General features: G+C 65.6%; 21 protein-coding genes and 1 pseudogene. 14 read left to right on the top strand and 8 right to left on the bottom strand.

What is annotated here, in order from left to right:
• The 3 genes from Q0D45_RS01810 to Q0D45_RS01800 all read right to left on the bottom strand — a co-directional run.
• Positions 1 to 859 (bottom strand): AMP-binding protein (locus Q0D45_RS01810; RefSeq protein WP_293387698.1); only part of this gene is annotated, 859 nt, incomplete at its 3' end.
• A 198-nt stretch (positions 860 to 1,057) separates the two neighbouring features.
• Positions 1,058 to 2,707, bottom strand: coding sequence for a cation acetate symporter (locus Q0D45_RS01805; RefSeq protein WP_366946309.1), 1,650 nt, complete (start codon positions 2,705 to 2,707; stop codon positions 1,058 to 1,060).
• A 14-nt stretch (positions 2,708 to 2,721) separates the two neighbouring features.
• A complete protein-coding gene (locus Q0D45_RS01800; RefSeq protein ID WP_293387694.1) occupies positions 2,722 to 3,078 on the bottom strand; it encodes a DUF485 domain-containing protein in 357 nt (118 codons plus the stop codon).
• Positions 3,079 to 3,279: 201 nt separating this feature from the next.
• Here Q0D45_RS01800 and Q0D45_RS01795 point away from each other — a divergent pair, with 201 nt between their 5' ends.
• Positions 3,280 to 6,792, top strand: coding sequence for a hybrid sensor histidine kinase/response regulator (locus tag Q0D45_RS01795; protein ID WP_293387692.1), 3,513 nt, complete (start codon positions 3,280 to 3,282; stop codon positions 6,790 to 6,792).
• Here the strand turns inward: Q0D45_RS01795 and Q0D45_RS01790 are convergent.
• Entirely contained in the window at positions 6,789 to 7,514 is a 726-nt protein-coding gene (locus tag Q0D45_RS01790) for a response regulator transcription factor (protein ID WP_293387690.1), read from the bottom strand. The two genes, Q0D45_RS01795 and Q0D45_RS01790, sit on opposite strands and share 4 nt — an antisense overlap.
• 142 nt (positions 7,515 to 7,656) lie before the next feature.
• Between Q0D45_RS01790 and Q0D45_RS01785 the strand changes: the two genes are divergently transcribed.
• Both Q0D45_RS01785 and Q0D45_RS01780 read left to right on the top strand, forming a co-directional pair.
• A complete protein-coding gene (locus Q0D45_RS01785; protein WP_293387688.1) occupies positions 7,657 to 9,051 on the top strand; it encodes a DcaP family trimeric outer membrane transporter in 1,395 nt (464 codons plus the stop codon).
• A 431-nt stretch (positions 9,052 to 9,482) separates the two neighbouring features.
• Positions 9,483 to 13,976, top strand: a complete 4,494-nt coding sequence (locus Q0D45_RS01780; RefSeq protein WP_293387686.1) for a Calx-beta domain-containing protein — start codon at positions 9,483 to 9,485, stop codon at positions 13,974 to 13,976.
• 25 nt (positions 13,977 to 14,001) lie between these two features.
• Here Q0D45_RS01780 and Q0D45_RS01775 read toward each other — a convergent pair whose 3' ends face one another.
• Positions 14,002 to 14,316: a DUF2834 domain-containing protein gene (locus Q0D45_RS01775; protein WP_293387684.1), complete on the bottom strand. Its 315-nt coding sequence runs from the start codon at positions 14,314 to 14,316 to the stop codon at positions 14,002 to 14,004.
• Between the two features lie 118 nt (positions 14,317 to 14,434).
• On the opposite strand from Q0D45_RS01775, the gene Q0D45_RS01770 reads away from it, so the two are divergent.
• Together Q0D45_RS01770 and Q0D45_RS01765 are read left to right on the top strand one after the other, a co-directional pair.
• Positions 14,435 to 15,283, top strand: a complete 849-nt coding sequence (locus tag Q0D45_RS01770) for a helix-turn-helix domain-containing protein (protein WP_293387682.1) — start codon at positions 14,435 to 14,437, stop codon at positions 15,281 to 15,283.
• Between the two features lie 314 nt (positions 15,284 to 15,597).
• On the top strand, positions 15,598 to 21,042 hold the full coding sequence (locus Q0D45_RS01765) for a Calx-beta domain-containing protein (protein ID WP_293387680.1): 5,445 nt from the start codon (positions 15,598 to 15,600) through the stop codon (positions 21,040 to 21,042).
• A 458-nt stretch (positions 21,043 to 21,500) separates the two neighbouring features.
• Here the strand turns inward: Q0D45_RS01765 and Q0D45_RS01760 are convergent, their stop codons facing one another.
• Entirely contained in the window at positions 21,501 to 24,704 is a 3,204-nt protein-coding gene (locus tag Q0D45_RS01760) for a hypothetical protein (RefSeq protein ID WP_293387678.1), read from the bottom strand.
• Between the two features lie 375 nt (positions 24,705 to 25,079).
• Between Q0D45_RS01760 and Q0D45_RS01755 the strand changes: the two genes are divergently transcribed.
• Positions 25,080 to 32,387: a Calx-beta domain-containing protein gene (locus Q0D45_RS01755; RefSeq protein WP_293387676.1), complete on the top strand. Its 7,308-nt coding sequence runs from the start codon at positions 25,080 to 25,082 to the stop codon at positions 32,385 to 32,387.
• 54 nt (positions 32,388 to 32,441) lie between these two features.
• Here the strand turns inward: Q0D45_RS01755 and Q0D45_RS01750 are convergent, their stop codons facing one another.
• Positions 32,442 to 32,918 (bottom strand): ExbD/TolR family protein, encoded by a 477-nt coding sequence (locus Q0D45_RS01750; RefSeq protein WP_293387674.1) that lies wholly within the window; start codon positions 32,916 to 32,918, stop codon positions 32,442 to 32,444.
• 261 nt (positions 32,919 to 33,179) lie between these two features.
• On the opposite strand from Q0D45_RS01750, the gene Q0D45_RS01745 reads away from it, so the two are divergent.
• Positions 33,180 to 34,994 carry a bifunctional metallophosphatase/5'-nucleotidase gene (locus tag Q0D45_RS01745; RefSeq protein WP_293387672.1) on the top strand — a complete coding sequence of 605 codons (1,815 nt, stop codon included), beginning with the start codon at positions 33,180 to 33,182 and terminating at the stop codon, positions 34,992 to 34,994.
• 42 nt (positions 34,995 to 35,036) lie between these two features.
• Here Q0D45_RS01745 and Q0D45_RS01740 read toward each other — a convergent pair.
• Positions 35,037 to 37,085 (bottom strand): annotated as a pseudogene (locus Q0D45_RS01740) (M3 family metallopeptidase).
• 35 nt (positions 37,086 to 37,120) lie between these two features.
• On the opposite strand from Q0D45_RS01740, the gene Q0D45_RS01730 reads away from it, so the two are divergent.
• The 7 genes from Q0D45_RS01730 to bcsA all read left to right on the top strand — a co-directional run.
• Positions 37,121 to 37,258: a hypothetical protein gene (locus Q0D45_RS01730; protein WP_293387668.1), complete on the top strand. Its 138-nt coding sequence runs from the start codon at positions 37,121 to 37,123 to the stop codon at positions 37,256 to 37,258.
• Positions 37,259 to 37,314: 56 nt separating this feature from the next.
• A complete protein-coding gene (locus Q0D45_RS01725) occupies positions 37,315 to 38,250 on the top strand; it encodes an alpha/beta hydrolase (RefSeq protein WP_293387666.1) in 936 nt (311 codons plus the stop codon).
• 19 nt (positions 38,251 to 38,269) lie between these two features.
• Positions 38,270 to 38,797, top strand: coding sequence for a gamma carbonic anhydrase family protein (locus tag Q0D45_RS01720; protein ID WP_293387664.1), 528 nt, complete (start codon positions 38,270 to 38,272; stop codon positions 38,795 to 38,797).
• Between the two features lie 47 nt (positions 38,798 to 38,844).
• Positions 38,845 to 39,597 (top strand): 2,3-diphosphoglycerate-dependent phosphoglycerate mutase, encoded by a 753-nt coding sequence (gene gpmA / locus Q0D45_RS01715; protein WP_293387662.1) that lies wholly within the window; start codon positions 38,845 to 38,847, stop codon positions 39,595 to 39,597.
• A gap of 1,046 nt (positions 39,598 to 40,643) precedes the next feature.
• Positions 40,644 to 41,132, top strand: coding sequence for a hypothetical protein (locus Q0D45_RS01710; protein WP_293387660.1), 489 nt, complete (start codon positions 40,644 to 40,646; stop codon positions 41,130 to 41,132).
• A 37-nt stretch (positions 41,133 to 41,169) separates the two neighbouring features.
• Positions 41,170 to 41,655 (top strand): hypothetical protein, encoded by a 486-nt coding sequence (locus Q0D45_RS01705; RefSeq protein WP_293387658.1) that lies wholly within the window; start codon positions 41,170 to 41,172, stop codon positions 41,653 to 41,655.
• 53 nt (positions 41,656 to 41,708) lie between these two features.
• Positions 41,709 to 43,316: UDP-forming cellulose synthase catalytic subunit (gene bcsA / locus Q0D45_RS01700; RefSeq protein WP_366946308.1), on the top strand; the 1,608-nt coding region annotated here is incomplete at its 3' end.

The raw sequence follows: 43,316 nt of genomic DNA, 5'->3' as shown, positions 1-43,316 counted from the left end.
GATAGCCGCCGGTGCAATGCTGGATGCCCTTGGGCTTGCCGGTGGAGCCGGATGTGTAGAGCAGGAACAGCGGGTGTTCGGCGTCGACGTTCACCGGCTCGCAATCCGCGGCAACTTTCGCCGTGGCTTCATGCCACCAGGCGTCGCGACCGTCCTTCATGGTGATCGCGTGGCCGGTGCGCTTGGCGACGATCACGCCTTGCACGGTTGGGCAGCCGAGCGCCAGCGCTTCATCGCAGGCCTTCTTCAGATCGACGATGTTGCCGCCGCGCTGGTTGCCGTCGGCGGTGATGACCAGCTTGGCGCCGGTGTCTTCGATGCGATCACGCAGCGCAGTCGCCGAGAAGCCGCCGAACACCACCGAGTGGATGGCGCCGATGCGGGCGCAGGCCTGCATCGCGATCACCGCTTCCGGCGAGTGCGGCAGATACAGCACCACGCGATCGCCCTTGACGATGCCACGGGCCTTGATCGCATTGGCCAGCTTGCAGACTTCGGCGTGCAGTTCCCGGTAGCTGTAGTTGCGGGTGTCGCCCTTCTCGCCTTCGTAGCGGATGGCGATCTTGTCGCCCTTGGTCGCCAGATGGCGGTCCAGGCAGTTGTACGAGGCGTTCAGGGTGCCATCGTGGAACCAGCGGTAGTTGGGTGCGGCGCTGTCATCGAGCACGGTCCTGAACGGCGTGGCCCAGCTCAGCTCGCTCCTGGCGTAAGCGCCCCAGAAGCCGGTGAAATCGGCAGCCGCGGCGGCGCGCAGCTCGGCCATCTTCGCGGCGTTGACACGGGCGGCGGCGGCGAACTCGGCCGAGGGCGGGAACACCCGGGTCTCGGTCAGCACGGATTGGAAGTTGTCACTGCTCATTGTTGATCCTCGTTGTTCGAGTGTTGTCGTCGGGCTCCGTGGCGGAGCGTCTCCTCGGGCCGGAGTGTGCCAGCCGCGGCGCAGCGGTTTGCGCCGGTGCCGCGCTAAAGCAAACATCGCGCCCGATACAGTAAGCCCGCCAGCTTCCTGACGGGCTACCCGATTCAGTGGATTGTCGGCAGCTCCATCAATGACCCCTCAGTGATTCGACGCGCCGGTGGCGCCGTAGCCGGTTTCGGCCCGAACCAGCTGCTCGATATAGCGTGCCGACTCGATCTTGGCCCTCGCGCTGCGATCGGTCACCGAACCGAACCAGCAGCCGAGGAAGGCCAGGGTCATCGAAAACAGCGCCGGTGCGTCGTAAGGGAAGATCGGCGTGGCATGGCCGAGCACCTTCACCCAGACGGCCGGGCCGAGGACGGTCAGTGTCACGGCTGACACAAGGCCCAGCCCGCCGCCGAGCAGTGCACCACGGGTGGTGAGCCCGCGCCAGACGATCGACAGCAGCAGGATCGGGAAGTTGGCGCTGGCCGCGATCGCGAAAGCCAGGCCGACCATGAAGGCGACGTTCTGCTTTTCGAAGACGACGCCGAGGACGATCGCCAGAATGCCGAGGCCGATGGTGGCGAACTTCGAGACGCGGATTTCATCCTTGTCGTTGACCTTGCCCTTGCGCAGCACATGGGCGTACAGGTCATGCGAGACCGCCGTGGCCCCGGAGAGCGTCAGGCCGGCGACGACCGCGAGGATGGTGGCGAAGGCGACTGCCGAGATGAAGCCGAGGAAGACATCGCCGCCCACCGCATGAGCGAGGTGGATCGCCGCCATGTTGGTGCCGCCGCGCAGGCCCTTGTCATCGAGATAGAAGGTGTCGGTGCCGACCAGCACGATGGCGCCGAAGCCGATGATGAAGGTCAGGATGTAGAAGTAGCCGATGAAGCCGGTCGCGTAGAACACGCTCTTGCGGGCTTCGGCGGCGTTCTTCACGGTGAAGAAGCGCATCAGGATGTGCGGCAGGCCGGCGGTGCCGAACATCAGCGCCAGGCCGAGCGAGATCGCCGATACCGGGTCCTTGACCAGCTTGCCCGGCGCCATGATCGCCTGACCGTCCTTGTGCACGGCGATCGCCTGCTCGAACAGCGCTTCCACCGAGAAGCCGACGTGGCGCATGACCATGAAGGCCATGAAGCTGGCGCCACCGAGCAGCAGCATCGCCTTGATGATCTGCACCCAGGTGGTCGCCAGCATGCCGCCGAAGGTGACGTAGACGATCATCAGCACGCCGACCAGCACCACCGCGATGTTGTAGTCCAGCCCGAACAGCAGCTTGATCAACTGACCGGCGCCGACCATCTGCGCGATCAGATAGAACGCCACCGTGGTCAAGGTGCCGGCGGCGGCGAGGATGCGGATCGAGGTCTGGTCCAGCCGGTAGCTGGCGACATCGGCGAAGGTGAACTTGCCGAGATTGCGCAGCCGCTCGGCGATCAGGAACATGATCACCGGCCAGCCGACCAGGAAGCCGATCGAATAGATCAGGCCATCGAAGCCGGAGCCGAACACCAGCGCCGAAATGCCGAGGAACGAAGCCGCGCTCATGTAGTCGCCAGCGATGGCGAGCCCGTTCTGGAAGCCGGTGATGCCGCCGCCTGCGGTGTAGAAATCAGCGCGCGACTGGGTGCGCCGGCTCGCCCAGTAGGTGATGCCCAGCGTCAGCGCCACGAAGGCGACGAACATCAGGATGGCGGTGAGGTTCAGCGGCTGCTTCTCCGCCTGGCCTTCGAGGGCGGCGGCGAAGCTGGCGAGCGGTGCGAGCAGGGCCGTGGCGGTCAGCGTCTTGAGAATCATGCGGTTCATCGGATTCATCCCTGGGCGCTCCGGACAGCCTTGACCGTCAGTGCATCGAACTCGCCGTTGGCGCGGCGCACGTAGATGCCGGTCAGCACGATCGCCGACAGGATGACGCCCAGCCCCAGCGGAATGCCCAGCGTGATGACGCCGTCGATGCGGATCGCCAGCCATTGCGGGGCAAAGGCGATCGCCAGGATGAAGCCGTAGTAGATCAGCAGCATCAGCGTGGTCAGGATCGCCGAGTAGCGGCCGCGGCGTGCGCGCAGCTCGGTGAACGCCGGACTTTCAAGGATGCGCAGGATCTCCGGCGCCACGTGGACCTCGGTCGACGCCGTGCTGCCGTCGCCGGAATGCTGTTTTGTTGTCATGGATGCTCCTAACACCTGCGTCATGGGTACGGCGATGCTGATGGCTGAGCCTATCGGCGATGGGGTCCGCACTCCATGCGACGTTGGTCTAAGCGGGGTGGCCCGGGTCTGCGACTTTGGTCTCAGGCCCGACGGCGGAGATCGCCTCGTGATCTATGCTGAGCCTCAGCAGCCGGCCGCCGTCCGGCAGGGGACGCCGGGATGCTCGAGGTCTGGTCGCTATTCCTGATCTCGGCGATCTATGTCGCGGTGCTGTTCGCGATTGCGGCGCACGGTGATCGTCGGGCAGTGGCCGGCTCCTCGCGCAAGCCCTGGACCTACAGCCTCGCCCTTGGCGTCTACGCCACCTCCTGGACGTTCTACGGCGCGGTCGGCCGGGCCGCGACCAGCGGCTGGGATTTCCTGCCGATCTATCTCGGGCCGATGCTGGTGTTCCTGTTTGCCGGCGGCCTGCTGGAGCGGCTGATCCGGATCAGCAAGCGCTACAACATCACGTCCATTGCCGACTTCATCGGCGCCCGCTACGGCCGCAACCAGCGGCTGGCGATGTTCGTCACCGCCGTCGCGGTGCTTGGCGTGGTGCCGTACATCGCGCTGCAGCTGAAAGCGGTGGCTTTCGGTTTCGAGCTGCTGGCGCACTCGCAGGGCGAAGTCGGTGCCGATGACCATCTGTTCGACAACGGCGCGCTGTTCGTCGCCGTGCTGCTGGGCGCGTTCGCGATCCTGTTCGGCACGCGCCAGGTGGTTGCCAGCGAAAACCATCACGGCATGGTGCTGGCCATCGCCTTCGAGTCGACGGTCAAGCTGCTGGCCTTTCTCGCCGTCGGCCTGTTCGTCTGCTACCACCTGTACGACGGCTTCGGTGATGCCTGGAGCCACGCGCTGACCCGCCTCGGCACTCAGGCGCACGAGCGCGATGGCCGCTGGCAGGCCGGCTTCGTCGCCCAGACCCTGCTCGCGGCGGCAGCGGTGCTGTGTCTTCCGCGGCAGTTCCACGTCACGGTGGTGGAGAACGCCGACACCCGCGATCTCAAACGCGCGCGCTGGGTGTTTCCGCTGTTCCTGCTGGCGATCAGCGTGTTCGTGCTGCCGATCGCCAGCGCCGGGCTCGATCGTCTGTCGGCCGATGCTTCGGGCGATACCTACATGCTGGCGCTGCCCTTGTCCGAGGGGCAGGGCTGGCTGGCGCTGATCGCCTATCTCGGCGGCTTCTCGGCGGCCACCAGCATGGTCATCGTCGAAACCATCGCGCTGTCGACGATGATTTCCAACGAGCTGGTGCTACCGGTGCTGCTGCGTTCGCGGCGCTTCCGGCTCGCCGAACGCAGTGACTTGAGCGGCCTGCTGAAGAACATCCGCCGCGCGGCGATCGTCGCGATCATTGCCGCCGCCTACCTGTATTACCGGATCTACAGCGGGCCCGGCTCGCTGACCGCGATCGGCCTCTTGTCATTCGCCGCTGTGGCCCAGTTTGCGCCGGCGATCGTCGGCGGCGTGCTCTGGCGCGGCGGCAGTCACGCCGGTGCGCTGGCCGGCTTGAGCATCGGTTTCGGTCTGTGGCTGTACACCTTGCTGCTGCCGGCGCTGCTGGCCGGTGGCGACAGCAGCCTGTTGAGCGACGGCCCGCTCGGCATCGGCTGGCTGCGGCCGCAGGCGCTGTTCGGGCTGACCGGGCTCGACGACATCACCCACGGCACGCTATGGAGTCTCGGCGGCAACACGCTGGCCTATCTGCTGACGCCGCTGCTGTTCAAGCCCGGTCTGCGCGAACGCCTGCAGGCCGGGCGGTTCCTCGAAGAACCGTCCGCCGGACGCGCGGCGCGCGCACCTGCAACCAAGATCGCCGCTACGGTCGGCGATCTCGTGGCACTGCTGGAACGCTTCTTCGGGGCCGAACGCGCGCGCAGCGAACTGGAACTGCACGCCCGCCGGCTCGGTCGGCCGGAGCCGAAGCCGGACGACCGGGTGTCGTCCGAGCAGGCGCGCCACATCGAGCATCTGCTGTCCGGTGCGCTCGGCGCGTCGAGCGCACGGCTGGTGCTCGGCTCGGCACTCGGCGGCCGCGACATGCAGCTGGAAGACGTGATCAGCCTGCTCGACGAAACCGCGCACGAGATCCAGTTCAACCGCGAACTGCTGCGCGCTTCGCTGGAGCATCTGTCGCAGGGCGTGTCGGTGGTCGACAAGGATCTCTGCCTGGTCGGCTGGAACCGCCGCTATCTGGAAATGCTCGACTACCCGGACGACCTGATCCGGGTCGGCCGGCCGATCGCCGAGGTGTTCCGCTACAACGCCGAGAGGGGTCTGCTCGGGCCTGGCGATGTCGAGTCCCAGGTCGAGCGGCGACTGGCTCACCTGCGCGCCGGCACCCCGAACAGCCATGAGCGCCTGATGCCGGATGGCCGGGTCATCGAAGTGCGCGGCAGCCCGATGTCCGGCGGCGGCTATGTCACCAGCTATTCGGATGTCACCGCCTACAAGCAGGCGCAGCAGGCGCTGGAAGTGGTCAACGAGCAATTGGAGGAGCGAGTCTCGGAACGCACCGCCGCGCTCGAGGAAGCGCGCGGCGTGGCCGAGCGCGCCAACCGGGCGAAGTCCCGCTTTCTGGCCACCGTCACCCACGATCTGGTCCAGCCGCTGAACGCCGCGCGCTTGTTCGTGACGTCGATCGACCGCGATGCGGTGCCGGCCGAGACCGCACGCATCGTCGGCCAGGTGGAAAGCTCGCTGCATGCGGCCGAGAACCTGATCGGCGCGTTGCTCGATATTTCCCGGCTCGATGCCGCCGCCCAGCCGGTGCGCCGCGAGCATTTCCCGGTCGATCGGGTGCTGGCGCCGCTGGCCAACGAGTTCTCGGCGTTGGCCCAGGCGCGTGGTCTGGAGTTTCGCTACGTGGCCTCGTCGGCGATCGTCGAGACCGATCCTTCGCTGCTGCGCCGCATCCTGCAGAACTTCCTGTCCAACGCCGTGCGCTACACCCGCAGCGGCTGCGTGCTGCTCGGCTGCCGGCGCTTGCCCGGCGGCATCGAGATCGGCGTCTGGGATACCGGGCCGGGCATTCCGGCCGGGCGCCAGCCGGAAATCTTCGAGGAGTTTCGCCGGCTCGAAGCCGGCCAGGATTTCGATCAGGGCCTGGGGCTCGGGCTGTCGATCGCCGATCGTCTTTCGAAGCTGCTGCACCACCGGCTGAGGCTGCGGTCGACGGTCGGCCGCGGCAGCTGCTTCTCGATCGTGGTGCCGTTCGGTGATCGCAGTTCGATCGCGCCGCTGCGACCGGCACCGGTGACCCGTTCGACCGATCGCCTGCATGGCCGGCTGGTGTTCTGTCTCGACAACGAGGAGTCGACGCTCGATGCGCTCGGTGCGCTGCTGACGCGCTGGGGCTGTCGGGTGATCGTCGCCCGCAATGCCAGCGAGGCTTACGCCTGCTTCGGGCCGGGTGCGGAAGTGCCCGATCTGGCGCTGATCGATTTCCATCTCGGCGAAGGCGCCAGCGGCATCGCGGTGATGGCCGAGCTGCGCCGGCGCTGGGGTGTTGCCGTGCCGGCGATCGTGCTGACCGCCGATCCCACCGAAGCGGCGCGCAACGCCGCCAGCGCCGCCGGCCATGCGCGGCTGCCGAAGCCGGTGAAGCCTGCGGCGCTCAGGGCCTTGATGAGTCGGATGATCCGCATTCAGAGTGCGGATGTCATCGAAGCGGACGGCGACGCTTAGTCTTCGTCGGCAACGTCGGACTGAAGCTCGTCCATCGGCGGCGTCAGGCTGCCGGCGCTGGCATCGAGCAGGCGTCTTGCCAGCAGCGCCGCCTGGGTGCGCCGATACAAGCCGAGCTTGCGCAGCACGGCGGTGACATGGGCCTTCACGGTCGCTTCGGTGATGCTCAGCTCGTAGCCGATCTGCTTGTTCAGGCGGCCATCGGCGAGTGCCATCAGCACCTTGAACTGCTGCGGCGTCAGCGTGGCGATCTGCCGGGTCAGCGCCTGTTCGGCGGCATCCTGATCGACGCCATCGGCCAGGCCTTCCGGCAGCCATTCGTTGCCATCGAGCATCGCCCGCACGGCTACACCGATGACGGCCAGCGACGCCGATTTCGGGATGTAGCCGCAGGCGCCGAAATCGATCGCGCGGCGGATCACCAGCGGGTTTTCCTCGCCGGAGACGATCGCCACCGGCAGGTCCGGGCGCAGGCCGCGCAGCTGGATCAGCGAGGAAAAGCCGCTGCTGCCGGGCATCCGCAGATCGAGCAGCACCAGATCGCAATCCGGCTGGGCATCGAGCTTGGCCAGCAGTTCGATCAGCGACGCGGTGGCTTCGACGATCGCTTCGGGCACGGCATCGGCCACGGCGGCGGTCAGCGCGGCGCGGAACAGCGGATGGTCATCAGCGATGAGCAAGCGATACATGGCGGCCTCGGGCAGCGCATTCAGTACGGGCATTGCAACACCCTACGACCTTGGTCGCGATACGACCTAAGGTGAATGGTCGCGCCTTCCTCTGATCGCCACTCTGCGTCTGCGGCCTTCGATGCCGCTCCCGGATCACCTGTCCGGGCAACGAACGATGACGAGGAGTGAGGAGATGATGCCTGCCCGCAGCCGCTTTGCCGCCGCCCTGTGCGCCGCCGGATTCGGCATGGCGACGCTGCCTGTGTTCGCCGCCCCGGTGGATGAAGACACCGCCGCAGTGATCCAGGATCTGAAGCGGCGCATCGAGGCGCTGGAACAGCAGCTCTCCGCCAAGGCGGCGCAGCCTGCGGCCGAGGTCGCCGCGCCGGCAGCCGTCGCAGCTGTTGCGCCAGTCGTTGCTGCGGCAGCACCAGTACCAGCGCCGGCCGCCGTCACCAATGGCGGCGACTTCAAGCTGGCCTGGGGCGGCTACATCAAGAGCGACTTCATCACTTCCCGCTACAGCGATGGCGCGGTGGCGCAGAGCCTGGGCCGCGATGCCTACATCCCGAACTCGATTCCGGTAGCCGCGACCGGCGCCGAGAACGCCCGCACCTATACCGATCTGCACGCCAAGGAAACCCGGCTGTACCTGCGCGGCTCGGGCCTGATGTACGGCCACAAGGTGGCAATCAATGCCGAGTTCGATTTCATCAGCGGCCAGCTCGGCCAGGGCATCGCCGGGGCGCCGAACGAAGCGGTGACCAATCCGTACAACCCGGCGTTCCGCCTCGGCTATCTGGATTTCGACAACTTCCGCATCGGCCAGGACTGGTCCACCTTGCAGAACATGGTGGCGCTGCCGGACATCGTCGATCTGGTCAACTGGCCATCCGAAGGCACGGTGTTCTCGCGTCAGCCGATGATCCGTTACACCTATGGCCCGCTGGCCATCGCGCTCGAAAACAGCGAATCGACAGTCGCCACCCTCGGCGGCAATGCCTTCACGGTGACCGACGACAACACGGTGCCGGACCTGGTCTGGCGCTACACGCTGAAGACGGCGGCCTGGGGCGACTACACCTTGTCCGGCGTGGTCCGCCAGATCGCCGATCGCGGCACCGTGGTCGGTGGCAACGACACCTCGGTCGGCTACGGCCTGAGCTTCGCCGGCAAGATTCCGCTCTGGGGCCACGACGATCTGCGTTTCACCTTCAGCGGCGGCGACGGCTTCGGCCGCTACCTGGCGCTGAACACGGTCGGCGATGCCGTGGTCGACGCCAGCGGCAAGTTGCGCACCGTCGAGGTCTACAACGGCTTCGTCGCCTGGCGTCACCCCTGGAACGAACAATGGCGCTCGAACCTGGCGCTGTCCGCCCTGCACGCCAACACCGGGCAGATCGACGAAGGCTCGATCTTCGGCCCCGGCGTTTCCCGCAACGTCCGCAGCGTCACCGCCAACCTGCTGTATTCGCCGATCCCGAAGATCACCTTCGGCGCCGAATACCGTTACGCGCGGCGTGACACTGTCGGCAATCTGTCTGGCGACCTGAGCCGCCTGCAGTTTTCGGCGCGGTACAACTTCTGAGGCTTTGCACCTGGCTTATCGCTGCCAGCAAGCCAGCCCCCTGAACCCTGGCATCACGGTGGCATTCCCTTGTTTCCGATTCGCCCGCGGCCGGTCTGTGCCGCCGCATTCCAGCTTGCAGTGATACGGCCAACAGAATCGGCGGGCGATTGTTGCCCATCGGGAATGTTTATGTTCCTGAAACAGGCGACTCTTCCCTAACTACAAGCAGTGCTGCCACGGCGGCGCTGCGGGGAGCCGGTACGGAGTCGCCGGCATGGGGCACCGAGCAGTTCGGATTCGGGGGACTTCAAGGCAATCGCGGCGCGCAAGACGCCGCAATGCTCGAAGGGGCGGGTTAGGGAGTGGTATCGATGGCAGCGACAAGCCGAAAGGCGAGGGGGCGACTGGTCGCCAGATGGCGGGTGCCTACCGCTTGTGTAGTCGTTCTGATGGCTGGCGGGCTGGTTTCGGACGCCGAAGCCGGTAACGGCCACCTGCTGTCGGGATCGAATCTCGAAGCCGAATTCGGCGATTCATCGGGCGGACTGCCGGCCGGCAACGCCGATCGTCTGGACCGGCTGCAGTGGGTCGACAGCACCGGCGTAACGATCGCCGACTTCGTCGCCAACAGTGGCCGCGCCTGCGGTGATGCCCGGCTGTTTTTCGGTCAGGCCTACGGCGAGCCGGAAGGTACGGCACCGCTGGCGATAGGGCCAGGCGCCATTGCCACAGTGAGCGATACCAGCGGCAGCAGCCTGCGCTCGATCGGCTCGACAGCGGGTTGTCCGGGCAGTTCGGATGTCACTGCGCAGACCGATTACCGCACTTTCCCCGGCGTTACTGGCAAGGGCGACATGCTGCGGATCATGCGCAGCTTCCAGTTCACCGGCGCCACGCCGATGTTCAGCGGCCGCGGCCTGCGCGCCTATGTGCCGGCGCTGCCGCTGAACGTCTACCGTACCGTGCTGGTGCCGAACGCGGCGAACACCGCCGTCAATCCAGTCGATGCCCGGACCTGCAGCTACGACTGCGAACAGAGCGACTGGAACGGTCGCTGGTTCGCCGCCGATGACGGCCGCGGCCGCGGCCTGCTGGTGATCCGCGATCCGTTGTCGACCGAAGCTGCGCTGCTCAATGTCCGCAGCGATCGGCTGTCCGCGACCAACCGCAGTTCGATCGTGCTGCTGCAACCGGAGAGCGGCTGGAAGACGGTGGTCACCGAGATCGAATATCTGTGTCCTTACGACAGCCTGAGCTGGCCGGCGGAAGACCGCGCATCGGGCCGGCTGCCCTCGGGTTGCACGATCAGCCGGGCAGCCTACGATTTCGGCAGTGTCATTAGCGCCAAGGCTGGCAGTACTCAGACCTCGCGCGCAGTCACCCTCGGCAAGCTGGTCGGGCCATCGACTATCGCCGTGACCAACGGTAGCTACAGCATCAACGGCCAGGCTTTTACGGCGCAGAGCGGCAGGGTCCAGCCTGGCGATGCGGTGCGCTTGCGGACGGTGGCGGCTGCGCGGCTTGCTCGCAGTTACCTCGATATCGATGGCCAGCTTGCAGTGTTCAGCGTCGTCACCGCTGAGCCCAGCTCCAGTCACGACGTCGCCGCCGATGCTGCGACCGGCAAGACTCCGGCCCAGACTGAGGCGGTAGCGACACCGACATTCAGCATCGCCGATGCCTCGATCACCGAAGGCAACAGCGGCACCAAGACCCTGATCTTCACGGTGACGCTCAGCCCGGCGGCCAGCTCGCGGGTGACGGTTCGTGCCGAGACCGCCAACGGCACGGCGAAGAGCGGTTCGGACTATGACGGCGGCGGCCCCAGCCTGAGCTTCTCGCCGGGCGAAACCTCGAAAGTGGTGTCCTTCAAGATTCGCGGCGATACCGTGGCCGAACCCGACGAAACCTTCTTCGTCGATCTCGGCAGCGCCAACGGCGGCGCCACGATCGGCCGAGGTCGGGCGACCGGCACCATCGTCAATGATGATGGCGCGGCGATCGACACCACGCCGGACAGCTTCAGTTTCCCGGCTGTGACCGGGGCCGAACCCGGCAGCGTGCAGACCAGCGAAGCGATCACCGTCTCCGGCATCAATGCCGCCAGCCCGATCTCCGTGGCCGGCGGCAGCTTCAGCATCAACAACGGCAGCTATACGACCAGCAAGCAGACCGTCACCGCCGGCCAGACCGTGCGGTTGCGGCAGACGGCCGCGACCAGCGGCAACCGCACGACCACGGCAACCCTGACCATCGGTGGCGTCAGCGCCGACTATCGGGTGACTACGCTCGGCCCGACGCTGTCGATCGCCGATGCCTCGATCGTCGAAGGCAATACCGGCACCACGACGCTGGTGGTTCCGGTGACGCTGAGCCCGGCAGCGAGCAAGAAGGTGACGGTCAAGGTGACCAGTGCCAACGGCGCGGCGGTCAGCGGATCGGACTACAACAGCGTTTCGCAGACCTTGAGCTTCGCGGCCGGGGAAACCAGCAAGAACCTCGGCATCGTTGTCCGTGGCGATACCGCCGTCGAAGCTGACGAGACCTTTTTCATCAACCTGAGCAGCCCGGGCGGCGGTGCCTTGCTGGGCCGTGGCCAGGCGCTGATCACCGTCGTCAATGACGACGGCGGTGCCGCCGTCGACCCGGTGCCGGACAGCTTCAGCTTCGCGCCAACCAGGGACGCGGCACCCGGCAGCGTGCAGACCAGCGCCGCCATCACCGTGGCCGGCATCAACGCCGCCAGCCCGGTTTCGGTGGTCGGCGGCAGCTACAGCATCGACGGCGGGCCGTTCACGACCAGCAACGGCAGCGTCGTTTCCGGCCAGAGCCTGCGCCTGCGGCAGACGGCGTCAAGCAGCGCAGCGACCACAACCACGGCGACGCTGACCATCGGCGGCGTCAGCGGCAGTTATGCAGTGACCACCCAGGGCGTGGATACGACACCGGATCCGTTCAGTTTCGCCGCGATCTCGGGCGCCGCCCCTGGCAGCGAGCAGACCAGCAACACGATCACCGTCAGCGGCATCAATGCCGCGGCGCCGGTCTCGATCACGGGGGGGCGCTACAGCATCAACGGTGGGCGCTACACCACCGATCCGGGTGCTGTGCTCAGCGGCGATCGGGTGCAGCTGCGAGTCGTGGCGCCAACGGTCAATGGCGCCGTCAACACCGCTCGCCTGACCATCGGCGGCATCAGCGCCGACTTCAGCGTCTCGACCGGCAATCTCGATACGACGCCGGATTCGTTCACGCTGAGCGGCCCTGCCACCGGCTTCCCGGCCCTGGCGCAGAACAGCGATACGGTGGTGATCAGCGGCATCAATGCGGCGGCGCCGGTCTCGGTCACCGGTGGCACTTACAGCCGCAATGGCGCGCCGTTCACGGACGCTGCCGGCACCGTCAACAACGGCGACCGGCTGGCGGTTCAGGTGATCGCACCAGCCACCGTCGGCAACAGCGCGACGGTGACGCTCACCGTCGGCCGCATCAGCAGCGCCTACCGCCTCAGTGCCGACGCCCCGTCCGACATCATTCCCGATCCGTTTGGATTCGTTTCGCTGACGGACGTGGAGCCGCGCAGCGAGCAGACCAGTGCCGAGATTTCGGTGATCGGCAACAGCCGAGCCACGGCGATTTCCGTTTCCGGCGGCAGCTACAGCATCAATGGCGGCGCATTCACGACGACGACGCGGACGGTGCTCGCCGGAGACGTGGTCAGGATGCAGGTGACGGCGTCCGGCAATCCTGGCGCCAGTGCCTCGGCGACGCTGACCATAGGCGGCGTCAACGGCAGCTTCACGGTCACCACCAAGCCCAGCCCCTCGATTCATCCCACGCCGTTCAAGCTGAAGCGGGCGCTGTCGCCCGGCAATCCGATCTCGCTGACCTACTCGCTGCCGGGCACGGTCGCGACCAGCGACACGGTGACCTTGAGCAATATCCAGGCGCCGGTTCCGATCTCGATCACCGGCGGTACCTACAGCCTCAATGGCCGGCCTTACACAGCAGCCGCGGGTACCGCCGCGAACGGCGACAAGCTGACCGTGAACTTGGTCCTGTCGTCGGCGTTCGACACCACCACCAGCGCGACGATCAAGGTCGGCAACACCAGTACGTCGATGAACGCCACGACCACGTCGGATGCGGTCAAGAACACGCCGGCGGCGCTCAACGGTGCCGAGACTTTCATCTACAGCAACACCGGTCTTCCGGCAGTGCCATTAAGGGCCTTTGTGTACAAGCCCACGACTTGGCGCTCCTCGGACCGACGCCCGGCCTTCATCCATTTCTTCGGTGGCGGCTGGGTCAGCGGCGAGCCGAACAGCAACCGGATGATCTGGGCCCGAGGCCAGGGCATGGTCGGCATCGCGATGGATTACCGCACCAACCAGCGCTTCGGCACCACGCCGCTGGAATCGGTATCCGACGGCCGGGCGGCGCTGCGCTGGGTTCAGGACCATGCAGCGGAACTGGGCGTCGATCCGACTCGAATCGTCGTCAGCGGCTCATCGGCTGGCGGGCATCTCGCCTTGTGGGAGGCGATCGTCGAGACGCCGGTCGGTTCCGATCCCGCGACTGCGCCGTTGATGCAGCCGGCGGCGGTATCGCTGACCAGCCCGGTTTCCGATACGACAGAGCCGTTCGGCTACCGGCCGGATCGCTTCGGCAGCAATGCCGAGGCGCTGTCTCCGCAGCTGCAACTCGATGCGCGCATGCCGCCGACCATCGTTCACCACGGCGACGGCGATGTCACGGTGGCGGAAGCGACCTCGATCTCGCTCTGCAACCGTTTGCTGGCGGGACAGAACGTCTGCGAGTTCCACAACGTTGCCGGCGCCACGCACAGCTACAGCGAGGTGCCGAACGCCACGCGCGACAACGATGACCATGTCGCCGCGTTCCTGACCAAGGTTGGCGTGTTGCCGGCGATCCGGCCTTAGTGGCCGGACCGCCTCCTGGCATAGATCAGGCCCAGCTTTTCACCGGCAAGGCGTTGCTTGCGCTGCCACGTACCAGCAGATAAGCCAGCGGGCCGAACGAGCCGAGCGCCAGAGTCGCAACGATGTACGGCCAGACGGTGACGCCGCGGGCGCGGGCATCGCCAACCATCCAGACCATGACCAGGGTCAGGGCGATGACCAGATCGGTCAGCACCTGCAGGCCGGCGGGATGGAAATGGGCGGTGAAGATGCCGAGGTAGCCGACTTCCTTCAAGGCGTAGGCGGACAGGATCGAGAACGGCAGCAGGATGGCGAACAGGATGGGGCGGGGCAGGTTCATGGCGAATCTCCGGACGAGTGGGTTTGGACGGCGAGCGCAGAATCCGCGTCTGGCTGCAGCGCTGCAATTACCTCGCAGGTCATCGCTTTGAGGTGGGCGCATCGCCACAATCGCTGCCATGAACGCGATCCATCCGACGTCCGCTGCCTCGTCCCGTTTCGGCGACACGCTGCGCCGCACGCGCAATACCCGTCGCCGCAGCCAGCTTGATCTGGCGCTGTCGGCCGGCTTGTCGCAGCGGCATCTGAGCTTTCTCGAATCCGGCCGATCGCAGCCGAGCCGGGCGATGCTGTTGCGCCTCGCCGAAGCGTTGGACCTGGGTCTGGCCGACCGCAATCACTGGCTGATCGCGGCCGGCTTCGCGCCGATCTACCCGCAGCGTGCGATCGAAGCGCCGGACATGACGCCGGTGCGCGAAGCGCTGGCCCGGATGCTGCGCCACCACGAGCCGTTCCCGGCGATGGTCATCGACCGCGCCTGGAATCTGGTGATGACCAACGAGGCGACCGAACGGATGATCGCGATGGTCAGTATGGTCGGCGGCCACGCCAGCCCCGATGCGCTGTGGCAGAAAGTCTGCGGCACCGGATCACGCAACATGGTCCAGATGAGCCTGCACCCGGAAGGTCTGCTGCCGCATGTCGTCAACGCCGATGAAGTGGTTGCTGCGCTGCTGTCGCGGCTATCTCAGGAAGCGCTCGATCATCCACCGTCGGCGTGGTTGCGCGAGGTCGTGATGGCCTATCCCGGCATCGCCACTGCCGCGCGCAACGTCGATATTTCAGCGCGGCTATCGCCGGTATTGGCGACTCATTTCCACATCGCCGGCCAAGATCTGCGTCTGTTCGCGATGCTGTCTCGCTTCGACATGCCGCGCGACCTGACCGCTGAAGATCTGCGGGTGGAAACGCTCTATCCGGCAGATGCCGAGAGCGAACGACTGCTGCGGAAACTGGTTCCTAAGTGATCGACAGCACATCAAGCAATGGTCTTTAGGCGCAGCTTATTGTCCGATTTCGGCTGAATCGATCGCGCTTTCTTGTATTTGCGACAAGATTGCCTATTCCGATCCTGCAATTTCACCTGTCCTTTACCATCGCGTTCGTAGTGGGGCAATCAGCGCCTCATGTCCTGCAGGAGCTTCACTTCGTGAATCGAGTCATCGCCAAAGTTTCGCTTTTGGGCTGCGCAACGTCGCGCCCGTTCCATGGTTCGATCGCCACTGCAGCAGTTCGGACGTTGATGACCTGCCTGCTGATCGCCGGTCTGAGTGGGCCGTCAATGGCGGTCGCTCAAACCACGCCGACCTTGAGCATCAGCGACGCCTCGATCACCGAAGGCAACAGCGGCACCAAGAATCTGAATTTCACGATCACTTTGTCGCCGGCTGCAACAGGCACCGTGACGGTCCGGGCAACGACGGCAGACGGTACGGCAATCACCGGTTCTGACTACAACGGCGGCAGCCAGACGGTGACTTTCACGGCGGGTCAGACGTCGAAGGTTGGCGCTGTCAGCATTCGCGGGGACACGGTTTCGGAGGCTGACGAAGTGTTTTACGTGAATCTGTCGAGTCCGACGGGTGGGGCGGTGATTGGCCGTGCACAGGCGGTGGGGACGATCCTCAACGACGACGGTGTTGTGACGGACACGACACCGGACGCGTTCAGCTTCACGGCGGCGAATGGCGTTGGGCTGAGCAGCGTGCAGACGAGCAACGCGATCACGGTGAGCGGGATCAATGCGGCGAGCCCGATCAGCGTGGCGGGTGGCAGCTACAGCCTCAACGGCGGGGCGTACACGACGGCAGCGGGCACGGTGACGGTGGGCCAGACGGTGACCGTGCAGCAGACCGCCTCGGCGAGCTTCGGCACCACGACCACGGCAACGGTCACCATCGGCGGCGTCAGCGCCCCGTATGCCGTGACGACACTGGCTGCCGACACGACACCGGACGCCTTCAGCTTCGGTGCCCTGACCGGTGTGGCCGCCGGCAGCGTGCAGACCAGCGAAGCGATCACCGTCAGCGGCATCAACACCGGCAGCCCGATCTCGATCGTCGGCGGTAGCTACAGCCTCAACAGCGGCGACTACACGACCGCCGCCGGCACCGTGCTGGCCGGCCAGACCGTCCGCATCCAGCAGACCGCGTCGACCAGTCTGGCCACCACCACCACGGCCACCCTGACCATCGGCGGCGTCAGCGCCCCGTTCAACGTCACCACCCAGCTGCCTGCTTTGTCGATCGACGACGTCTCGATCGCCGAAGGCAATAGCGGCATCACCAACATGGTGTTCACGGTCAGCCTGAACGGTGCCGCCCCGACGCTGGTCACGGTCGACTACGCCACCGCTGACGGCACCGCCCAGGCGGGCAGCGACTACACCGCCGGCAGCGGCAGCTTGAGCTTCCCGGCCGGCACCACCAGCCAGACGATCACCGTTGCGGTGCTCGGTGACACCGTCGTCGAGCCCAGCGAAACCGTCCTCGTCAACCTGAGCAACCCGGTCGGCGCCAGCCTGGCCGACCCGCAAGGCGTGGGCACCATCGTCAGCGACGACCTCGCCGGTCCGACCCTGAGCATCAGCGACGCCTCGACCACCGAAGGCAACAGCGGTACCAAGGCCCTCACCTTCACCGCCACCCTGAGCCCGGCCGCCACGACCCCCGTCACCGTCCGCGCCACCACCGCCAACGGTACCGCGACCAGCGGCAGCGACTACACCGGGGGTGCCCTGACCCTGACGTTTGCGCCGGGCGAAACCAGCAAGAGCGCCAGCATCAGCATTCGCGGCGACACCGTCGTCGAACCGGACGAAACCTTCTTCGTCAATCTCACCGCTCCGACCGGCGGCGCCGTGATCGGCCGCGCCCAGGCGACGGGCACCATCGTCAACGACGATGCCGCCAGCGACACCACCCCGGATCCGTTCAGCTTCACGCCGGTGACCGACGTCGCCCCGAACAGCGTGCAGACCAGCAACGCGATCACCGTTGCCGGCATCAACGCCGCCAGCCCGATCAGCGTCACCGGTGGCAGCTACAACATCAACGGCGGCGCCTACACGACCCTGGCCGGCACGGTCACCGTCGGCCAGAGCGTCACCGTGCGGCAGACCGCCTCGGCCAGCTATGGCACCACGACCACGGCGATGCTGAGCATCGGCGGCGTCAGCGCTGCTTATGCCGTCACCACCCAGGCCGCGGACACCACCCCGGATGCCTTCAGCTTCACGCCCGTCACCGATGCGCCGCTGAGCTCGATCCAGACCAGCAACGCGGTGACCATCAGCGGCATCAACAGCGCCAGCCCGGTGTCGATCACCGCCGGCGGCAGCTACAGCATCAACGACGGCGTCTACACCGACCAGCCGGGCACGATCAGCGCTGGCCAGACGCTCAAAGTGCGGCAGACGGCCTCAGCCACCAACGGCACTAGCACCACGGTGACGGTGACGGTCGGCGGTATCAGCGCCGGCTACACGGTGACCACCGTCGCCACGGCCGTCGACACCACACCGGATGCCTTCAGCTTCACGCCGGTCACCAACGCCGCGCCAGGATCCACCCAGACCAGCAACAGCATCTCCGTCACCGGCATCAATGCACCTGCCGCCATCTCGATCTCCGGCGGCATGTACAGCCTGAATGGTCAGGGCTACACCAGCGCGTCCGGCTTCGCGAATGTCGGTGACACGATCACCGTTCAGGTGCTGGCCGCGTTCACCAATTCGACGACGACCTCGGCGACGCTGACCATCGGCGGCGTTCAGGGCACGTTCTCGGTGACCACGATTCCGGTGGCCAACGACACGACCCCCGATCCGTTCAGCTTCACGTCGGTGAACAACGCGCCGGTCAACAGCCTCCAGACCTCGAACACGATCACGGTGAGCGGCATCAATGCCGATACCTCGATTATGGTCAGCGGCGGCGAATACAACATCAACAATGGGCCGTTCGGTGCCGCTTCCGGCGTCGTCCGCAACGGTGATCTGGTGTCGGTGCGAGTCACTGCTTCCGCTCAGAACTCAACCACCACCACCGCCACGCTGACTATCGGTGGCGTACCCGGCTCATTCAGCGTCACCACCGCAGCATTCGTTGCCGATACCACGCCGGATGCGTTCAGCTTCACGGCAGCGACCAGCGTCGAGGTTGGATCGATCCAGACCAGCAACGCGATCACCGTTACCGGCATCAACACCGCTACGCCGATCTCGGTCAGCGGCGGCAGCTATCGCATCAATAAGGGCTCGTATACGTCTGCTGCCGGCACGGTTTCGTCCGGCCAGACGGTCGAGGTCCAACAAACGGCTTCGGCGAGCTACAGCACCCGGACGGATGCGGTTCTGACCGTCGGTACCGTGTCGGCAACCTACAGCGTCACGACCGAAAGCTACGCCCCTGATGCGGTGCCGGATCCGTTCGAATTCCCGGTCAGCGTGACTCATGGCGTGCCGCTGAACAGCAGCCAGGTGAGCTGGCCGCTGGAAGTGCGCGGCATCAACATTCCAAGCACGATCTCGATCACCGGCGGTCAGTACAACGTCAATGGCGGCAGCTACACGACGGCCACCGGCACCGTGAACGCACTGGATGTCATCACGGTTAGGCTGTCGGCGTCTGCATCATTCGGCACCACGACCAGCGCGGTCCTGACCATCGGCGGCGTCAGCGCCACGTTCTCCGTCGATACGTTGCTGATCGACACCAAGCCCGATCCTTTCGTATTCACGCCGCTCTTCAATGTACCGCTAGCCGGGCCGCGGGAGCGGACCAGCAACGAAGTCGTCGTTACCGGCATCAATGCGCCTGCTCCGATCTCGGTTGACGGCGGCTTCTACAGCATCGACTCCGGTCCGTTCGTCACCACGCCGGGCACCGTGTCGACGGGCAGCCGGGTGCGGGTCATGGATGTTGCGCGCGACGAACCGGGCGCCGCCTCGCTGGTCACCCTGACCATTGGTGGCATCAGCGCCAAGTTCATCACCGTCACCGCCGGCGGTGATACCGTGCCGGACGTGATGATCTTTGACAGCCTGGCGACCGGCTATCCACGTCTCGGCGTGAACAGCAATCCGGTCACGGTCACCGGCATCGACGCGCCGGTGCCGATCACGGTTTCCGGCGGTGCTTACAGCATCAACGGCGGCGGCTACACGAGCGACCTGGGCGTCGTCGTGGCCGGCGATGTGGTGCGGCTGGCAGCAAGCCCGGGACCGAGCAATGGCGACGTGACGACGGTCAGCGTGACGGTCGGCACTGTGGTGTCGACATACACGGTCACTACCCAGTCGCCGGCCGACGATTTCCCCGATGTGCCGAGAATTCCGGCTAGTCTGGACGTGCCGCTCAACAGCACGATCACCAGCGAGCCGATCATCGTGCGCGGCTTCAATATCCCGACTTCCGTCCGTGTCGGCTCCGGTGCCACCTACAACATCAACGGCGGCGCCTACACCAATGTGACGGGCACGGTTCGGGCCGAAGACGTCGTGCGGATCCGGGTGGTCACCGATAGTCGCTATGCCAGGACCGCGTCGACGACCCTGTACATCGGCGTCGTCAACAGTTCCTGGACCGTCAAGACGCTGGACAACCCCGCCTTGCCCAAGCCGTTCGCGCTCAATTTCGAAACGATCTTCAACACCGGCCAGGTGCGTCCGGGGACGGTCCAGCAGTCCAAGCCGATCGTGGTTGCGGGCTTCTCGACGCCACCTGCGATTTCGGTGGTTGGCGGCCGCTACAGTGTCAACGACGGGCCTTACACGGCGGTTGCCGGTACGGTCAACAACGGTGATCGAGTGCGGGTGCAGTTCACGGCCGCGATGCCATTCGAAACGACCAAGGGCGCTACGCTGACCATCGGTACGCTGAGTGCCAGCTTCTCGGTCTCCACGACGAGAGATCCGGTGGCGGTCACACCGACCGTCATGAGTGGCGCCACCACCTACACCTTCAATAGCGCAGTCACACCGGTGCCATTGCTGGTATTCGTCTTCAACCCGGCGGGCTGGAGTCCGAACGACAAGCGCTCGGCCTATATCGACTTTTTCGGTGGTGCTTTCCTGACCGGTACTGCGGGCAATGTCGGCGGCCGCGTCCAGTACTGGTCGAACAACCAGGGCATGGTTGCGATCGCGCCGGATTACCGGGTTACCGATCGCTTCGGCACCTTTGCCTGGGTGGCTCCGACCGACGCGCGGGCGGTGGTCAAATGGGTTCAGGAGAACGCGGCAATGCTCGGCATCGATCCGACCCGCATCGTCGTCCACGGAACCAGCTCCGGTGGCGGTGCGGCAACCTGGGCGGCGATCCTCGATCCGCCGGTGACTTCGGATCCGGCGAGCACGCCATTGTTCCGTCCAGGTGCCTTGGTATTGCGCTCTGGCGTTACCGACACCTCCGAGGAATCGGCGATTTCGGATGGTCAGCGTGCCCGCTTCGGTGATTACGCGAATGACATCGGCGGTGCCCGGCATCTGGATGACAAGATGCCGCCGACCATGATCTTCCACGCCGATGAAGACACGACCTTTGCCCAGACGGTGAACGTCAAGATGTGTTCGGACATCCTTCGCTTCGGCCGAAACTGCAGGTTCCAGAATGAGCCGGGGCTTGGTCATGATTGGTACAGGGAACCTGCCAACAACGCTGAGTCCCAGACGATCGAAGTCGATTTCCTGACCTCCATCGGCATTCTGCCTTCGGTCAAGCCTTAACCCAGGGTTCGGCGAGCCGTTGATGAAAAGCCGGGGGAAACCCCGGCTTTTCACGTTTCAGGCGCTGACAACTGAGTCGTGAACGGATCGCAAAGTGGCAGCCTTGCTACCGCTGTCCGAGCGGAGGCAAGCGGACGTAGCGGGTGCTCGTGAACATCGCGACGGCGGTGGTGAAGCCGGGCAAAGTCGGGCTGTCGCCCTGCCGGTTATTCCTGGCGATAGCGATTCGGCTGACAGAGCTCGCTAGTGTGCCGAGCCGATGACGCTAGCTGGCCACCAGTCGCCGACGGCAACGAAAGTCGCCCTGAATCCCACGAACGAGTTGCTGAACTGCCGGGCGTGGTGAAGCACAAGGACGAGTCGCTGATCGCCCGCAGCGATATTGGCACCTAGGGATGGCGTGCGCGGCGGCGGCTTGTGCCGCTTCAAAGGCACCAGCCGCCGCGCCAGCAAGGGGATCAGCTTGCGTTGACTCTCAGCATCGCCGACTGACTGGCGGAGCCGTTCACTCCGGAGCAGGTCAACGTGTAGGTGAAGACCCCGGCCCGAATGGGCCGCAGCACAAGGCTGCCGGACACCGGCGCCGGCCCGCTGCTGGCGCCGCTGACGGCACAGTTGCTGGCGTTGGTCGAGGACCAGCGCAGCGTCGACGACTGTCCGAGGGGGATCGTCGAAGGAGTGGCCGAGACGCTGACCGTTGTCGAAGGGGCGCTCGCATTCACGGTCACCGTCGCGGAACGCGAAGTACTGCCGCCGGGGCCGGTGCAAATGAGCGTGTAGGTGGTGGTTGCCGTCGGGGTGACGATCTGGCTGCTGCCCGCGGTCCCCGGGTTGTTGACCCAGCCGTTCACCGCGGCACAACTGTTGGCATTGCTCGCCGCGGTCCAGGTCAGCGTGGTGAAACTCCCTGCGGTGATCACGCTGGGATTGGCTCTCAGCGTGAAATCGGGTGCCGGCACTGACGGTGGCGCCGAGCCCGTGATGCAGCCGACGCCGCGATCGGGACTGGCCGCACGGAGGTCATCACCGTCGAGCACATCGTCGCAATCGCGGTCGATGCCCATGCGCCGGCCACTGCCGACCGGGGCGCAGGAATAGGTCAGATCGGCGCCCGGCGTGACAATCAGGCCGCGCAGCGCGCCGGCGGTCAGGAGAGCCTCGCCGGCGATGTCGCTGCGATAATTGCCGGTGCTCAGCCGCTGGTAACCGCGGGCGCGGCCATTGACCACGCCCTTGACGAAGACTTCGCATTGACCGGCGGCGGCACGTGCTTCGAGCAGATCGATGCGGGCGCCAGCCTCGCCGAGATTGCTGCTGGTGGCGGTGATCTGCTGGCCGACCGCCGGGCTCAGATTCGATTCGTAGGCGAACAGGAATTGCTCGACATCGCGCATCGTCGATTCGCCAGGGAAAGTGAAGACCTGGAAATGGAAGAACCGGAACAATGTGTCCAGCCCGCCGTTGTGCAAAAACCCGTAACCGCGGATCTGGTCGCCGGTCGGGCCGATATCGCTGGTGTTGAAGCCAAGCAGGCTCGCCGAGCCGAACTTGCCAACCTTTTCGTAGAGATTGCGTAGCTGCGCAACCTTGAAAAGCTGCGGGAAGCCGTCGTTGGCACTCTGCCCGTCGGTGCCGAAAAAGCCGGCTGCCGGGTCCAGACGGTGGCAGCTATTGCAGTTGCCTACGGAATCGCTCTTGGCGCCGAAGTAGACGTTGCGGCCGGCCTGCTGGCGCGGCGTCAGCGAGTTGTCGAGATTGCGGATCGGGTTCGGCGGGTAGGTGACTTTCAGGATGAAATCGGTGAACGCCGTCATCTCGGCGCTGGTTGGCTCGGCCGCCCGGCCGAGCAGGCCGACGAAAGCTCCGGAAAACTTCGAGAACGCAACTCGCTCGTTGAAGGAGCCGGAGTCGGGCTGGCTGCTCGACGCCTCGTTGCCACCGGTGCGGTCGCCACGCCAGTGCATCGGCCCGTGATTGGCCATGCCACGCAGCGACTGGGTGGTCATCGGCCCCTTGAGCGGATGGAAACGAGGGGCTGCGGAGACGTTCTTGAACGGCCCCGGATTGTTGGTCGAGATTTCGGTTGGATTGCCGAGATCCCAGGCCAGCGCATCGAGATCACCAAAGATGTGGCAGCTGCCGCAGGCCGCCTCGCCATTGCTGGAACTGAAGCGGGCGTCGTAGAGGAAGCGCCGGCCGTTGATGATCTCTGCCGGCTCGGGATTCGGCATCGCCTGTTCTTGCACGACCTGTCGGCTGCCGAGGTTGATCACCTTGACGCTGTTGTCGAAACGGGTCAGCACGTAGAGCCGGTTGCGGGCTTCGTCCAGCGCCAGGCCGGAGGGGCCGCCGCCATCGACTTCGATGTGGCTGGCCGCACTTGGCACGAAGCTGTTGTCCTCGAGGCTGGCGGTATCGAACACGCCGATCTTCGAGGAGCCATAGGCTGCGACATAGAGCGTCCGGCCGTTATCGGAAACCGCCATATCCAGCGGCTGCGCCAGGCTGCGCTCGGCAACACCGGCCGGCGCCGGGCGCTGGTTGTAGTCGATGTGCTTGTTCAGATGGCGAGGCAGCACCGAGGCGCCATCGAGCACGGTGATGCGCGACTGATGCAGGCGCCCCTGGACGGTCGCGACCGGCGAGCCGGGATCGCGCGGCCCTTCGAGCCGCACTTCGTTGCGGGCCTCGGAATTGGAGACGTAGATCTTGCCGTTGACCGGGTTGACCGCCATGTTGAACAGCACGGTGCCGACGCCGGCCCAGGTCCGCGTCTGTCGCGGCGGCGTTGCCGTGGCATCGATCGCGAAGACGTCGGTATCGGGCAGCCGGAAGCGGATCACGCCGTCCCAGACTCTGGCCAGCTGATCGACCCAGCGGCTGCCGTCGAACTTCACGATTAAGCCGGTTTCCGGGCCGCGGACGCCGGCGGCGTCGACATTGGGCGCCGGCAGGCCGCCCGGCGCGCCGCCCAGGCGATCGACCGTGCAGGCGCGCGCCGTCGAGCCGCCGAGACAGACATTGCTTTCCGGAACCACGGTGGTCCGGTTGCCGGTGAAGAAACCGGCGGCATAGACGGTGCGGCCATCGGCGCTGACTGCCAGCGCACGTGGCGTATCGGTGAACAGGCTCAGCACCGACAGCGTGGTACCGCCGGGTCTGGCGCCGAGCTTGTCGGCGTCGAACACCCAGACATCGGCGCGGCCGATGCCGGGCGTGGTCAGCTGGCCGGGATTGTCGGCATTGTTCCAGGGGCTGTTCTGGCCGCGATGCGCAGTGGTGATGAAAGCCCGCTCGCGGCGGCTGCCGGCGAACACGATGTCTCGGGGTTCATCGCCGACCCACAGCGTGCGGATCACGCGTGCTGGCTCGCTGGCCAGATCGATGATGCTGATCGAATCCGAAAGGTGGTTGACGACCCACAGTTCGCTGTCGTCGCGTAGCGCGAGTGCGACCGGTTCCAGGCCTACCGGAACCGACGACTGCAAGCGCAGACCATCGTTGTCGACCGTGTAGATCTCAACCCGGTTGTCCGGCGTGTTCAGCGCAAACAGGCGCTTGCCGTCTGGCGCCAGCACCAGCGGACGCACCTGGCCGGATTCGAAGGCAACGAAATTCTCGCCAGCAGCCTGCAGTTGTGGAGGAATGACGTAAGCCAGCAAGCCCAGGATTGCCCCTGCCCAGGTCTTTCCCAGTCCACGTCGAAGGTCGCGAATCCCTTCGCGTCCAATGATTCCCTTGCCCATTGCAACCATCCCCTGATCAATCTTTGCCGACCCATCCGAGGCCTGCTGCTAGTCCATTTTAAACAGCGTAGTGACTGATTCTTGCAGTCTCGCTGCAAAGTTCATTCCAGAAATTCTAAGCAAGTGCCGCCAAACAGGTCTGGAGCCGCTTCTGTGCGCTCATGGATTCAGCGCTTCGAGGCAGCAAGTTTCTGTCACCAGGCCGTCAGTCTGTCGTTGTTTGACGACAAGACGCTGATCATCGCAGGGCCGATGATGCTTGACTTCTTTTCGCATTCGGCCGCACGACAGATGAGCACGATCAAACCGAGCCTTGCCGGCGCGCTGCTATGTGGTCTGACGGCATTCGTCGCTCACGGCGGCGGACAACTGCTGTCGGGTTCGAATCTTCGGGCGGAGTTTGGAGATTCATCGACAGGCTGGTCGGCCGGCAATACCGATCGTCTCGACCGGCTGGAGTGGGTCGACAGCAACGGCAACGTCGTCTCCGGGTTCGTTGCCAACAGCGGTTCGGCCTGTGGTGACGCCCGAATCTTCTTCGGCCAGGCCTATGGCGAGCCCGAGGGCACGGCGCCGCTCGCCGTCGGCCCTGGCGCCGCCAGTATCGCCGCCGATGTCACCGGCAGCACGCTGCGTTCGATCGGCTCCCAGACCGGATCTCAATCCGGTTGCCAGACCGCCAACGACACCACGGCACAGACCGATTACCGGACTTTCCCCGGCATCGTCGGCAAGGGCGACATCCTGCGGATCATCCGCTCTTTCCATTTCTCGGCGAGCACGCCGGTCTTCAACGGCCACGGCCTGCGCGCCTATGTGCCGGCGATGCCGCTGGTGCCGTACGGCAAGGTGCTGATTCCCAATGCGGCCGGCTCGGCCGTCAATGCCGTCGACGCGCGCGCCTGCGGTTACGACTGCGAGCAGGTGGACTGGAACGGTCGCTGGTTTGCCAATGACGACGGTAGCGGCCGCGGCCTGCTGGTGATTCGCGATCCGCTGTCCACCGCCGACGCGCTGCTCAACGTCCGCAGCGATCTCGCGACCTCGACCAACCGCAGCTCCATCGTGCTGCTGCAGCCGGGCGGCGGCTGGAAGGCTGATGTGACCGAGATCGAATATCTCTGCCCCTATGACGCCTTGAGCTGGCCGGCTGCCGAGCGCGATGCCGGCCGCCTGCCGCTGGGCTGTACCGTCGATCGTCCGGCTTACGAGTTCGGTAGCGTCGCCGGTGCTACCCAGGGCAGCAGCAAGGTTTCCCGCACCCTGTCCGTCGGCAAGCTGGCTGGCCCCGCAACGATTGCCGTGACCGGTGGCCGCTACAGCATCAATGGTGGCGCGTTCACCGCGCGAACCGGCTCGGTGATGCCCGGCGATTCGCTGCGCCTGCAGGTGGTCGCCGCATCGGCGGCGTCGACCACGACGCGTAGCTTGATCGACATCGACGGCAAGCTTGGCGTGTACGCGGTGACCACGGCGCCGGACGCCGGTGACGGACGCAGCATCTCGAAGAGCAGAAGCAGCGACGCCACCACGGCGGCGGAAACGCCGACCTTGAGCGTCGGCGATGTATCGATCACCGAAGGCAACAGTGGCACCAAGAATCTGGTCTTCACCGCTACCTTGAGCCCGGCGGCAACGGTGACCGTGACGGTGCGGGCGGCAACCGTGAACGGCACCGCGACCAGCGGATCAGATTTCAATGGCGGCAGTCAGACCCTGACGTTCCTGGCCGGCGAAACCACCAAGATGGTCGGCATCGGCATTCGCGGGGACACGGTTTCGGAGGCTGACGAAGTGTTTTACGTGAATCTGTCGAGTCCGACGGGTGGGGCGGTGATTGGCCGTGCACAGGCGGTGGGGACGATCCTCAACGACGACGGTGTTGTGACGGACACGACACCGGACGCGTTCAGCTTCACGGCGGCGAATGGCGTTGGGCTGAGCAGCGTGCAGACGAGCAACGCGATCACGGTGAGCGGGATCAATGCGGCGAGCCCGATCAGCGTGGCGGGTGGCAGCTACAGCCTCAACGGCGGGGCGTACACGACGGCAGCGGGCACGGTGACGGTGGGCCAGACGGTGACCGTGCAGCAGACCGCCTCGGCGAGCTTCGGCACCACGACCACGGCAACGGTCACCATCGGCGGCGTCAGCGCCCCGTATGCCGTGACGACACTGGCTGCCGACACGACACCGGACGCCTTCAGCTTCGGTGCCCTGACCGGTGTGGCCGCCGGCAGCGTGCAGACCAGCGAAGCGATCACCGTCAGCGGCATCAACACCGGCAGCCCGATCTCGATCGTCGGCGGTAGCTACAGCCTCAACAGCGGCGACTACACGACCGCCGCCGGCACCGTGCTGGCCGGCCAGACCGTCCGCATCCAGCAGACCGCGTCGACCAGTCTGGCCACCACCACCACGGCCACCCTGACCATCGGCGGCGTCAGCGCCCCGTTCAACGTCACCACCCAGCTGCCTGCTTTGTCGATCGACGACGTCTCGATCGCCGAAGGCAATAGCGGCATCACCAACATGGTGTTCACGGTCAGCCTGAACGGTGCCGCCCCGACGCTGGTCACGGTCGACTACGCCACCGCTGACGGCACCGCCCAGGCGGGCAGCGACTACACCGCCGGCAGCGGCAGCTTGAGCTTCCCGGCCGGCACCACCAGCCAGACGATCACCGTTGCGGTGCTCGGTGACACCGTCGTCGAGCCCAGCGAAACCGTCCTCGTCAACCTGAGCAACCCGGTCGGCGCCAGCCTGGCCGACCCGCAAGGCGTGGGCACCATCGTCAGCGACGACCTCGCCGGTCCGACCCTGAGCATCAGCGACGCCTCGACCACCGAAGGCAACAGCGGTACCAAGGCCCTCACCTTCACCGCCACCCTGAGCCCGGCCGCCACGACCCCCGTCACCGTCCGCGCCACCACCGCCAACGGTACCGCGACCAGCGGCAGCGACTACACCGGGGGTGCCCTGACCCTGACGTTTGCGCCGGGCGAAACCAGCAAGAGCGCCAGCATCAGCATTCGCGGCGACACCGTCGTCGAACCGGACGAAACCTTCTTCGTCAATCTCACCGCTCCGACCGGCGGCGCCGTGATCGGCCGCGCCCAGGCGACGGGCACCATCGTCAACGACGATGCCGCCAGCGACACCACCCCGGATCCGTTCAGCTTCACGCCGGTGACCGACGTCGCCCCGAACAGCGTGCAGACCAGCAACGCGATCACCGTTGCCGGCATCAACGCCGCCAGCCCGATCAGCGTCACCGGTGGCAGCTACAACATCAACGGCGGCGCCTACACGACCCTGGCCGGCACGGTCACCGTCGGCCAGAGCGTCACCGTGCGGCAGACCGCCTCGGCCAGCTATGGCACCACGACCACGGCGATGCTGAGCATCGGCGGCGTCAGCGCTGCTTATGCCGTCACCACCCAGGCCGCGGACACCACCCCGGATGCCTTCAGCTTCACGCCCGTCACCGATGCGCCGCTGAGCTCGATCCAGACCAGCAACGCGGTGACCATCAGCGGCATCAACAGCGCCAGCCCGGTGTCGATCACCGCCGGCGGCAGCTACAGCATCAACGACGGCGTCTACACCGACCAGCCGGGCACGATCAGCGCTGGCCAGACGCTCAAAGTGCGGCAGACGGCCTCAGCCACCAACGGCACTAGCACCACGGTGACGGTGACGGTCGGCGGTATCAGCGCCGGCTACACGGTGACCACCGTCGCCACGGCCGTCGACACCACACCGGATGCCTTCAGCTTCACGCCGGTCACCAACGCCGCGCCAGGATCCACCCAGACCAGCAACAGCATCTCCGTCACCGGCATCAATGCACCTGCCGCCATCTCGATCTCCGGCGATCCGACGGCGACCTACAGCATCAACGGCAGCCTGTTCACGGCAGCAGCCGGCACCGTTTACGCCGGGGATACCGTGGCCGTGCAAGTGCAGGCGTCTTCGGTGGGCGGCGAAAGCCGCGTCGCCAGTCTGACCATCGGCGATGTCGTTGGTGCCTTCACGGTGACGGCTGCCGGATCGGACAGCAGCCCGGACCCATTCTCCTTCCGTTCCGCGAACAAGGCTTTGTTAGGTTCCGTGCGGTTCAGCGGCCCGACTCTGATCACCGGCTACAACGTGCCGACACCGATTTCCATCGTCGGCGGCAGCTATCGCATCAACGCGCCGCCGCCGGTCGATGGCGTGCACGACGACAGCGGCTACACCACCGAGCCGGGCACGCTGATGCCCGGGGATACGGTCGGCGTCCGGGCCCTGGCCTCGGACCAGCCGAGCACGATGACCATTGCCACGGTGACCATCGGCGGTGTGCCCGGCACCTTCACGGTGACCACCGAGGCGGCCGATTCGACGCCGAGCCCGTTCTCGTTCGCCAGCCGCTACAACGTCGAGCCGGGCAGGACCCAGGTCAGCGACGCCATCGTGGTGATGCGCATCAATATTCCGACGCCGATCTCGGTGCTGAGCGGCAGCTACAGCATCAACGGCGGCGAGTTCACGTCGGTGGCGGGCCAGGTCAGGGCCGGCGACAGCGTCCGCGTCGCGGTGATCGCCTCGACCGCCTACAGCTCCAGCAGCGCCACGACGCTGACCATCGGCGATGCTTCGGCGAGCTTCACCGTGGTGACCGTCGCCGCCGACAGTCAGCCGGACCCATTCACTTTCGGCGTCGTCTCCGCTGTGGCGCCGGGCAGTGTCCAGTCCAGCCAGTCGGTGATGCTGACCGGCATCACCGTGCAATCGCCGATCAGCATCGTCAGTGGCAGTTACAGCATCAACGGCGGTGATTTCCGCAGCGACGCCGGCACCGTCAATCCCGGCGATGCGATCGTCGTCAGGCTGACGGCGGCACCGGACTTCGGCGCCAGCCGCACGGCGACCGTGACCGTGGCCAACCGCAGCGGCGCGTTCACGGTGATCACCCGCAGTGCCGACACGGTGCCCGATCCGTTCAGCTTCGCGCCGGTGGTCAACGCGGTCGCAGGAGCGGTACAGCTCAGCAACGTGATCGTCGTCAGCGGCATCGAGGCGCCGGCGGCGATTTCGTTGAGCGGCGATTCTTCGGCTGCCTATCGCATCAACGGCGGTGCCTACACGATCAGCCCCGGCACCGTGCGCAACGGCGATACCGTCGATGTCCGGCTGCGGGCACCGGCAACGGCCGCGAGCGGCACTTCGATGAGCCTGACGATCGGCGGCGTCAGCGCCGCGTTCACGGTGGCCACCAGTTCGTCGGCACCGGGCACCGCGCCGGATCCGTTCGCGTTCGCTGCCATCGACGGCGCGCTGCCATCGAGCTTGCAGATCAGCAACCCGATCACCATCAGCGGCATTGCCGCCGCGGTCACGATCTCGATCAGCGGCGACGCTTCCGCGCAGTACAGCGTCAACGGCGGCGCGTTCACCAGCGCCAAGGGCACGGCGATATCGGGTGATGTGATTAGGCTGCGGGTGCAGGCCTCGGCCAGTCCGTCGACCACGATATCGGCCAAGTTCAGCGCCGGGGCAACGCGCGCCTCGTTCTTCGTCGCCACGCTGACGCCGGATACGACACCGGATGCTTTGCTGTTCAACAGCCTGGCCGGCGTGGTTCGCGGCTCGATCCAGACCAGCAACGCGGTGACCATCAGCGGCATCAACACCCCTGCCGCGATCAGCATTGTCGGCGGCCTTTACAGCATCAATGGCGCGCCGTTCACCAGCGTGGCGGGGCTGGTGTCGAACGGGGCCAGCGTCGTCGTGCAAGTGGTCGCGGCGCCCGATGCCGATGCCCAGACCCAGGCGACGCTGACGGTCGGCAGCCTCAGCGCCAGCTTCGTCGTTTCGACGGAAGCCGCCGATGCAATGCCGGACCCGCTGGTCCTTTTCGGGCCGGCAACGACGTTCCCGGTGCTGGCCCAGACCAGCAACACGATGGTGGTCAGCGGCATCAACACGGCAGTGCCGGTGTCGATATCCGGCGGCAGCTATAGCCGCAACGGGGCGCCGTTCACGACGGCTGGCGGCATGATCAACAGCGGCGACACGCTGGCAGTGCAGGTGAAGGCCCCGGCGATCGTCGGGCGGTCCGCAACGGTGACGATCGTGGTCGGTGCCGGCGCGTCCTCGGTCTCGGCGGCGTACAGCGTGACCGCCGCCGCGCCGGTCGATACGGTGCCCGATCCGTTCGCTTTCACCGCATTGTTCGGCGTCGCCCTGCAGAGCGAGCAGGTCAGCGCGCCGATCACGCTGTTCGGCAACAGCAGCCCCAGCCCGGTATCGATCGTCGGCGGCCAGTACAGCATCAACGGCGGTCCGTACGTGGCCGATGCCGGCAGCATTCTTGCCGGCGACCAGCTCAGCGTGAAAGTCATCGCTTCGCGGAACTTCAACGCCCGCGCAACGGCAACCCTGACGGTCAGCGGCGTCAGTGCCGCGTTCTCGGTGACCACCGTGCCGAGTCCGACAACCCGTCCCGCGCCTTTCGCGCTGACGCGGGTTTCGTCGCCGGACAACAACGTCGATCTGAGCTATTCGCTGCCCGGCACCGTGATCACCAGCAACACCGTGACCTTGTCCAACGTCGATGCGCCGGTCCCGATCTCGATCACCGGCGGCACCTACAGCATCGACGGCGGACCCTACACCTCGGCCTCCGGCACCGTCGGCAACGGTGCGCGAGTCACCGTGCAGATGGTCCTGGGGCCGCTGTTCAATGCCACGACGACGGCCCGTCTGGTGGTCGGCAACGTCAGCTCGACCCTGAGCGAAAAGGCCACCTCGAACGCGCTCAGCACCACGCCCACCACCTTGTCCGGTGCCGAAACCTATATCTACCGGAACTCGAACCTGCCGGACGTGCCGTTGCGCATCCACGTGTTCAAGCCGGTGGGCTGGCGAGCCGAGATCAAGCGTCCGGCCTATCTGTTCTTCTTCGGTGGCGGCTGGGTGACCGGTACGCCGTCGACGTCGCGGATGAGCTTCGCGACCGATCAAGGCATGGTCGGCTTCGCGATCGACTACCGCACCAATCAGCGCTTCGGTACCACGCCGCTGGAAGCGGTGGCCGATGCCCGCGCTGCGCTGCGCTGGGTGCAGGATCACGCCGACGAGTTCGGCATCGACCCGGCCAGGATCGTCGTCAGTGGCTCGTCGGCCGGCGGACATCTGGCCTTGTGGACGGCCATCGGCATGACGCCCGTCGGCTCGGAAGCGGCGACTGCGCCGCTGTATCCGCCGGCGGCGCTGACCTTGTCGAGTCCGGTGTCCGATAGCTCCCCGGCGCTCGGCTATCGGCCGGACCGCTTCGGCGTCAATGCCGAGGCGCTGTCACCGGTTTCTCATCTCGATGTCCGCATGCCACCGGTGATCGTGCACCACGGTGATCTCGACGTGACCGTTGCCCAGTCGCGCTCGGTGGCACTGTGCAATGCCCTGGTGGCCGGCAACAACGTCTGCGAATTCCACAATGTGGCCGGCGCCAGCCACAGCTTCAGCGACGTGCCGGAATCGTTCGCGCAGAACGACAATCAGGTGGCGGAGTTCCTGCTGCAACAGGGCGTGCTGCCTGCCGTCAGACCCTGAGTTTCCCAGGACTGAAAGCGGGTCTAGCCTTTGGCCGGACCCGCCGAAGCGGAATCAGGGAACCGGCGTCAGTCCGGCGCCGTCACCACCGAAGCCGCCATCGACCTTGCTCGATTTCAGGCTGACCTTGCTGAAGCCGGACAGGCTGACCAGGCCGATCAGATCGACCACGCGGCCGTAAGGGATCTTCGAATCGCCCTGCACGAACACCAAGGTGTCCGGGTCCTGGCGGGACAGTTCGATCAGCCGCGGCTGCAGTGCGTCCGGCGCGGTGGCCAGCGGGCCGAGGCCGTCGCCGGCGTCGATGAAATAGTTGCCGTTGGAATCGATCGACACCACGGTCGGCTCCTTGGGCTTGTCGCTCTGCGCCGAGCTGGCTTTCGGCAGCGTCACCGGCAGCTGCGACATCATCAGCGGCGCGGTGACCATGAAAATGATCAACAGCACCAGCATCACGTCGACCATCGGGGTGATGTTGATCTCGGCGACCGGTGAAAGGTCGGCTTCTGCGTGGACACGCTTCTTGGCCATCTTGTCTTGAGTCCTGATTCGGAATGGGCACGCCGCGGGGCGTAGTGGGGCTACGCTGAGCAGGATCGGTGCCAGGAGAGTGGGTCCGAGTTTATCGCGCAGCCTCCCGAACCGTCTAATGCCGTTTCCTGAGCCCGGAAGGCCTTATTTTCATGACGATTTCGTGAAGGTTGGCGACAAGCAACCGTTCGCGCCTCGTCGTCAAGCCGATTTCATCGGCGCCGGCCATGCTCTGGTCCATTGCTTGCGAGGCCCGATGCGATGCGAAATCCAACCGTCAGCGCCCGTTCATTCCCCAAGCCCGGTCTCAAGCCGGGCCGCAGCCTGAGCACGCTCGCCGCGGCGCTGCTGCTGGCCGCCTGCCAGTCGCCCGCAACACTGCCGGATGCAGCCGCTCAGCCCGCGCCGACCATTGCGGTCAAGCTGATCGCGCTGAACGATTTTCACGGCAATCTGCTGCCGCCGCGCGATCCGACCCTGTTGCCCGATCGGCCCGGCCAGCCGGATATTCCGGTGCCACTCGGTGGTGCGTCTTATATCTCGACAGAGGTCGCCCAGCTCAAGGCGGCGAACCCGCGCAATGTCGTGGTCGCCGCCGGGGACCTGATCAGCGCCAGCCCGCTGCAAAGCTCGCTATTTCACGACGAGCCGGCGATCGCGGTGATGAACGACATCGGCCTGGAATTCAGCGCCGTCGGCAATCACGAGTTCGATCGCGGCCGTGCCGCGCTGCTGCGGATGCAACACGGCGGCTGCGCGCCGGATGGCAAGCCAGGTCAGGACACCTGCGTCAACGGGCCATTCCCGGGCGCCGCTTTCCGTTACATGGCGGCCAATGTCGTCGACGAGGCCGGCGTGCCGCTGCTGCCGGCGGTGGGCGTCAAGACCTTCCTCGTCGACGGCCGCATGCCGTTGAGCATTGGCTTCATTGGTTTGACACTGGAAGGCACGCCGGAACTGGTCAACCGCACCGGCATTGCCGGCCTGCGCTTTCTCGACGAAGCCGAGACGATCAATCGCGAAGCGGCGGCACTCACCAAGCAAGGCGTGCGGGCGATCGTGGTGCTGATCCACGAAGGCGGCGAACCGCCGGTGGGCGCGGATCTCGAAGACGAAAGCTGCCCCGGTTTTGCCGGCGCGATCACCGGTATCGTTGCCAAGCTCGATCCGGCGATCGATCTGGTGATCAGCGGCCATACCCATCGCGTCTATCGCTGCCGGCTGCCGACGTCGGACCCGGCGCGCAGCATCCTGGTGACCAGCGCCGGTTCGGCCGGCCGTTACCTCACCGATATCGATCTCCAGCTCGCTGCCGACACCGGCGACGTGCTGAGTACGGCGGCGCGCAATGTGCCGATCGTCAACGACAGCGCCGCGAACGCGCGACCCGATCGCTATCCGCCGCTGGCGCCGTCGCGACAAGTTGCGGCGATCGTCGCCGAGTTCGATCGCCGTTCCCGCGAGCGCAGCTTGCAGCCGGTGGGACGCATCGCCAGCGCGCTGTCACGGCAACAGGACACGGCTGGCGAAATGCCGCTCGGCTATGTGATCGCCGATGCCCAACTCGCGGCGGCAGTGAAACAGGGCGATCGCCGCGCCGATTTCGCGCTGATGAATCCCGGCGGCGTGCGCGCCGAACTGGCGCCGCTCGATACGGCCGGCACGGTCACTTACGGGCAGGTCTACACGGTGCAGCCGTTCGGCGGCGCGTTGATGACGATGACGCTGACCGGCGCGCAGATCGACGCCCTGCTCGAACAGCAATGGCGTGCCGATGGCCGCTACGCGATCCTGCTGCCGTCCCAGGGTTTCGAGTACGCGTGGAAGGCGAGCGCGCCGCTCGGGGCGCGCATCGATCCCGCCAGCATCCGCTTGCGCGGCAAGCCGCTGTCGCCGACCGGCCGCTACCGGGTCAACGTCAATGCCTTTCTGGCCAATGGTGGTGACGGGTTCCGGGTGCTGCTGGAAGGCACCGAGCGGGTCGAGTTCGGCGTCGATCGCGACGTGCTGATCGACTATCTGGCCGCGCAGCCGGTGCCGTCACCGAAGCTCGGCCGCATTCGTCGCCTCGACTGATGGAGCTGACCTCGCCGCCGATGCTCGGCGGCGAGGCAGGTTTCAGACTGCGTTCGGCACCAGGCCCGAATGCCGCAGCAGCGCTTCCACTTCCGGCTTGCGGCCGCGGAAGGCGACGAACAGATCCATCGCGTCCTGCGAGCCGCCGTTGGCCAGCACGGTGTCGCGGAAGCGGCGGCCGGTGTCCGGCGAGAAGTTCGATTCCTCGAACGCCGCGAAGGCATCGGCGGACAGCACTTCGGCCCACTTGTAGCTGTAGTAGCCGGCCGCGTAGCCGCCAGCAAAGATGTGGCCGAAGGAGTTCGGCATGCGGTTCCAGGCCGGCGGCGGGAACACGCTGACCTCGGCGCGCGCCGCGTTGAGGGTGTCGAGAATGCCGACGCCCTTGGCAGTATCGCGATGCAGGCGCAGATCGAACAGCGAGAACTCGACCTGGCGCAGGGTCATCAGTCCGGCCTGATAGCCGCGGCCGGCCTGCAGCTTGGCGAGCAGCGCGTCGGGGATGGTTTCGCCGGTCTTGTAATGGCGGGCGAAGCCATTGAGTGTGGCGCGGTCGTAGCACCAGTTCTCCATGAACTGGCTGGGCAGCTCCACGGCATCCCAGGCGACCCCGCGGATGCCGGACACCGAAGCTTCATCGACCCGGGTCAGCAGGTGATGCAGGCCGTGGCCGAATTCATGGAACAGGGTCACCACTTCGTCGTGGGTCAGCAGTGCCGGCGCACCACCGAGTGGCGGCGTGAAGTTGCAGGTCAGGTAGGCGACCGGACGCTGCAGGCCGGTCGCGGTCTGGCGACGCACCAGGCATTCGTCCATCCAGGCACCGCCGCGCTTGTCCTGGCGGGCGTAGGGATCGAGATAGAACAGTCCGATTTCGCTGCCATCGGCTTCCGCGAGGCGCCAGGTAGTGACGTCCTTGTGCCAGGTCTTGATATCGGCCGCCGCTTCGATGCGCACGCCGTACATGCGCTCGACGACTTCGAACATGCCGGCGATCACCTGCTGCGCCGGGAAGTACGGGCGCAGTTCTTCTTCGGAATAGCCGAGCTTCTGTTCTTTCAGCTTCTCGGAGTAATAGGCCATATCCCAGGGCGCGAGATCGCTCAGGCCGTCGCGGGCCTTGGCGAAGGCGCGCAGCTCATCGAGTTCGGCAAGCGCGAACGGCTTGGCCTTGACCGCCAGATCAAGCAGGAAGGCTTCGACGGCATCCGGCGATTCGGCCATCTTGGTCGCCAGCGACAGCTCGGCGAAGTTGTTGAAGCCGAGCAGGCGCGCTTCCTCGTCGCGCAGCGCGATGATTTCCTGCATCAGCGGCGTGTTGTCGAACTGGCCACCCTGCGGGCCGAGTTCCGAGGCGCGGGTCGCATAGGCCTCGTACAGCTCGTGGCGCAGCTCGCGGTTGTCGGCGTAGGAGATGACGGCGTCGTAGCTCGGAAAGTCCAGAGTCAGCAGCCAGCCGTCGAGTTCCTTGGCTTTCGCCTTCTCGGCGGCCTGAGCCTTGCCTTCCTCGGTCATGCCGACCAGCAGCGCTTCGTCAGTGACGTGCTTCGACCAGGCCTGCACCGCGTCGAGCAGGTTTTCCTCGAACTTGGTCTGCAGCTCGGACAGGCGCAGCGCGATCACCTTGTAGCGCGCCTTCTGCTCGGCTGGCAGCGCAATGCCGGACAGCTTGAAGTCGCGGATCGCGTCCGTGAGCACCTTCTTGCGGGTTGGTGAGAACGAGGCGGCCGCCGGGCTAGCGGCGAGTTGCTCGTAAGCCTGGAACAGCGCTTCGTTCTGCGACAGCTCCAGGCCGTATTCGGTGATCTTCGGCTGCACCGCATTGAAGGCCTTGCGCCAGGCGCTGGTCGAGGTGACACCGAACAGATGCTGGATCGGCCCCCAGGCGCGGCTCATGCGATCGCTCAAGTCTTCCAGCGGTTCGATCAGACCTTCCCAGCTCGTGGCCTTGCCGCCAGCCAGCAGCGCTTAGAGCGCGGCGCGATTGTCGGTCAGCACGCCATCGATCGCCGGTTCGGCGTGCTCGGGCTGGATCGCGTCGAACGCGGGCAGGGTGTTGGGAGCGACGGGGGCGAGCAGCGGATTGGTCATGGGGAATGCCGGAAAAATTCTGATCAGTTGAAGAGATGCAGGCTGCAGGCGCCTGGTTCAAGGGCGAGGTTCGAAGCTGGGAGCGAGGATCGTCGCACGGCCGGGCGCTGCTACGACAATCGAAAATGCTGATCGCGATGATCGAGCGGGCCCGCTTCCTGCGAGAGCAGTGAAGCGGTCGCGGTATCATGCAGGCCGGTTCCCGCTGCCCATCGAGAGACCCGTTTCCGTGCGCCCTATCTCAAGTCTGATCCTGAGCTTCTTCGCTGCCCTGCTGTTGCTGAGCGCCTGTAGCGGCCAGCAGCTGACCAATGACCTGACCTCCGACAAGGGCTATCGACTGTCGTCGAACGTCGGCTTCGATGCCGCCTCCGGCCTGCAGCTCGATGTCTACAGCCCGAACGGCGTCGCCAATGCGCCGGTGGTGGTGTTCTTCTTCGGCGGCCGCTGGCAGGAAGGCAGCAAGGAAGCCTACAAGTTCGTCGGCCAGGCGCTGGCGGCGCGCGGCTTCGTCGCCGTGCTGCCGAACTACCGCCTGTATCCGCAGGTGCGTTACCCGAGCTTCCTGACCGACAACGCCAAGGCCGTGAAGTGGGTGCACAGCCAGATCGCCCAGTACGGCGGCGACCCGGCCAAGATCGTGGTAATGGGCCATTCCTCCGGTGCCTACAACGCGGCGATGCTGACCCTGAATCCGGCGCTGATGAAATCGGTGGGCGGTGATCGCGCCTGGATCCGCGCGATGATCGGCCTCGCCGGCCCCTACGATTTCCTGCCGCTCACCGATCCGGATCTGCGCGATCTGTTCGGCGCGCCGGAGAACTACGACCGGACCCAGCCGATGATGTACGCCGACGGCAGCAATCCGCCGATGCTGCTGATGCACGGCCAGGACGACAAGACGGTGTTCTCGACCAACACCGAACATCTGGCGGCGCGCATCCAGAGGGCCAATGGGCCGGTGGAGACGGTGATCTATCCGGAGATGAGCCATCGCAAGATCATCGCGACCCTGGCGACCTCTTCGCTGATCAAGCTCGCCGTCGGCCAGAGCGACGTGATGTTCTACGTCAACGATTTCATCAAGCGCAACACCGGCGCCAACGCGCCGAAGCCGCGCCAGGAAGCACCGGGCGGCCTGCAGACGATCGTCCCGACACCATGATCTTCGCCGTGATCCGCCCATGATCCGTGCGTATCGCGGCGCACTGCCGCGGCTGGGCCAGAACGTCTATATCGACGAGCAGTCCTGCGTGATCGGCGATGTCGAACTCGGCGACGATGCCTCGGTCTGGCCGATGGCGGTGATCCGCGGCGACGTCAACTTCATCCGCATCGGCGCGCGCAGCAACGTCCAGGACGGCGCCGTGCTGCATGTCACCCACGACGGTCCGCTGCTGCCGGGCGGCATGGGCCTGATCGTCGGCGACGACGTCACCATCGGCCATCAGGCGATCCTGCACGGCTGTACGGTCGGCAACCGCTGCCTGATCGGCATGGGCGCCAAGGTCCTCGACCGCGCGGTGATCGAGGACGATGTCTTCATCGCCGCCGGTGCGCTGGTCGGCCCCGGCAAGCGTCTGGAATCCGGCTGGCTGTATCGCGGCAGCCCGGCGGTGCAGGCGCGCCGGCTGAGTGAGCAGGAACTGTCGAACCTGGCCTATTCGGCCGCCCATTACGTCAGAGTCAAGAACAACTACCTGCAGGGCTGAAGCTCGGCCCGCATCGATCGCAACCCAACCCAAGAGCCCCGTCAGACATGACTCGCAAGCTAGTGCTGCTGCGCCACGGCCAGAGCCAGTGGAACCTCGAAAACCGCTTCACCGGCTGGGTCGATGTCGACCTCACCGAGCAGGGCCGCGCCGAAGCGAAAGCTGGCGGCGAACTGATGCTCGCCGAAGGCCTGAAGTTCGACTGCGCCCACACCTCGGTGCTGAAGCGCGCGCTGCGCACCCTGAACATCGCGCTCGACGCGATGGACCAGCAGTGGATTCCGGTGACCAAGTCCTGGCGCCTGAACGAGCGCCACTACGGCGCGCTGCAGGGTCTGGACAAGGCCGAGACCACCGCCAAGCACGGCGAGGCGCAGGTCAAGATCTGGCGCCGCAGCTACGACATCCCGCCGCCGGCGATGGAACTCAGCGACGCCGGCCATCCGGCCAACGATGCGCGCTACAAGAAGCTCGACATCAACGCGCTGCCGGGCACCGAATCGCTGGCCACCACGCTCGACCGCGTGCTGCCCTACTGGCATGACCAGATCGCCCCGCAACTGCTGGCCGGCCAGACCGTGCTGGTTGCCGCGCACGGCAACAGCCTGCGGGCGCTGTGGAAGTACCTGATGGGCCTCGGCGAAGCCGAAATCCTCGAAGTGAACATCCCGACCGGCATCCCGTTACTGGTCGAGCTGGACGACCAGCTGAAGGTGGTCAGCCATCGTTACCTCGGCGATCCGGAAGCGGCGAAGCGCGCTGCCGAAGCGGTGGCCAATCAGGCGAAGGTCAAGCACTAGTTTCTTCGCAGGGCATCAAGGCCCGGTCCTGCGACCGGGCCTTTTTCGTGGGCGGCGGATTCCGCATCGAGCACCTGCAACCGCGCGGTGAGCAGCAGACGCATCAGGGTGCGGGCTCTTTCCCAGTCTCGGCGCACGGCGCGTTCGGCGACGACAGGCTTTCGCCTTCGATGCGGTCGGTTGTTCAATGGCCAGTCATGTCGGTATGGAATCGGGACCCCTGGGCATGGGAGGGTCTGTGCGGTGGGACGAAAAAATCGGCAGCGCTTCAGGCCTTGCTGGGCTGGCGCCGTCAGGAGGCATGTTGAACGGGGATGAACGGCGATCTCTGGTCAGCGCGAGCAACGATACTTTCCCGGGAGTTCAGATTTTTTTTCACGGCTTTGAAAGCGTGCATCTGTTTGCACTGGACTGCCGTAGTCATTCCCGATAATTCATTCAATCGGGTCGTTTGAGGCTGTTGGCAGCGATGAAGATTTGAAGTTGCGCGTCAGATCCGGGAACAGGCTGAAAACACAGTAAATCTGAGTAGTAAAAACGACCCTAGAAAGCGCCCCTCGGCGGCCTGAATCAATTCCCGGCAGGGCAGGCGAGAGCGGCGCAGGATCAGATTGTCATCAAAATTTTCAAAGGTTTCCGTCCACGTTCGAGGGTGGCAAGGTTGAGTTTTCGCGAGTTTCGGAACAGTTGTGTACTACGGCAAACTGTTGATACGGAAAAGCTCCTTGTCCGTTTCCCCGGGCGCGGCTCGTCTGAAGCATCACATTGTCGATGATTGATGCAGAGCCATGAATCTTGTCGAGGCACGGTCGAGCGCCCGTGTCATCGGTGCCGACCGATACCACCTGTCAGTCTCGAGGCTGTCCCCGATGCTCGCGGTTATTCCCCCCAAGCTGGAATACAAGCAAGACCACGGCTGGCATTCTTATTGTGTGACCCAGTCGTCATTTGGCGCAGGCCGCTGTGGAAATCTCCATCCATTTCTTCAGCGCGCTATTGACCGACGCGGCTTGGATTTTGACGCGCGCGCACAGGAAGCCAGTTGAATGGAAATGCAAAATATTCAGGAAGCCGAACAGTTCTTCGGCCAGACCCGGCCGCGGATCACGGCGGTGCTGCCGGTGCTCAAGGCGATCGCTCTGGAGCTGCACGGACATGTCGGTGAAGAGCAGCTGCGCTCGCTGTTCCATGCCGCCGGGGTACGCCTCGGCGAGACCTATCCGGTCGAGAAGATCGAACGTCTCGGCGAACTTGAACAGTTGGCGCGCGAGTGGCTGGCGGTCAACGACTGGGGCTGGTTGAAGATCGAGCATCACGACGATGCCGTCGACTTCATCCATGGCGATTCGCCGCTCGAAGCCTGGTTCGGCAAAGCCGGCCTGGCCTGGTCCTCGTCGCTGTTCGAAGGTCTGTACGCGACCTGGATCCGCCAGCTCGGCGCCGACGATCGCCTGCAGCTGCGCCAGATCCGTCTCGCCGATCGCCCGGCGGGCGAGTTGCGCTACCGACTGACCCACGAAAGCCGCTTCCAGTAAGCGCGCCTGAAAGAACTGTGTCCGAGAAATACAGATCATGAGCTCAGCCCCGAATACCCCGCCCGAAGACGATGTCCAGCGCTTGCTGAAGCAGATGAACATGGCGGCGTTCCGCTTCAAGAGCTTCGATCGCACTGACGATCCGGAAGATGGCTCTGCCTACGATGCCACTGCTCCGGCCGAAGCGATCGAAGCACCCGTGGCACCGCGCCAGCCGCCGGTTCCGTCGCCGCCTCTGGTAGCGGCGGCTGCTCCGGCGAAGGTGGCTCGCCCAACCGTCACGCAGCAGCAGGTGCGTGATGCGGCGCCCGTCGATGAAGCCTTCGGTCGTCTGATCCGCCAGACAGAGCCGCGCGCCAAGCGCGCGCCGATGTTCCGGCTCGATCTGCCGGTGCTGCCACGGATCGCGGAATTGACGCCGGTAGCCAGCGGCGAACTGCTGCTGGCCGATGTGCTGAACCGTCTCTATCGCCTGGGGGCCTCCTCGAAGGTCAGCCTGATCCGCCAGCGGGGTGATGCGTGACCTCAGCGAAGCACGATCGCGACGCCGGCAGCCTGCTCCGCACCGCGATCCTGATGCTGTGTCTGCCGGTCATCGCGGCTGCGCTCTGGGGTTTTGCTGCGACGCCGATGACGCTGTACTGGCAACTGATCGCCGGCACGCTGGCGGTGCTGGTGGCGCTGATGCTGCGCAGCCGCTCCCATGCGGTGCTGCTGGTGATGATGGGCCTGTCGGTCGCGTTCTCGACTCGCTACCTGTACTGGCGCTACACCGAAACCTTGCCGATCGGTGAAGGCCATACCGGCTTCGATCTGTTCCTGGCCAGCGGCCTGCTGGCGGCGGAAACCTATGCCTATCTGATCCTGGTGCTCGGCTACTTCCAGGTCATGTGGCCGCTGCAGCGGCGGCCGATTCCGCTGCCGGAAAACAGCGATCTGTGGCCGATGGTCGATGTCTACATTCCGACCTACAACGAACCGCTGTCGGTGGTGAAGCCGACGGTGCTCGCCGCGCTGGAAATCGACTGGCCGCAGGACCGGATCAGCATCTACCTGCTCGACGACGGCCGGCGGCCGGAGTTCGCGACCTTTGCCAAGCAGGTCGGCGCGATCCACATGACCCGGCCCGACAACAACCACGCCAAGGCCGGCAACATCAATCACGCGCTGCTCAAGACCAAGGGCGAGTTCATCGCGATCTTCGATTGCGACCACATTCCGACCCGCTCCTTCCTGCAGCTGACCCTGGGCACCCTGCTCAGCGATCCGCGCATGGCGCTGGTGCAGACGCCGCATCACTTCTTCTCGCCAGACCCGTTCGAGCGCAACCTGCGTACCTTCCGCAAGGTGCCGAACGAGGGCGAACTGTTCTACGGCCTGCTGCAGGACGGCAACGACCTGTGGAACGCGACCTTCTTTTGCGGCTCCTGCGCGGTGATCCGGCGCACCGCGCTGGCCGAGATCGGTGGCATCGCGGTGGAAACCGTCACCGAGGACGCTCACACCGCGCTCCGTCTGCATCAACGTGGCTGGAATTCGGCCTACATCAATATCCCGCAGGCGGCCGGTCTGGCCACCGAATCGCTGTCCGCCCACATCGGTCAGCGCATTCGCTGGGCGCGCGGCATGGCGCAGATCTTCCGGCTCGACAATCCGCTGCTCGCCAAGGGCCTCAGCTTCGGCCAGCGGCTGTGCTACTCGAACGCGATGGCGCATTTCTTCTACGGCATTCCGCGGCTGGTGTTCCTGACCAGCCCGCTGGCCTTCCTGATGTTCGGTGCCCAGATCATCAAGGCCGAGGCGTTGATGATAGTCGTCTACGCGCTGCCGCATCTGGCGCTCGCGGTGCTGACCAATTCGCGGGTCCAGGGCAAGCACCGCCATTCCTGGTGGGCGGAAGTCTACGAGACGGTGCTGGCCACCTTCATCATCCTGCCGACCACCCTGGCGCTGATCAATCCGAAGCTCGGCAAGTTCAACGTCACCGCCAAGGGCGGCATCGTCGACCGCGACTACTTCGACGGCGACATCGCCAGACCGTATTTCTTCCTCTACCTGCTGAACGTCATCGGCATCGTCATCGGTTGTGTGCGGCTGTTTTACGCCGACCTCGATATGACCAACACGGTCTGGCTGAACATGGGTTGGGCGACTTACAACCTGATCATTCTCGGGGCCGCGCTG

Source organism: Nevskia sp. (genome assembly GCF_023266035.1).
In the GTDB taxonomy this organism is placed as follows: Bacteria; Pseudomonadota; Gammaproteobacteria; order Nevskiales; family Nevskiaceae; genus Nevskia.
This window is presented reverse-complemented; position numbering and strand designations above follow the sequence as displayed.

What these genes read in the sequence shown, in the direction of transcription:
- Q0D45_RS01745 (WP_293387672.1), top strand. Translation starts at nt 33,180, where the DNA reads ATGCGAAATCCAACCGTCAGCGCCCGTTCATTCCCCAAGCCCGGTCTC.
- Q0D45_RS01800 (WP_293387694.1), bottom strand. Translation starts at nt 3,078, where the DNA reads ATGACAACAAAACAGCATTCCGGCGACGGCAGCACGGCGTCGACCGAG.
- Q0D45_RS01705 (WP_293387658.1), top strand. Translation starts at nt 41,170, where the DNA reads ATGAGCTCAGCCCCGAATACCCCGCCCGAAGACGATGTCCAGCGCTTG.
- Q0D45_RS01750 (WP_293387674.1), bottom strand. Translation starts at nt 32,918, where the DNA reads ATGGCCAAGAAGCGTGTCCACGCAGAAGCCGACCTTTCACCGGTCGCC.
- Q0D45_RS01795 (WP_293387692.1), top strand. Translation starts at nt 3,280, where the DNA reads ATGCTCGAGGTCTGGTCGCTATTCCTGATCTCGGCGATCTATGTCGCG.
- Q0D45_RS01765 (WP_293387680.1), top strand. Translation starts at nt 15,598, where the DNA reads ATGGCGGTCGCTCAAACCACGCCGACCTTGAGCATCAGCGACGCCTCG.
- Q0D45_RS01785 (WP_293387688.1), top strand. Translation starts at nt 7,657, where the DNA reads ATGATGCCTGCCCGCAGCCGCTTTGCCGCCGCCCTGTGCGCCGCCGGA.
- Q0D45_RS01775 (WP_293387684.1), bottom strand. Translation starts at nt 14,316, where the DNA reads ATGAACCTGCCCCGCCCCATCCTGTTCGCCATCCTGCTGCCGTTCTCG.
- gpmA (WP_293387662.1), top strand. Translation starts at nt 38,845, where the DNA reads ATGACTCGCAAGCTAGTGCTGCTGCGCCACGGCCAGAGCCAGTGGAAC.
- Q0D45_RS01805 (WP_366946309.1), bottom strand. Translation starts at nt 2,707, where the DNA reads ATGATTCTCAAGACGCTGACCGCCACGGCCCTGCTCGCACCGCTCGCC.
- Q0D45_RS01780 (WP_293387686.1), top strand. Translation starts at nt 9,483, where the DNA reads ATGGCTGGCGGGCTGGTTTCGGACGCCGAAGCCGGTAACGGCCACCTG.
- Q0D45_RS01770 (WP_293387682.1), top strand. Translation starts at nt 14,435, where the DNA reads ATGAACGCGATCCATCCGACGTCCGCTGCCTCGTCCCGTTTCGGCGAC.
- Q0D45_RS01730 (WP_293387668.1), top strand. Translation starts at nt 37,121, where the DNA reads ATGCAGGCTGCAGGCGCCTGGTTCAAGGGCGAGGTTCGAAGCTGGGAG.
- Q0D45_RS01720 (WP_293387664.1), top strand. Translation starts at nt 38,270, where the DNA reads ATGATCCGTGCGTATCGCGGCGCACTGCCGCGGCTGGGCCAGAACGTC.
- Q0D45_RS01710 (WP_293387660.1), top strand. Translation starts at nt 40,644, where the DNA reads ATGGAAATGCAAAATATTCAGGAAGCCGAACAGTTCTTCGGCCAGACC.
- Q0D45_RS01755 (WP_293387676.1), top strand. Translation starts at nt 25,080, where the DNA reads ATGAGCACGATCAAACCGAGCCTTGCCGGCGCGCTGCTATGTGGTCTG.
- Q0D45_RS01790 (WP_293387690.1), bottom strand. Translation starts at nt 7,514, where the DNA reads ATGCCCGTACTGAATGCGCTGCCCGAGGCCGCCATGTATCGCTTGCTC.